Source organism: Mesorhizobium sp. ISC25 (assembly GCF_042295465.1).
Classification (GTDB): Bacteria; Pseudomonadota; Alphaproteobacteria; order Rhizobiales; family Rhizobiaceae; genus Mesorhizobium.
On sequence record NZ_CP135441.1, the window covers coordinates 1,128,161 to 1,185,831 of the forward strand.

At 61.8% G+C, this 57,671-nt stretch carries 50 protein-coding genes and 1 pseudogene (2 of these 51 running past the window's edge); 31 read left to right on the forward strand and 20 right to left on the reverse strand.

The genetic code is table 11. The features are described from left to right. The 8 genes from RQ479_RS05550 to lpxB form a co-directional block, all read left to right on the forward strand. Window positions 1-18, forward strand: the 3' portion of a protein-coding gene (locus tag RQ479_RS05550; protein WP_376704372.1) for a phosphatidate cytidylyltransferase. It extends 816 nt beyond the left edge of the window; 18 of the gene's 834 nt are visible here — the last part of the coding sequence; its start codon lies off the left edge, out of view; it ends in the stop codon at window positions 16-18. A gap of 104 nt (window positions 19-122) precedes the next feature. Next, window positions 123-1,265 carry an RIP metalloprotease RseP gene (gene rseP / locus RQ479_RS05555; RefSeq protein WP_376704373.1) on the forward strand — a complete coding sequence of 381 codons (1,143 nt, stop codon included), beginning with the start codon at window positions 123-125 and terminating at the stop codon, window positions 1,263-1,265. Between the two features lie 217 nt (window positions 1,266-1,482). Continuing rightward, window positions 1,483-3,837 (forward strand): outer membrane protein assembly factor BamA, encoded by a 2,355-nt coding sequence (gene bamA, locus RQ479_RS05560; RefSeq protein WP_376704374.1) that lies wholly within the window; start codon window positions 1,483-1,485, stop codon window positions 3,835-3,837. Between the two features lie 179 nt (window positions 3,838-4,016). Continuing rightward, complete coding sequence (gene lpxD, locus RQ479_RS05565) at window positions 4,017-5,075, forward strand: UDP-3-O-(3-hydroxymyristoyl)glucosamine N-acyltransferase (protein ID WP_352466269.1); 1,059 nt, start codon at window positions 4,017-4,019, stop codon at window positions 5,073-5,075. After that, a complete protein-coding gene (gene fabZ, locus RQ479_RS05570; RefSeq protein ID WP_023674942.1) occupies window positions 5,068-5,532 on the forward strand; it encodes a 3-hydroxyacyl-ACP dehydratase FabZ in 465 nt (154 codons plus the stop codon). The genes lpxD and fabZ overlap by 8 nt, the downstream gene beginning before the upstream one ends. A gap of 13 nt (window positions 5,533-5,545) precedes the next feature. Next, complete coding sequence (gene lpxA, locus RQ479_RS05575; protein WP_352466268.1) at window positions 5,546-6,379, forward strand: acyl-ACP--UDP-N-acetylglucosamine O-acyltransferase; 834 nt, start codon at window positions 5,546-5,548, stop codon at window positions 6,377-6,379. 6 nt (window positions 6,380-6,385) lie between these two features. Beyond that, a complete protein-coding gene (locus RQ479_RS05580; protein WP_376704375.1) occupies window positions 6,386-7,288 on the forward strand; it encodes an LpxI family protein in 903 nt (300 codons plus the stop codon). Then, entirely contained in the window at window positions 7,278-8,444 is a 1,167-nt protein-coding gene (lpxB, locus tag RQ479_RS05585; RefSeq protein ID WP_376704376.1) for a lipid-A-disaccharide synthase, read from the forward strand. The genes RQ479_RS05580 and lpxB overlap by 11 nt, the downstream gene beginning before the upstream one ends. A 124-nt stretch (window positions 8,445-8,568) precedes the next feature. Here the strand turns inward: lpxB and gltA are convergent, their stop codons facing one another. Further along, window positions 8,569-9,897, reverse strand: a complete 1,329-nt coding sequence (gene gltA / locus RQ479_RS05590) for a citrate synthase (protein WP_292653520.1) — start codon at window positions 9,895-9,897, stop codon at window positions 8,569-8,571. Window positions 9,898-10,076: 179 nt separating this feature from the next. After that, a complete protein-coding gene (gltX, locus tag RQ479_RS05595; protein WP_376704377.1) occupies window positions 10,077-11,498 on the reverse strand; it encodes a glutamate--tRNA ligase in 1,422 nt (473 codons plus the stop codon). A 96-nt stretch (window positions 11,499-11,594) separates the two neighbouring features. Here gltX and RQ479_RS05600 point away from each other — a divergent pair, with 96 nt between their 5' ends. Further along, window positions 11,595-14,060, forward strand: coding sequence for a ComEC/Rec2 family competence protein (locus RQ479_RS05600; protein WP_376704378.1), 2,466 nt, complete (start codon window positions 11,595-11,597; stop codon window positions 14,058-14,060). On the opposite strand, the gene lexA is transcribed toward RQ479_RS05600, so the two are convergent. After that, window positions 14,054-14,788: a transcriptional repressor LexA gene (gene lexA, locus RQ479_RS05605; protein ID WP_023674949.1), complete on the reverse strand. Its 735-nt coding sequence runs from the start codon at window positions 14,786-14,788 to the stop codon at window positions 14,054-14,056. The genes RQ479_RS05600 and lexA overlap by 7 nt on opposite strands. A 450-nt stretch (window positions 14,789-15,238) precedes the next feature. Here lexA and kynU point away from each other — a divergent pair, with 450 nt between their 5' ends. Beyond that, window positions 15,239-16,486 (forward strand): kynureninase, encoded by a 1,248-nt coding sequence (gene kynU / locus RQ479_RS05610; protein ID WP_376704379.1) that lies wholly within the window; start codon window positions 15,239-15,241, stop codon window positions 16,484-16,486. A 97-nt stretch (window positions 16,487-16,583) separates the two neighbouring features. Next, a complete protein-coding gene (locus RQ479_RS05615) occupies window positions 16,584-17,414 on the forward strand; it encodes an alpha/beta hydrolase (protein ID WP_376704380.1) in 831 nt (276 codons plus the stop codon). A 7-nt stretch (window positions 17,415-17,421) separates the two neighbouring features. Here the strand turns inward: RQ479_RS05615 and glp are convergent, their stop codons facing one another. Genes glp through RQ479_RS05640 form a run of 5 tightly spaced genes read right to left on the reverse strand, consistent with a single transcriptional unit; the run spans window position 17,422 to window position 22,852 of the window. Continuing rightward, window positions 17,422-18,627 carry a gephyrin-like molybdotransferase Glp gene (gene glp, locus RQ479_RS05620; protein WP_376704381.1) on the reverse strand — a complete coding sequence of 402 codons (1,206 nt, stop codon included), beginning with the start codon at window positions 18,625-18,627 and terminating at the stop codon, window positions 17,422-17,424. Next, complete coding sequence (gene moaC, locus RQ479_RS05625) at window positions 18,627-19,133, reverse strand: cyclic pyranopterin monophosphate synthase MoaC (protein ID WP_352665071.1); 507 nt, start codon at window positions 19,131-19,133, stop codon at window positions 18,627-18,629. Before moaC ends, glp begins: the two co-directional genes overlap by 1 nt. Before the next feature lie 2 nt (window positions 19,134-19,135). Then, a complete protein-coding gene (gene trpC, locus RQ479_RS05630; protein WP_376704382.1) occupies window positions 19,136-19,948 on the reverse strand; it encodes an indole-3-glycerol phosphate synthase TrpC in 813 nt (270 codons plus the stop codon). Window positions 19,949-19,952: 4 nt separating this feature from the next. Then, the gene (gene trpD, locus RQ479_RS05635; RefSeq protein ID WP_376704383.1) at window positions 19,953-20,963 is read right to left on the reverse strand and encodes an anthranilate phosphoribosyltransferase; all 1,011 of its coding nucleotides are present in this window, start codon (window positions 20,961-20,963) and stop codon (window positions 19,953-19,955) included. Next, window positions 20,960-22,852, reverse strand: a complete 1,893-nt coding sequence (locus RQ479_RS05640) for a SurA N-terminal domain-containing protein (protein ID WP_376704384.1) — start codon at window positions 22,850-22,852, stop codon at window positions 20,960-20,962. Before RQ479_RS05640 ends, trpD begins: the two co-directional genes overlap by 4 nt. Before the next feature lie 142 nt (window positions 22,853-22,994). On the opposite strand from RQ479_RS05640, the gene tpiA reads away from it, so the two are divergent. From tpiA to RQ479_RS05665, 5 genes are all read left to right on the forward strand, one after another. Then, window positions 22,995-23,762: a triose-phosphate isomerase gene (gene tpiA, locus RQ479_RS05645; protein ID WP_376704385.1), complete on the forward strand. Its 768-nt coding sequence runs from the start codon at window positions 22,995-22,997 to the stop codon at window positions 23,760-23,762. A 162-nt stretch (window positions 23,763-23,924) separates the two neighbouring features. After that, a complete protein-coding gene (gene secG, locus RQ479_RS05650; RefSeq protein ID WP_376704386.1) occupies window positions 23,925-24,377 on the forward strand; it encodes a preprotein translocase subunit SecG in 453 nt (150 codons plus the stop codon). Between the two features lie 199 nt (window positions 24,378-24,576). Further along, window positions 24,577-25,698, forward strand: a complete 1,122-nt coding sequence (locus tag RQ479_RS05655; RefSeq protein WP_376704387.1) for a L,D-transpeptidase — start codon at window positions 24,577-24,579, stop codon at window positions 25,696-25,698. Window positions 25,699-25,845: 147 nt separating this feature from the next. Continuing rightward, entirely contained in the window at window positions 25,846-27,474 is a 1,629-nt protein-coding gene (locus tag RQ479_RS05660; RefSeq protein ID WP_292653532.1) for a CTP synthase, read from the forward strand. A gap of 11 nt (window positions 27,475-27,485) precedes the next feature. Next, window positions 27,486-28,025, forward strand: a complete 540-nt coding sequence (locus RQ479_RS05665) for a DUF1697 domain-containing protein (protein ID WP_292653533.1) — start codon at window positions 27,486-27,488, stop codon at window positions 28,023-28,025. A gap of 30 nt (window positions 28,026-28,055) precedes the next feature. On the opposite strand, the pseudogene RQ479_RS05670 reads toward RQ479_RS05665, so the two are convergent. The 5 genes and pseudogenes from RQ479_RS05670 to RQ479_RS05690 all read right to left on the reverse strand — a co-directional run bounded on the left by RQ479_RS05670 (window position 28,056) and on the right by RQ479_RS05690 (window position 35,704). Next, window positions 28,056-29,503 (reverse strand): annotated as a pseudogene (locus RQ479_RS05670) (NCS1 family nucleobase:cation symporter-1). 128 nt (window positions 29,504-29,631) lie between these two features. Beyond that, window positions 29,632-30,474 carry a trehalose-phosphatase gene (gene otsB, locus RQ479_RS05675; protein ID WP_376704388.1) on the reverse strand — a complete coding sequence of 281 codons (843 nt, stop codon included), beginning with the start codon at window positions 30,472-30,474 and terminating at the stop codon, window positions 29,632-29,634. Further along, complete coding sequence (locus tag RQ479_RS05680) at window positions 30,471-32,252, reverse strand: trehalose-6-phosphate synthase (RefSeq protein ID WP_376704389.1); 1,782 nt, start codon at window positions 32,250-32,252, stop codon at window positions 30,471-30,473. Before RQ479_RS05680 ends, otsB begins: the two co-directional genes overlap by 4 nt. Window positions 32,253-32,431: 179 nt before the next feature. Continuing rightward, window positions 32,432-34,594, reverse strand: coding sequence for an amylo-alpha-1,6-glucosidase (locus RQ479_RS05685; RefSeq protein ID WP_352721458.1), 2,163 nt, complete (start codon window positions 34,592-34,594; stop codon window positions 32,432-32,434). 48 nt (window positions 34,595-34,642) lie between these two features. Beyond that, the gene (locus tag RQ479_RS05690) at window positions 34,643-35,704 is read right to left on the reverse strand and encodes a glycosyltransferase family 4 protein (RefSeq protein ID WP_376704390.1); all 1,062 of its coding nucleotides are present in this window, start codon (window positions 35,702-35,704) and stop codon (window positions 34,643-34,645) included. Between RQ479_RS05690 and RQ479_RS05695 the strand changes: the two genes are divergently transcribed. The 11 genes from RQ479_RS05695 (at window position 35,690) to RQ479_RS05745 (ending at window position 46,205) form a co-directional block, all read left to right on the forward strand. Next, window positions 35,690-36,262: a DUF982 domain-containing protein gene (locus RQ479_RS05695; protein ID WP_376704391.1), complete on the forward strand. Its 573-nt coding sequence runs from the start codon at window positions 35,690-35,692 to the stop codon at window positions 36,260-36,262. The two genes, RQ479_RS05690 and RQ479_RS05695, sit on opposite strands and share 15 nt — an antisense overlap. 415 nt (window positions 36,263-36,677) lie before the next feature. Beyond that, on the forward strand, window positions 36,678-36,920 hold the full coding sequence (locus RQ479_RS05700) for a hypothetical protein (RefSeq protein ID WP_376704392.1): 243 nt from the start codon (window positions 36,678-36,680) through the stop codon (window positions 36,918-36,920). A gap of 264 nt (window positions 36,921-37,184) precedes the next feature. Next, entirely contained in the window at window positions 37,185-37,409 is a 225-nt protein-coding gene (locus tag RQ479_RS05705; RefSeq protein ID WP_376704393.1) for a hypothetical protein, read from the forward strand. A 215-nt stretch (window positions 37,410-37,624) separates the two neighbouring features. Beyond that, on the forward strand, window positions 37,625-37,879 hold the full coding sequence (locus RQ479_RS05710) for a DUF6894 family protein (protein ID WP_376704394.1): 255 nt from the start codon (window positions 37,625-37,627) through the stop codon (window positions 37,877-37,879). A 425-nt stretch (window positions 37,880-38,304) separates the two neighbouring features. Next, window positions 38,305-38,847, forward strand: a complete 543-nt coding sequence (locus RQ479_RS05715; protein WP_292653542.1) for a class I SAM-dependent methyltransferase — start codon at window positions 38,305-38,307, stop codon at window positions 38,845-38,847. A gap of 223 nt (window positions 38,848-39,070) precedes the next feature. Further along, the gene (locus RQ479_RS05720; protein ID WP_376704395.1) at window positions 39,071-40,858 is read left to right on the forward strand and encodes an ABC transporter ATP-binding protein; all 1,788 of its coding nucleotides are present in this window, start codon (window positions 39,071-39,073) and stop codon (window positions 40,856-40,858) included. 6 nt (window positions 40,859-40,864) lie between these two features. Continuing rightward, on the forward strand, window positions 40,865-42,046 hold the full coding sequence (locus RQ479_RS05725) for a hypothetical protein (RefSeq protein ID WP_376704396.1): 1,182 nt from the start codon (window positions 40,865-40,867) through the stop codon (window positions 42,044-42,046). 9 nt (window positions 42,047-42,055) lie between these two features. Further along, window positions 42,056-43,243, forward strand: coding sequence for a glycosyltransferase family 9 protein (locus RQ479_RS05730; protein WP_376704397.1), 1,188 nt, complete (start codon window positions 42,056-42,058; stop codon window positions 43,241-43,243). Next, window positions 43,233-44,411 (forward strand): hypothetical protein, encoded by a 1,179-nt coding sequence (locus RQ479_RS05735; protein ID WP_376704398.1) that lies wholly within the window; start codon window positions 43,233-43,235, stop codon window positions 44,409-44,411. Before RQ479_RS05730 ends, RQ479_RS05735 begins: the two co-directional genes overlap by 11 nt. 304 nt (window positions 44,412-44,715) lie before the next feature. Beyond that, a complete protein-coding gene (locus tag RQ479_RS05740; protein ID WP_376704399.1) occupies window positions 44,716-45,495 on the forward strand; it encodes a sulfotransferase domain-containing protein in 780 nt (259 codons plus the stop codon). Between the two features lie 14 nt (window positions 45,496-45,509). Further along, window positions 45,510-46,205, forward strand: a complete 696-nt coding sequence (locus RQ479_RS05745; protein ID WP_287061299.1) for a sulfotransferase — start codon at window positions 45,510-45,512, stop codon at window positions 46,203-46,205. A 30-nt stretch (window positions 46,206-46,235) separates the two neighbouring features. Here RQ479_RS05745 and RQ479_RS05750 read toward each other — a convergent pair whose 3' ends face one another. Next, a complete protein-coding gene (locus RQ479_RS05750) occupies window positions 46,236-47,216 on the reverse strand; it encodes a glycosyltransferase family 2 protein (protein ID WP_376704400.1) in 981 nt (326 codons plus the stop codon). 200 nt (window positions 47,217-47,416) lie between these two features. Here RQ479_RS05750 and RQ479_RS05755 point away from each other — a divergent pair, with 200 nt between their 5' ends. The 4 genes from RQ479_RS05755 to RQ479_RS05770 all read left to right on the forward strand — a co-directional run bounded on the left by RQ479_RS05755 (window position 47,417) and on the right by RQ479_RS05770 (window position 51,602). Beyond that, on the forward strand, window positions 47,417-48,580 hold the full coding sequence (locus tag RQ479_RS05755; RefSeq protein WP_376704401.1) for a glycosyltransferase family 4 protein: 1,164 nt from the start codon (window positions 47,417-47,419) through the stop codon (window positions 48,578-48,580). A 113-nt stretch (window positions 48,581-48,693) separates the two neighbouring features. Continuing rightward, the gene (locus tag RQ479_RS05760; RefSeq protein ID WP_376704402.1) at window positions 48,694-49,467 is read left to right on the forward strand and encodes a glycosyltransferase family 2 protein; all 774 of its coding nucleotides are present in this window, start codon (window positions 48,694-48,696) and stop codon (window positions 49,465-49,467) included. Between the two features lie 108 nt (window positions 49,468-49,575). Beyond that, a complete protein-coding gene (locus tag RQ479_RS05765) occupies window positions 49,576-50,298 on the forward strand; it encodes a glycosyltransferase (protein WP_352517119.1) in 723 nt (240 codons plus the stop codon). Window positions 50,299-50,564: 266 nt separating this feature from the next. Next, window positions 50,565-51,602 carry a phosphatidylglycerol lysyltransferase domain-containing protein gene (locus RQ479_RS05770; RefSeq protein WP_352466240.1) on the forward strand — a complete coding sequence of 346 codons (1,038 nt, stop codon included), beginning with the start codon at window positions 50,565-50,567 and terminating at the stop codon, window positions 51,600-51,602. Window positions 51,603-52,199: 597 nt separating this feature from the next. On the opposite strand, the gene RQ479_RS05775 is transcribed toward RQ479_RS05770, so the two are convergent. The 6 genes from RQ479_RS05775 to RQ479_RS05800 form a co-directional block, all read right to left on the reverse strand. After that, entirely contained in the window at window positions 52,200-53,276 is a 1,077-nt protein-coding gene (locus tag RQ479_RS05775; RefSeq protein WP_376704403.1) for an ABC transporter ATP-binding protein, read from the reverse strand. Next, window positions 53,273-54,073, reverse strand: a complete 801-nt coding sequence (locus RQ479_RS05780; protein ID WP_376704404.1) for an ABC transporter permease — start codon at window positions 54,071-54,073, stop codon at window positions 53,273-53,275. The genes RQ479_RS05775 and RQ479_RS05780 overlap by 4 nt, the downstream gene beginning before the upstream one ends. Window position 54,074: 1 nt before the next feature. Further along, the gene (locus tag RQ479_RS05785) at window positions 54,075-54,935 is read right to left on the reverse strand and encodes an ABC transporter permease (RefSeq protein ID WP_376704405.1); all 861 of its coding nucleotides are present in this window, start codon (window positions 54,933-54,935) and stop codon (window positions 54,075-54,077) included. Window positions 54,936-55,001: 66 nt separating this feature from the next. Beyond that, a complete protein-coding gene (locus RQ479_RS05790; protein ID WP_352517118.1) occupies window positions 55,002-56,021 on the reverse strand; it encodes an ABC transporter substrate-binding protein in 1,020 nt (339 codons plus the stop codon). An 83-nt stretch (window positions 56,022-56,104) separates the two neighbouring features. Further along, complete coding sequence (locus tag RQ479_RS05795) at window positions 56,105-57,580, reverse strand: aldehyde dehydrogenase (protein ID WP_376704406.1); 1,476 nt, start codon at window positions 57,578-57,580, stop codon at window positions 56,105-56,107. Next, on the reverse strand, window positions 57,577-57,671 hold the 3' portion of the coding sequence (locus RQ479_RS05800; protein ID WP_376704407.1) for an LLM class flavin-dependent oxidoreductase. The gene runs 976 nt beyond the window's last position; 95 of the gene's 1,071 nt are visible here — the last part of the coding sequence; its start codon lies beyond the right edge, outside the window — the gene reads right to left on this strand; it ends in the stop codon at window positions 57,577-57,579. The genes RQ479_RS05795 and RQ479_RS05800 overlap by 4 nt, the downstream gene beginning before the upstream one ends.

Sequence of the window (57,671 nt, forward strand, 5' to 3'; positions counted from 1 at the left end):
GGACTGTTTCCGGTTTGAGCGGCATCGTCGGTGGGCCGGCGCGGGGCTGCGCCATGGATTCGCCTGGATTGATGTCACAGTCGCGGCGTGATCTGTGCCGTGGATGAATTTGAGGGCATGAGTTGAACGAGATTCTTAACGCGGTTTTCAGCACAGAGGGCTTTGTCCTCGGCACGCTGGTGCCTTTCCTGTTCGTGCTGACCGTGGTCGTTTTTGTCCACGAAATGGGCCATTACCTCGTCGGGCGTTGGTGCGGTATCGGCGCAAAAGCTTTCTCGATCGGTTTCGGCCCTGAGATCATAGGCTTCAACGATAGCCGCGGCACGCGCTGGAAGCTTTGCGCCATACCGCTCGGCGGCTACGTCAAGTTCGTCGGCGACATGAACGCGACATCGAGCCAGCCCAGCTCGGAGGAGATCGAGGCGCTGAGCGATGAAGAACGCAAGGTTGCCTTCCACACGCAGCCGATCTGGAAGCGGGCGGCGACCGTCGTGGCGGGGCCGCTGTTCAACTTCCTGCTGACGATCGCCGTCTTTGCCGTGCTATTTTCCGTCCATGGCCGGCCCGTGCTGGAGCCGATGGTGGCTGAGGTCACCGTCGGCAGTCCGGCCGCCGCGGCCGGCATCATGCCCGGCGACCGATTCGTCAGCGTCGACGGCAGCAAGGTCGAGACCTTTGCCGACGTCCAGCGTCTGGTCTCTGGCCGCGCCGGCGACAGCATCACCTTCGTCATGCTACGCGGCGGCAAGGAAATCACCGTGACGGCGACGCCGCGCTTGATGGAACAACAAGACGCACTAGGCAACAAGGTCCAGGTGGCCGTGATCGGCGTCGTCAACAACAAGGAACTCGGCCAGCCACGGCTCATCACCTATAGTCCGGCCGGGGCGGTCGGGGCAGCGGTCCAGGAAACCGGACACGTCATCCAGCGTACCGGCCAGTTCCTGCAACGTTTCGTTGTCGGTCGCGAGGACAAGTGCCAGCTGGGCGGCCCCATCAAGATCGCCAAGATGTCGGGTCAGGCGGCAAAGCTCGGCTTTGAATGGCTCGTGCAGCTTGTTGCATTCCTGTCAGTCGGGATAGGGATTCTCAACCTTTTGCCGATTCCCCCCCTCGACGGAGGGCATCTTCTGTTCTACGGCGTGGAGGCTGTCATCCGGCGGCCGGTGTCCGAACGCATGATGGAAATGGCTTACCGAAGCGGCCTCATATTGGTGCTCGGGTTCATGGGCTTTGTTTTCTGGAACGATCTGTTTGGGTGCTGAAATCATGAAGGAATTTGGCTTCGGCACGAGCAATGTTGAGACGCCGTTTACCATGCGTGGGGATATGCGTGACGCGAAAGCCACGCCGCAGGGTTAAGTAAATACAAATTAACCAGAAGCCTTGCGTGTAGGGAAAATCCGGTTAATACGGTAGGGGAAATTACCGCACGTCCGGTTTTCTCGCCGTGGGGACTTCGAGAAAAGGTACAAAAGCCCGATGAAGGCAGCATCCAAGTTTCTGAGCGCCGCGTCCGCGGTGGCTATGTCCGCCGCTCTGGTTGTACCAGGCGCGCTCGCAGTGCAGTTCGTTGCCACATCGGCCGCCGAGGCGGCTGTCGTCTCCAGAGTCGAAGTCACCGGCAATCAGCGTGTCGACGCGGACACCATCCGCAATTACGTGACGATCAAGCCCGGCAAGGCGTTTTCCAGTTCGGATATCGACGATGCGGTCAAGGCGCTGTTTGGCACCGGGCTGTTTTCGGATGTGCAGATCAACCAGGTCGGATCGACGCTGGTCATCAAGGTGTCCGAATACCAGGTCGTCAACCAGGTGCTGTTCCAGGGCAACAAGAAGCTCAAGGACAACGCGCTTGAGGCCGCGGTGCAATTGAAGCCGCGCGGCACCTTCTCGCAACAGCAGCTCGATGCCGATGTCGAGGCGGTCAAGGCCGCATACCGGCGTATCGGCCGCGACGACGCCGCCGTGACCACCCAGATCATGGATCTCGGCGACAACCGCGTAAACGTGGTCTTCAACATCAACGAAGGCGGCCGCACCCAGATCGCAGCGATCAATTTCGTCGGCAACAGCGCCTATTCGAGCCGCCGGCTGTCGGACATTATCTCCACCAAGCGCTCGTCCTTCCTTTCGTTCGTGCTGCGCGACGACGTTTATGACGAGGACAAGCTGCGCGCCGACCAGGAGCTGCTGCGCCGCTTCTATTACAATCACGGCTATGCGGACTTCCAAGTCGTCTCGGCCGTCGGCGAACTCGACGACACCACCAACAAATACACCGTCACCATCACGGTGCAGGAGGGCGAGCGTTATACGTTCGGGGATGTCAGCGTCGAAAGCACGATCCCCGAGGTCGACAGCAAGTCGCTTGAATCAGTAGTCGAGACCCACAAGGGCGATGTCTACAACGCCAAGAACGTCGAGGACACGATCATCGCGCTGACCGAGAAGGTGGCTGGGTCCGGCTATGCCTTCGCCCAGGTGACGCCGCGCGGCGACCGCAACTTCGAGAACCACACGATCTCGGTCGTCTATACGGTCGACCAGGGTACCAAGGCCTATATCGAGCGCATCGAGATTCGCGGCAACGATCGGACGCGCGACTACGTCATTCGCCGCGAGTTCGATGTCAGCGAAGGCGACGCTTTCAATCAGGTCCTCATCCAGCGCGCGAAGAGGCGGCTGGAAGCGCTCGATTATTTTGAGAAAGTCGAAATCTCTACCGTTCCGGGTTCTGAGCCGGACCAGGTTGTGCTGGTGGTCGACGTGGTCGAGAAATCGACCGGTGAGTTCACCGTCGGCGCCGGTTATTCGAGCGGCGGTGAAACGTCAGGTCCGTCCGTCGAAGGCTCCATCAGTGAGCGCAACTTCCTCGGTCGCGGCCAATTCATCAAGGTGGCGGCGGGCGGTGGCAAGAACTCGCGCGACTACAGCTTCTCTTTCACCGAACCCTATTTCCTCGGACGCCGCATCGCGGCCGGCTTCGACATCTACAAGCAGAGCCGTAACTACGACCATTACGACAGCGACACGACAGGCGCGACCGTTCGCTTCGGCCTGCCGATCACAGACAATATCTCGACGCAACTCGCTTATAATATTGCGCAAGAGAAGTACGAGTTCGACGAGGGCTGCGACCCAGCGGCCGGTTGCGACGTGTCCCAGGCGATCCAAAACGGCGTTAACGAGAGCCCATGGCTCAAGTCTTCGGTCAGTCTCGGCCTGATCTACAATACGATCGACGACATGAAGAACCCGCATGACGGCATTTATGCCAATGTCGGCACGGAAGTGGCCGGCCTCGGCGGCGACGCCAAGTTCATCAAGGTTACGGCGCGCGGCAGCATCTATCAGACGCTGTCCGAACAATTGGATCTGGTGGGCCTCATTTCGGGCGGCGCCGGTCATGTCCAAGGGTATGGCAACGGCGATCTGCGCGTCTTCGACCATTTCCAGAGCAGCGACCGTATGATCCGCGGCTTCGAATACGGCGGCATCGGCCCGGTTGCTTCGGACAACAGCAATGACCATCTCGGCGGCACCACCTACTTCAATGCCTCGGCGGAAGCGCAGTTCCCGCTGCCGGTCATCCCCGAAAGCTTCGGTTTGCGTGGCGCTGTGTTCGCCGATGCGGCAACGCTCTACGGCAGCAAAATCGCAAGTGGCCTTGTCAATTCTTCGACAACCGGCATGGAATGGCGCGCTTCCGTCGGTGTCGGTTTGATGTGGGCATCGCCTTTTGGCCCGATCCGCATCGACTATGCGATCCCGGTCAAGAAGGAAAAGACCGACGACGTGCAGGAATTCAACTTCGGCATATCGACCCGCTTCTGATGCGTGGGTAACGATGCTTCCGGCTCGTTTGGATCCGGATGGCAGTGATCCGAAACTACAGCGCAGCGCGTCCTAGCGGACGCGCGAAGGACGTTGTAGCACTTTGATTTGCGCATGATCCTTTCCGAGGATCGATTTCCGATTTCGGGGTCATGCGCTAGCTGGATATTGCTTCTGGAATGACCGATCCGGTGTTCTTCGCGCCATCACGCCGGTATACGGCCGGCGAAGTCGCGAATCTGACCGGCTCGATACTTGTCGATTCCGGTCTCTCCGATGTATCGATCGAGGCTCTGGCGCCCGCCAACGAAGGCGGCGAGAACGCGCTTGTCTTCGTCGATGGCAGGCGCAATTTCGCGCTGATGCAGGCACTGCGGGCGGCAGCGGTTCTCTGCCCTGCCGAATTTGCCGGCAAGGCGCCGGCGGGCATCGCGGTGCTGGTGCATCCGCGCCCGCAGCAGGCTTTCGCAATGGTCGGGCGCCTGCTTTTTCCGGCGGCTGCAACGCCTGGACCGATGACCGGCGAAACCGGTATCTCGCCGCACGCCCATATCGATGCGACCGCCCATGTCGAGGCCGGTGCGATCATCGAAGCGGGTGCGGTCATCGGACCGCGCGCTGCCATCGGCAGCGGGACCGTCATTGCCCCGCATGCGGTCATCGGTCCGTCCTCTCAGATCGGTCGCGACGGCTATGTCGGTCCAGGTGCCAGCGTGCAATATGCGTTGATTGGCAATCGCGTCATCATCCATGGCGGTGCCAGGATCGGCCAGGATGGCTTCGGTTTCGTAGCCGGCGCCAAGGGTCCGGAGCGAGTTCCGCAGATCGGCCGCGTCATCATCCAGGACGACGTCGAGATCGGGTCGAATACGACCGTCGATCGCGGCGCCATGTCCGACACAATCATCGGCCAGGGTACCAAGATCGACAATCTGGTACAGATCGCCCACAACGTTCGCATCGGCCGCAATTGCATAATAGCCGGGCTTTCGGGTATTTCCGGTTCCGTGACGGTAGGCGACAACGTCACCATGGGTGGCGGCGTCGGCCTTGCGGATCATTTGACCATCGGGTCCGGGGCCAAGCTTGCGGCAAGAAGCGGGTTTATGAGCAATGTGCCTGCCGGTGAGATTTGGGGAGGATATCCGGCGCAGCCGATGGCGGAAGCCATGCGCGAGATAGCGGCCTTGCGCAGACTTGCACGGACGCGCAAACAGGGTGAGGGGGGAAATGGCTGACATCGCAGCGGCGACGCTCGAAGCGGTTGACATAATGCGGCTGATGAAGCTCCTGCCGCACCGCTATCCGTTCCTGATGATCGACCGTATTGTCGACATAGATGGCGACGAATCCGCCATCGGCATCAAGAACGTCACCATAAACGAGCCGCATTTCCAAGGTCATTTCCCCGACCAGCCGGTCATGCCCGGCGTGCTGATCATCGAGGCGATGGCGCAGACGGCCGGCGCCATCTGCATCCGCAGCCTCGGTACGGAAAAGCCGTCGCTGGTTTATTTCCTGACCATTGACAATGCCAAGTTCCGCAAGCCGGTCGTTCCAGGCGACCAGTTGAAAATTCATGTGAAGAAAATCAAGAAACGCGGCAATCTTCTCAAATTCGCTTGCGAGGCCCTCGTCGATGGCGCCAAGGCGGCGGAAGCCGAGATCTCGGCGATGATGGTCGCAAGCGGCTGACAAACGAATGCTAATGAAAATCCAGACAGTCATCCATCCATCGTCGGTCATCGAGGCAGGCGCCCAAATCGGCGAAGGCGCCCGCATCGGGCCCTTCTGTCACGTCGGTTCCGACGCCGTGATCGGCGACCGCGTCGAACTGGTCAGCCATGTCTCGGTGATTGGCGCGACCACCATCGGTGCATCGACCAAGGTCTATCCGATGGCGATACTGGGCGGGCCGCCGCAGAACACCAAGCACAAGGGCGGCCGTACCACGCTGGTGATCGGCGAGAACTGCACGATCCGCGAAGGCGTCACCATGCATGTCGGCACCGATTCCAGCCGCGGCGAGACGACGATCGGCGACAACGGCAATTTCCTTGCCTATGCCCACATTGCCCATGACTGCGTGGTCGGCAAGAACGCCACCTTCGCCAATCAAGCGACGTTAGGCGGGCATTGCGAAGTCGGTGACAATGTCTACATCGGCGGCCTTACCGCGGTTCACCAGTTTGTACGCATCGGCGATAACGCCTTTCTCGGCGGCTGCTCGGCGATCGTCGGCGACGTCATTCCCTACGCCATCGCCGTTGGCAACCGTGCCAGCCTTCGCGGCCTCAACATCATTGGCCTGAAGCGCGCCGGCTTGCCGCGTTCGGAGATCCACTTGCTGCGCAAAGCCTATAAGACGATCTTCGATCGTTCTCGGACCGTCGGCGAAAACATCGAATTCGCCAAGGCGGAGTTCGCCTCGTCGCCGACTGCCATGAAGATCGTCGATTTCATCGCCGGTCGCGGCAAGCGGCACTATGCCGTGCCGTCGCTCAAGGGTGGCGACGGCGACGATACCGATGATGAAGACTGAGAGCAGATGACGAAGATTGAGGCTGCCGGAAAGGGCCTTGATCTCGCGCCAGATGCCAAGGTCGGCATCATCGCCGGCGGCGGCAGTCTCCCGGTCGAAATTGCCCGAGCGCTCGCCCGGCAAGGCAAATCGCCATTCGTCGTGATGGCGGCGGGCGAGGTCGACCGCATAGCCGATTTCGAGCCCTATGAGCAGGCAGTCTTGAGGCTGGAAGACGTCGGCTCGCTGCTGCCGATGCTCAAGCGGCATCACGTTACGCATCTGGTGACCGCGGGTCATATCACGCGCCGCCCCAGGCTGAGCGCCATGCGCCTCAATTTGGGCCTGCTCGCCTGGCTACCCAGCCTCTTCGTCGGTGTGACCCGGGGGGACGATACCGTGCTGAAACTGTTCGTGCGCAGGATCGAGCGCAGCGGCATCAAGGTCGTCGGCGCTCACGAGATCGTGCCGGAGCTGGTCGCCGCCGAAGGCCTGCTGACCAAGGCGGCGCCACGCAAATCCGACTGGCGCGACATCGAGGCGGCGCACGCTGCTGCAAAAGCAATTGGCGCGCTGGATATCGGCCAGGCGGCTGTTGCGGTCGGTGGCCGCGCCATTGCGTTGGAAGGCGTCGAAGGCACCGACGGGCTGCTCGAGCGGACAAGGGAGTTGCGCGGGCACGGCAGGCTGGCTGGCAGGAGCCGTGGTGTTTTGGTCAAATGCGCCAAGCCTGGTCAGGAACTGCGCGCCGATCTGCCCTCTATCGGTCCGCTGACCGTCGATGCGGCGCATGCCGCCGGACTGGCCGGCATTGCCGTCGAAGCCGGTCGCTCGCTGGTGCTCGAAGGTCCCGCCACCATCGGACGTGCCAACGCGCTCGGCCTTTTCGTGGTCGGCCTGCCTGCTGCGGAGCCGGCGCATGGCGAATGACCGGCCGTTGAAGATAGCCGTCGTCGCCGGCGAAGAGTCCGGCGACCTGCTTGGCGCCGACCTTGTGCAGGCGTTAAAGCGGATGACCGGGCGCGAAGTTCGGCTTGTCGGCATCGGCGGCCGCCATTTGCAGGCGTTCGGCCTGGCGCCATTGTTCGACGGCAGCGAGATCGCACTGATGGGGCTTAGCGCCATCCTGCGCGACCTACCGCGCCTGATGCGGCGGATCGGCCAGACGGCAAACGCGATTGCCGGTGAAAAGCCCGATTGCCTTATCACCATCGACAGTCCGGATTTCTCGCTGCGCGTCGCCAAGAAGGTGCGTGCTGCCGACCCGACGATCCCGATCGTCCATTATGTCTGCCCGAGCGTTTGGGCTTGGCGGCCGGGCAGGGCGCCGGCGATGAAGCCATATGTAGATCACATCCTTTGCATCCTGCCGTTCGAGGTGAAGGAACTCGCCCGCCTGGGCGGGCCGCCCGGCACCTATGTCGGGCATCGCCTTGCACATGATCCGGGCATAATCAGTGCCGTCAGGGCGCAGGCGCAGCCGCGTGATCTGTCTGCAGATCACGTTAAAACGTTGCTTGTATTGCCCGGTTCGCGTCGTGGTGAGGTGCGGCGCCTGGTTGGGCCGTTCGGCGAAACGGTGTCGATCCTGCGGGCGCGCGGGCACCGCTTGCGCCTGCTGTTGCCGACGGTGCCGCACGTCGCCGACCTGGTCAGGTCCTCGGTCGCGAGCTGGGACGAGAAGCCGGAGATCATCCTCGATGCCGAACGCAAATGGCAGGCCTTCGGCAAGGCCGATGCGGCGCTGATCGCGTCGGGGACGGTATCGCTGGAACTCGCCTTGGCAGGTGTGCCGATGATCTCCTGCTACCGGCTCGATCCGGTCATGCGCATGGCGCAGCCGCTGATCAAAGTATGGAGCGCAGCCTTGCCCAATCTCATCGCCGACCGGCCGGTTGTGCCGGAACACTACAATCAATATGTGCGGCCGCATTATCTGGCGCGGCAACTGGAGGCGCTGTTCTTCGATACCGCCTACCGCGCCTGGCAGAAGGACGGTTTTGCCGACATTGCCGGGCGTATGGCAACCGCCAAGCCGTCAGGCGAGATGGCGGCGGGGGTGGTGATGGGGATGGTGAGGAAGTGAGTGAATAGTGAATAGTGAATAGTAGTTTCTATAGACAGGGAGCGACGCTTTGCTACTCCCATTCACCATTCACCATTCACCATTCACCATTCACCATTCACCATTCACCATTCACCAACCATCTTCACCGCTTCGCGATCGGCACGTAATCCCGTTCCGGCGCGCCGGTATAGAGCTGGCGCGGGCGACCGATCTTCTGATGCGGGTCCTCGATCATCTCCTTCCACTGCGCGATCCAGCCGACGGTGCGGGCGACCGCGAACAGCACGGTGAACATGGTGGTGGGGAAGCCCAGCGCCTTCAGCGTGATGCCGGAATAGAAATCGACGTTCGGATAGAGCTTCTTCTCAATGAAATAGGAATCGGTCAGCGCGATTTTTTCCAGCTCCATGGCGATGTCGAGCAGCGGATCGTCCTTGATGCCGAGCTCGCCCAGGACCTCGTGCGCGGTCTTCTGCATGATCTTGGCGCGCGGATCGTAGTTCTTGTAAACGCGGTGGCCAAAGCCCATCAATCGGAACGGATCGTTCTTATCCTTGGCGCGCGCAATGAATTCCGGGATGTGATCGACATGGCCGATCTCGCCCAGCATGTTCAGGGCTGCCTCGTTGGCGCCGCCATGTGCGGGACCCCATAGGCAGGCGATACCGGCAGCGATACAGGCAAAGGGATTGGCGCCCGACGAGCCGGCCAGGCGGACGGTCGAAGTCGAGGCGTTCTGTTCGTGATCGGCGTGCAGGATGAAGATGCGCTCCATCGCGCGGGCCAGCACCGGATTGATCTTGTATTCCTCGCAAGGCACGGCGAAGCACATATGCAGGAAGTTGGCTGCGAAATTCAGCTCGTTCTTCGGATAAATGAATGGCTGGCCGATGTGGTATTTATACGCCATGGCCGCGATCGTCGGCATCTTGGCGATCAGCCGCATCGAGGCGACCATGCGCTGATAAGGGTCCGAGATGTCGGTGGAATCGTGGTAGAAGGCCGACAGCGCGCCGACCACGCCGCACATCACCGCCATCGGATGCGCATCACGGCGGAAGCCGGTGAAGAAGCGCGACATCTGCTCATGCACCATGGTGTGGCGCGTCACCCGGTAGTCGAAATCGTCCTTCTGCGCCTTGGTCGGCAGTTCACCGTAGAGCAAGAGGTAGCAGACTTCGAGGAAGTCGCCGTGCTCAGCCAGCTGGTCGATCGGGTAGCCGCGGTGCAAGAGAATGCCGGCATCGCCATCGATGAAGGTGATTTCCGACTCGCAGCTCGCCGTCGACGTAAAGCCGGGATCGTAGGTAAAGACGCCGGTGGTGTTGTAGAGCGAACCGATGTCGATGACGTCAGGTCCTACCGAACCACTTCGTATCTTGAATTCATGGGTTTTGCCGCCGAGTTCCAGCTTTGCCGTCGATGCCTGGGTTTTGCCGCCAAATTCCATTTTTGTCGCAGGTTCGGTCATAGCAAACTCCTTTTTGTTTCCTCAGGCCGGCAAAGGCAAAATATCTGAACCCAACACGTCAAAAGCATCGGAACACGCACATTTGCGCCCGCAATTGAATCTGCGCGCCAGATTAGGCCAAGACCCAATGTTGCACTGCGAAACACACCTTTCAATGCCAATCTTCTTGGGCCAGTTTGCTAATCGATTTGATCAGCGATCCGCGCCAGGCTTTCCTCGCGGCCAAGCACGGCAAGCACATCAAAGACACCTGGCGAGGTACTTTTGCCGGTGAGCGCGGCGCGCAAAGGTTGGGCCACGGCGCCGAGTTTATGGCCGCCGGCCTGCGCATAGTCGCGGATCGCAGCTTCCGCGGAGGCGGCAGACCAGGCCGAAACCGTGGCTAGTGCCGCATGAGCGCCCCGCAGGATCGCGCGCGCCTCACCGCTGAGCAGCGCCGCCGCCTTCTCGTCGACCGGCAGCGGCCGCTCGACGAACAGGAATGCAGCCCCTTCAACAAGTTCGACCAGCGTCTTGGCGCGCTCCTTCAGGCCGGGCAAAGCGGCAAGCAGTTGCGCCTTGCGTCTGTCGTCGAGGCGCGCGGCGATTGCCGGGCTGCCTTCTAGATAGGGCAGAGTGGCGATGAAGATGTCGAGCAGCGCTGCCTCGTTCATGCGGCGCATGTGCACGCCGTTGAGCGCTTCGAGCTTGGCGAAGTCGAAACGGGCGGCGCCCTTGTTGACGTCGCCAATGTCGAACCATGCGATCATGTCGGCGATCGACATGATCTCATCGTCGCCATGGCTCCAGCCAAGCCTCGCCAGATAGTTAAGCAGCGCCTCCGGCAGGTAGCCCATGGCGCGATAGGCCTCGACGCCAAGCGCACCGTGCCGCTTCGACAGCTTGGCGCCGTCGGCACCGTGGATCAACGGGATATGCGACATCGACGGCACCTCCCAGCCCATGGCCTGGTAGATTACGGTCTGGCGTGCGGCGTTGGTCAAATGATCGTCGCCGCGGATGATGTGGGTGATGCCCATGTCGTGATCGTCGACGACGACGGCATGCATGTAGGTTGGATTGCCGTCCGAGCGCAGAATAATGAAATCGTCGAGATCCTTGTTGGGAAAGCGCACGTCGCCCTGGACGCGGTCATGCACCACCGTCTCGCCGTCTGTCGGCGCCTTGATGCGGATCGCCCCCTTGGCGCCGGCCGGCGCCTCCGAGGGGTCGCGGTCGCGCCATCGTCCGTCATAGCGAGGAGGCAGCCCCATGGCCCGTGCGCTCTCGCGCATTGCTTCCAGCTCGGCAGGCGTCGCATAACAATAATAGGCCTTGCCCATGCGAACGAGCTCCTCGGCCACCTCGCGATGGCGCGGCGCACGCTCGAACTGCGACACCGGCTCGCCGTCCCATGCCAGGCCAAGCCAGGAAAGCCCGTCGAGAATGGCCGCGGTTGCCGCATCGGTGGAGCGCTCGCGGTCGGTGTCCTCGATGCGCAGCAGCATCGTGCCGCCTGTGTGCTTGGCATACAGCCAGTTGAACAGCGCCGTGCGCGCGCCGCCAATGTGCAGATAGCCGGTGGGCGAGGGGGCAAAACGGGTGACGACCTTATCGGGCATGGAACTCTCAGGCGGGCGAAGGAAGGGGGTTTGCGGACTTTCGCGCGTTGCGCGTTCATGTAGCATAGGAGGTCGAGGGCGCAAGGGGCAGACCCGATGGCTGTGCGAGGCCGTGGTGCGGGCGAGGGCGAGGACGCTGGTAGCGGCGTCAGCGAACGCTTGCTGTTTGCCGCTCCCCTGCCTGTCCTGCCGACACCGGCATTGCTGCCCGCTCCGCGCTTCGATGCTCCGTCGCTGCCGGCCAGCGACCCAGCAACGGTTTCCGTGCCCGCGGGCGAGCCCATCGTGCGCCTACGCCGTCGTTTCCGCCTTCCGTCACCGTCCCGTATCCGCAACAGCGTAACCTCGGCGGCCGGCCTGGAACTCGACCGCGGCGTCGCCTTCCTGCTGGTGCCGGTGTTCCTCGCATGCGGGGTGGTCGTTTATTTCGCGATGGCGGCTGAGCCGGCCTTCCCACAGCCGATAGCTATCGTCGCCTTGGCAGCCCTTTGTGCCGTCGTCTCGCGGTCATGGCCCAGGACGCGCCTCTGCTTCAAGGTGGCGTTGCTCTGCGCGCTTGGCGTGCTTGCCGCCAAGTTCGAGACCTGGCGTGTCGGGACGCATATGCTCGGTTCCGAAATCTCGACGCGGCTGACCGGTCGCGTCGTATCGTACGAGCCCATGGCGAGCGGCCGCATCAGGCTGACGATCGATGTGATCTCAACCGCCAGGCCGACACTGCGCTACATGCCGGAACGGGTCCGCGTTTCGGCGATGAAAATACCGGCTGAGCTGACCGCCGGTTCCGAGATCGCCGGCTATGTGCGGCTGCTGCCGCCGACCGGGCCGGTGCGGCCCGACAGCTATGATTTCTCCTTCGACAGCTATTTCGCCGGTATCGGCGGCAGCGGCTTTTTTCTCGGCAATCCGAAAGTCGTGTCGTCGGGCAGCATGCCGCTTGCCGCGCGGCTTTCTTCCGCGATCGAAGACGCGCGCGAATCCATCGCCGACCATATCCGCAGCCGCATCGGCGGCGCCGAGGGCGAGATTGCTGCTGCGCTAATCGTCGGCGTGCGCGCCGGCATTCCCGAGGAGATCAACGAAGCGATGCGGCGCACAGGCATCTACCACATCATCTCCATCTCGGGGCTGCATATGGCGTTGGTCGCCGGCACCATCATGGCGCTGCTACGCGGCGCCTTTGCGCTGTTTCCCGATTTCTCATCGCGACGGCCGGTCAAGAAATATGCCGCGGCCGCCGCGCTTTTTTCGATTGCGGCCTACCTCGTCTTTTCCGGCATTGTGGTAGCGGCCGAACGCAGCTTCATCATGCTGGCGGTGATGCTTATCGCCGTGCTGTTCGACCGGGCCGCGCTCACCATGCGCAACCTGGCGATCTCGGCCATCGCCGTCATTCTGGTGTCGCCGCACGAGGTGGTTGGTCCGAGCTTCCAGATGTCCTTCGCCGCGACGGCGGCCCTTGTCGGCGCCTATGCAGGCTGGTCCGATTACCGCGCCGGCAGGGCCACCACGCCGCCGCCGCGGCGGTCGCCGCTACGCTTTGCCACTCGAAAGGTCCTGCTGGGCATGGGCGGCCTGGCGATGACCTCGATCATTGCAGGGAGCGCCACGGCGCTTTTCGCCATATGGCATTTCCAGCGCGTGGCGCCGCTCAGCCTGTTCGCCAATCTGGCCATCATGCCTATCGTCTCACTGGTCGTCATGCCCTTCGCCGTCCTCAGTGCGCTGGCGATGCCGTTCGGCGCGGATGGGCCTTTCCTCTACGTGATGGGCAAGGGGCTGACGGCGATGATCGCCCTGTCCGGGTGGATCTCCGAGCGCTCGCCGATCGATGCGGTCGGGCTGATTTCGCTGAGATCTGTCCTTTTGGTGACGATCGCCCTCGTCATTGCCAGCATGGCGACGACCTGGTTGCGGCTCGCGGCACTTCCTTTCGCGCTCGCCGGCTTGCTGACGACGACCCAGACGCGCGTACCCGACGTATTGATCTCGGAGGACGCACGGCTGGTCGCGCTGCCGATCGGCAGCGGTGAACTCGCGGTCAACCGGGCACACCCGAATGAGTTCACCATCGACAACTGGAAACGCGCGCTCACATCAGAGGCTATCGTCGCGCCGGAAACACCTGGAAAGAACGATCCGCAATTCGACATTGCCGATCCGGCCGACCTACCGCCGGGCATGCCGTTCATTTGCACGGACGGCCTCTGCCTTGCCAGGCATCCATCCGGCGCGATCATCGCGCAAGCCAAGGACCGCGATACTGCACGGCCAGCCTGCGCCTTTGCCAGCTTGATCGTCATCGACGACGCCACCGCCCATAATCCCTGCTACTACGACCGGCTGGTCCTCGTCGTCACCAAACGGCAACTGGCGCGCGCGGGAAGTGCGGCCATCTATTTCGATCCACAAGCGGCAACACGCCCCGAAATCCGTTTCGCCGTCGAAAAATCATACCGGCCCTGGCACGTGCAGCGGAAATTTTCACGCGCGGCGCGAGGCCTGCCGCCATACCGCAGGGCCGACAAACCCAAAGCCGGCGCCAAGGGCGGAGCTCAGTAGCGGCGGATCAGTCCGACGAGCTTGCCTTGCACTTTGACCCGGTCTGGTCCGAAGATGCGCGTCTCGTAGGCCGGATTGGCGGCTTCCAGGGCGATCGAAGCGCCCTTGCGGCGGAACCGCTTCAGCGTCGCTTCCTCCTCGTCGACCAGTGCCACCACGATCTCACCGGGGCTCGCCGTATCCGCATTGCGGATGATCACCGTGTCGCCGTCGAAAATGCCAGCCTCGATCATCGAATCGCCTTTGACCTCGAGCGCATAATGCTCGCCGCCCATGATCATATCCGGCGGCACCGAAATCGAATGCGTCTGGTGCTGGATGGCATCGATCGGCACACCGGCGGCGATGCGGCCCATCACCGGGATCGAAACGGCGGCGACGACATCGTCGTCATTGCCGGCTGCAGGGACGCGCGACGATGTCGGCTTGCCCTGCCGAGGGGCACCTTGCCCAAGACTGCCCTGGATGACACTCGGCGAGAACTTGCGTGCCGCATTGAGGCCGGGGGCGATCGAGTCAGGCAGGCGCAGCACCTCCAGCGCACGGGCCCGGTTGGGCAAACGGCGAATGAAGCCGCGTTCCTCCAGCGCCGTTATCAGCCGATGGATTCCCGATTTGGAAGCCAGGTCGAGCGCTTCCTTCATCTCGTCGAAGGAGGGCGGAATACCGCTTTCCTTCAACCTTTCGTGGATGAACATAAGCAGTTCGTGTTGTTTGCGTGTCAGCATAGCGACCCCCAACAGAATCAGAAAAACAAACCCAGAACAAACACTATCTGTTCCAGTTGTGTTCCGCAACTGTTTAAAGTTTAATGAATGCGTTAAGGCTCGGGAAACAAACGACGTCCCCTACCGGGGTACCGCATTTTCACCCGCCGCGAGCCTCATCGCCTTGATTCTGCTGTCGTTTGCGCCCTTCTGGCTTCCTAGAATGCGCCACTGGCATCGGCCGTCGGTCGGCAAAAGGCACGGAAGTGAACCCGTATCGACTGTATGGTTTGGTCAATGCACCGTGAACGAAACGAACTCAAAACGCCAACCTCGGGTTAAACTCCTGGTTTCCACCGCCTGGTCAGGCTGCTTCTCGCTGGTGGAGCCTTGCTGCGCGCTACCTGGTAATGGAAGAACAGTCGATGCGTGTCCGGCGTTGCGTTGGATCTTTGGGGGAGCAGGCAAATCATGACAGGAATTCCCGATCTCGCGGCCATAAAGGCGATGGATGGCGCAGATCCGCTGCGCGCGATGCGCGACCGTTTTGTGTTGCCGCAAGGAGTGATCTATCTCGACGGCAATTCGCTAGGAGCTGCTTCACGTGCCGCTTTCGATGAACTGTACAAGGCCGCGACCGAGGAATGGTCGCATGATCTCATCCGCGCATGGAACACGGCCGGCTGGTTCAACATGCCGCTTGAACTTGGCGACCAGCTCGGGCGCCTGATCGGTGCCGCGATCGGCCAGACGGTGGTCTGCGACACGACGTCGGTCAACATCTACAAGCTGCTGCACGCCGCCATGGCTATGCGGCCGGAGCGGCAGGTCATCGTCGCCGAGGGCGATAGTTTTCCGACGGACCTCTACATGGCTGAGGGTGTGGTTTCGACGCGAAAAGATACGCTGCTGCGCCTCTCGGGGGTCGACGCGCCGAGCATCGAGGAGCTGATCGACGAACGCACCGCCGTGGTGTTGGTCAACCACGTCAACTACAAGTCGGGCGAACTGCGCGACATGCCGGCGCTGACGCGCAGGGCCCAGGAAGCCGGGGCGATGATCGTCTGGGATCTCTGCCACACCGCCGGTGCGATGCCAGTCGAGCTCGACAAGGCAAAGGCCGATTTTGCCGTTGGCTGCACTTACAAATATCTGAATGGCGGACCGGGCGCGCCTGCCTTCATCTATGCGGCTGAGCGGCATCTTGCCGACATCCAGCAGCCGCTCACCGGCTGGTGGGGCCATGCACGGCCCTTCGCCTTCGAGCCAGGCTATGCGGCCGGCACCGGCATCCGCCGGTTTCTGTGCGGCACCCAGCCGATCCTGTCGATGCGCACGCTGAAGGGCGCGCTCGACATCTGGAACGATATCGACATGACGGCGGTGCGCAAGAAGAGCATCGCGCTGGCCGATCTGTTCATCGAGCTTGTCGAGGCAAAGTGCGGCACTTACGGGCTCACGCTCGAAAGCACGCGCGACGGGGAAAAACGCGGCAGCCAGATTTCATTCATGCATGAGCATGGCTACCAGATCATGCGCGCGCTGATCGAACGTGGCGTGATCGGCGATTTTCGCACGCCATCGACCATGCGCTTCGGCTTCACCCCGCTCTATGTCGGCTATGCCGATGTCTGGCAGGCCGTCGAAGTGCTTGAGGACATCCTGCGCACCGGTGCGTGGAAGGATGCGCGCTTCGCCATCAAGGCGGCTGTCACTTGAGATTGATGCGAGAGCTGGAGCCGTGAGGCTGGCGACGACGCGCCGCGCGATGCTTACGGCTACGTTGCAAGGCCATATTGCCAGGGGAGGGCGCAGGGTGTTCGAACGTCACATTGCCGATTGGGATAACGCCTATGCCAACGGCGCCAACATAGCCGGCAGCGATCGCTGGCCGGCGGCCTGGATCGAGCCAGCGCGGGTTTTCCGCGACGTGCTTTCGACCGAGGGCAGGGCGCGGCTCGACTTGGCCTATGGCGATAAACCACGCAACCGGCTCGATCTTTTCCTGCCGGCCACCAAGCCCAAGGGGCTCGTGGTGTTCGTCCATGGCGGCTACTGGATGGCATTCGACAAGAGTTTCTGGTCGCATCTTGCCGCTGGCCCTGTTGATCGCGGCTATGCGGTTGCGATGCCGTCCTACACGCTCTGTCCGCAGATACGCATTGCCGGCATCGTCAAGGAAGTCGGCGCGGCGATCGGCACAGCGGCGGCGATGGTCGCAGGGCCGCTGATGCTGACCGGACACTCGGCCGGCGGCCATCTTGTTAGCCGGATGGTTACGGCGACGACGCCGCTGGCGCCCGAAGTGGTCCGGCGCGTTCGTCGCGTGGTGTCGATCTCGGGAGTGCACGATTTGCGCCCGATCATGTGCACCGGCATGAACGAGACGCTGGCGATCGATGAGGCCGAGGCGCAGGCCGAAAGCCCGGTGCTGCTGCGCCCGATGGACAAGGCCCGCCTGACCTGCTGGGCCGGCGGCGGCGAGCGCGCCGAATTCCTGCGCCAGAGCGCGGTGCTGGCCAACATCTGGATCGGCCTAGGTGCCTCGACCAGCTCTGTGGTCGAGCCTGACCGGCACCATTTCAACATCATCGACGGTTTGGCCGATCCAGACCATCCGCTGACCCAGACCTTGATCTCGGAGTGAGGCAGGTTCAGCGTAGCATCAGCACGTCGCAGGGGGAGCCCGCCGCCGCGGCAGGCGCGAACGGCGCGCGGACGATCAGCCCGTTGGCATCGGCCAGCATTTTCAGCATCGAGGAGTCCTGGATGCCGAACGGCATCGCCGCGAGGGTGCCGGCGTCGTCTGTGACAACAGCCCGCACATAATCCTGCCTGAGATCGTTGGCCGGCATGGCAGCACCGAGCCGTGCCCGACGCATATCCTGCTGAAAGGCGCGGCCGCCGAGCCGCGCCAGCAGCGGCTTCACAAAGAGCTGGGTGCAGACAAGGCTTGCCACCGGATTGCCGGGCAGGCCGATGCAGCGAATGTCGCCCAGCCGCCCGAACATCAGCGGCTTGCCCGGCCGCATGGCGATCTTCCAGAAATCGAGCGTCATGCCTTGCCCGGTCAGCACGTCATGGACGAAGTCGTGGTCACCGACCGAGGCACCGCCCAGCGTGACGATGACGTTCGCGCCAGCCTTCACGGCCTTTTCAACCAATGCGGCGATCGCCTCCCTGCGGTCCGGTGCGATGCCAAGGTCGAGCGCGCGCGCACCGACCGACTGTGCGGCAGCGGCGACACCATAGGCGTTGGAGGAGATGATCTGGTCGGGGCCCAGATTGCTGCCCGGCGGCAGCAATTCGTCGCCGGTGGCGATAATGGCGACCAGCGGCCGCTTGACCACGGCGACCTCGGGATGGTTGGCCGACGCCGCCAGCGACAAGGCCGCCGGATCGAGCAGGCGGCCCTTGGGCAGCAGGACATCGCCCTTGGCGAAATCGAGCCCGAGGCGACGGATGTTGCGCCCCTGCACCGTCGGCTCCGTCACTTCGATGCCGCCGCCGCCGAGGTCGCGGACGTTCTCCTGGATGACGATGGTGTCGGAGCCTTGGGGAAGCGGCGCGCCGGTAAAGATGCGCACAGCCTGCCCCTGCTGCACCAATCCGGAAAAGCCGCGTCCGGCCGGCGCCATGCCGATCACCGAAAGCCTTGCCGGTACGGACGCGATGTCGGCCGCCCGCACGGCATAGCCGTCCATGGCGGAAGCGTTGAACGGCGGCTGGGTGCGGAGCGCCACAACCGGCTCCGCCAGCACGCGGTCGGCGGCATCCAGCAGCGCGACGGGTTCGCCGGCCAGCTCTGCTGCGCCGTCCAACAGGCGCTCGAGCGCCTCGGCAACCGGGACCAGCGCCATTATCGGCCTGCCCCGGTGGCCCCGCCTCCGGTGATCTTGTAGTCGCCGGATTTGCCGCCGGTCTTTTCAACCAGCCTGATGCCGGAGATGACCATGGCGCGGTCGACCGCTTTGGCCATGTCGTAGATGGTCAGGCAAGCGACCGAGACGGCGCTCAGGGCTTCCATTTCAACGCCGGTCTTGCCGGTGACGCGGGTCAATGCCGTCACCTTCAGGCCGGGCAGCGCGGCGTCCGCCTCGATATCGACAGATATCCTGGTCAGCAGCAGCGGATGGCAGAGCGGGATCAGTTCATGCGTCTTCTTGGCCGCCATGATGCCGGCAATGCGCGCGGTGCCCAGCACGTCGCCCTTCTTGGCATCGCCGGCAAGGATCATGTCCAGCGTCTCGGGCCGCATCGCGACAAAACCTTCCGCAACTGCCGTGCGCACCGTCTCAGCCTTGTCGCCGACATCGACCATATTGGCTTCGCCCTGCGCGCCAAGATGGGTGAGGGCGGCCGCCATCGTCAGATCGCCTCTGCCGGCGCCTTGCCCGTCAGAAGCAGGCGCGTTGCCGTGGCCACGTCCTGCTGGCGCATCAGGCTCTCACCGACGAGGAAAGTGGCGATGCCGCTCCGCTCCAGCCGGCGGCAATCGTCATGCGAAAAGATCCCGCTCTCACTGACCAGAAGGCGGCCGGCCGGCACCATCGCTACCAGCCGTTCCGAGGTCTCGAGCCTGGTTTCGAAGGTCCGGAGATTGCGGTTGTTGATGCCGATCAGCCGCGATGACAGCCGCAGCGCACGTTCCATTTCCGCCTCGTCATGCACTTCGACCAGCGCGTCCATGCCCAGCCCGAAAGCTGTCGCTTCGAGTTCTCTTGCCAACGCGTCGTCGACGCTGGCCATGATGATCAGGATGGCATCGGCGCCCCAGGCCCTGGCCTCGTGGACCTGATAGGGGTCGAACAGGAAATCCTTGCGCAAGGCAGGCAGCTCGACGGCAGCGCGCGCAGTGGTGAGGAATTCGGGCGCCCCCTGGAAGGAGGGTGCGTCGGTCAGCACCGAAAGACAGGCGGCACCGCCTTCCGCATAGGCCCTGGCCAGCGCCGGCGGATCGAAATCGGCGCGGATCAGGCCTTTGGACGGGCTAGCCTTCTTGATTTCGGCAATCAGCGCGAACCTGCCGGATTTGCGCTTTGCCTCAAGGGCGGAAAGAAAGCCGCGCGGCGCGTCGGCATCCGTCGCGCGTGCCTTGATCTCGGCAAACGGCACTTGCGCTTTGGCCGCCGCGATCTCGTCGCGCTTGTAAGCCTCGATCTTGCGCAGGATGTCGGACATAGTTTTAACCGTTCGAAATCTCGACCAGCCTGTCGAGCACTTTTAGCGCGCGGCCGCTGTCGATGGCCTGCGTTGCCGTCACCATGCCGTCGGCAAGTGTCGTCGCCTTGCCGGCCACCACCAGCCCGGCGCCGGCATTCATCAGCACCGTATCGCGAAAGGCGCCGGCGGCGCCGCCCAGCATGTCGCGCATTGCCTGGGCATTGTGGGCGGCGTCGCCGCCGCGCAACTCGTCCTTGGTGTGACGCTTCAGCCCGACTGCTTCCGGGGTCAGCGTAAAGCTGCGGATCTCGCCGCCGGCCAGTTCGGCGACAAGTGTCTCGCCGGTGGTGGTGATCTCGTCATAGCCGTCGCCATGGACGACCCAGGCATGGTCGGCACCAAGCTCCTTCAACGTTTCTGCCACCGGCATGATCCATTCGGGCAGGAACACACCGACCATCTGCCGTCTGACACTCGCCGGATTGGAAAGCGGGCCCAGCAGGTTGAAGATGGTGCGGGTTCCGAGCTCGACCCGGGTCGGGCCGACATGCTTCATTGCCGGGTGATGCGCCGGCGCGAACATGAAGCCAACGCCGGCCTCGTGGATGCAGCGGCCGATCGTCTCCGGAGGGATGTCGATCTTGACGCCCAATGCGATCAGCACATCGGCGGCGCCGGTCAGCGAGGACAGTCCGCGATTGCCGTGCTTGGCGACGGGCACGCCGCTGCCGGCGATGACGAAAGCGGATGCGGTCGAAATGTTGACGCTGTGCGAATTGTCGCCGCCGGTGCCGACAATGTCGATGGCGCCCTCGGGAGCTTCGACGCGCAGCATCTTGGCGCGCATGGTGGCGACGGCGCCGGCGATCTCGCTGACGGTCTCACCGCGCACGCGCAATGCCATCAGAAAGCCGCCGATCTGGCCGGGGGTGGCATCGCCGGACATGATGATGTCGAAGGCCTCGCGCGCCTCCTCGAACGAAAGAGCGCTGCCGGCGGCGACCTTGGCGATGTGGATCTTCAGCGCGCTCATCTGGCCAGGGCTTGGGTTACGGCCGTTTGATCGATGCGGACGTCATATTGCGTCTGCAACTGCGCCACCAACTGGTCGAGCAGGTCGTCGGACAAACCGGAGGTGAAGGATTTCTGCGCGTCCTGGGGTACTGAGCTGGCATCGGCCCCGGCAGGCTCGAACACCTCGGCAACCTTGAACAGGATCTGTCCGTCGCCGGTAGGCGAGGGGATCAGCCCGGTGCCGCCTTCGCCGACGCCGAACATCGCGGCGGCCCCTTCCTTGCCGAAATCGACGTCGTCAGCATCGCGCTTGACGCCGCGCTTGGTCTGCTTTTCGAGCTTGAGCTCACCGGCGATCACCTCGAGCGTGGCGCCGGCTTTGAGACGCTTCTCGAGCTCTTGTGCCTTTGCGGTAAGCCGTTTGGTGGTCTCCGCCGCGGTCCAGTCGGCCACGACCTTCTGGCGGACTTCGTCCAGCGTGCGGTCGCGGGCCGGCGTGATCGCGCTCACGTCGTAGAAGACGAAGCCGTTATCGGCGGTGGTGAGACCCTCATTGTCGGTTCCGGGTTCGGATTCGAACACCGCCCTGATGAGTGCCGGCGATTCCGGCAGGTCTTTGACGATGCTTCCATCCGGCCGTTGGCCGGTGCGGTCGATGGCGTCGATGGTGACGACCTTCAGCTTCAATTTGGCGGCTGCCTCGGCGAGCGAACTGCCCGAGGCGCGCGTATCCTCGTAATTGTCGTGCACGTCCAGCAAGATGCGGCTTGCCTCGCCCAGTGCCAGGTCCTTGCGGATCTGCTCGGACACTTCGGCCAGCGGCTTCACCACTTCCGGCTTGATCTCGGTGACGCGCAGCAGAACGGGGCCAAAGGCGCCTTGCACGACCGGGCTGACTTCATTGACGTTGAGCTTGAAGGCAGCATCGGCAACCGCCTTGTCGGCGATCTTGTCCTTGGCCAGCGTGCCGAGCACCGTGTCGGCCGGCGTCTTGCCTTCGGCGGCGACGATCTTGTCGAAGGTCGCGCCGGTCCTGAGCGAATCGAGCGCCGCCTTTGCGGCATCAGGCGTCTTGAATACAAGCTGCTCGATGGTGCGCATCTCCGGCGTGGTGTAGCGCGCCTTGTTCTTGTTGTAGTCGTCGCTGACCTGTTGGTCGGTCACCGCGCTCAAATCCATGATGTCTTCCGGTTCGAGCCTGACATAGGAGAACTTACGGTATTCGGGCGCGGCGTAGGTCTTCTTGTTTTCCCCGAAATAGGCCGAAAGCACGCTGTCGGACGGCGCTTCTATCGGCTCGACAAGCGATTTCGGCAAGGTCAGGTAATCGATGGTGCGATCTTCGCCGCGATAGAGCGCGACCGCCTTGAAGAACGTATCCGGAGCCTTGAGGCCATCCGAAACCGCCTCGACGATCTGCTGGCGGACCGCGACCTGGGCGCGGTTCTTCAAATAGTCTTCCGGCCGCATGCCGATCTGCCGAAGCAGGTACTCGAAGGTTCTCCTGTCGAAGGTTCCGGCAGGCCCTTTGAACGCCGGGTCTTCACGCGTCAGTTCGGCGAGCCGGTCCTTGGACAGGCCGAGGCCGAGCTTGCGGGCCTGCTCGTCGAGGACGGCGCCCGACACGAGTTGCGCCAGCACCTGGTTGTCGATGCCGAGCGTCGTCGCCTGCTCACGGCTGATGCGCTGGCCGAATTGCTGCGACATGACGCTGAGCTGGCGATCGTAGGCGAGGCGGTATTCGTTGATCGAGACCTTGGTGCCTCCGGCCGTAATCACGGCGTCATGGCCGGCAAGACCGCCCATCAGCCGGCCCGAGATGCCCCAGATGGCGAAGCTCAACACCAACAATGACAGCAGCAGTTTCGCGACCCAGGTCCCCGCCGCACTTCTCAACATACCAAGCATGAGTACTTCCGATTTTTGCGCATTTCGCATGCGCCGAGTCTGAAACAAGCGCAATAGCGCCCTTCCTGCCCACTGTCGATTGCTTTGTGGCCTGATTTTGATAGTGAGGGCCAGCTGGAAATTGCCCGGAGAAACAAATCCCATGACGCCTGGAATCCGCCCGCTCGTCGCCGGTAACTGGAAAATGAACGGTACCGGCGCCTCGCTCAACGAACTCAGGATGATCGGCAACGGCTTCATGAGCGGGCTCGACGCCGAGACCGAAGCGGTGGTCTGCGTGCCGGCGACCTTGCTTGCGCACGCCGCCGAGATTCTGTCGCGCACGCCGGTGCGGGCCGGCGGGGAGGACTGCCATACCGAGGAAAGCGGCGCCTATACCGGCTGCATTTCGGCCGAGATGCTGAAGGATGCAGGTGCCAGCCATGTCATCGTCGGCCATTCCGAATGCCGCGCCGATCGCAAGGAAGACGATGCCATTGTGCAGGCCAAGGCCTCCGCTGCATGGCGCGCCGGGTTGGTGGCCATCATCTGCATTGGTGAGACAAGAGCCGAACGCGAAGCAGGAGCCACGCTCGACGTGCTGTCGCGCCAGGTCTCTGGCTCGGTCCCGCCAAACGCCACGGCGTCCAACACTGTCATTGCCTATGAGCCAATATGGGCGATCGGCACCGGCTTGACGCCGACTGCCGCCGACGTCGCCGAGGCACATGCCCATATCCGCGAGGAACTGGTGCGGAAGCTTGGCAATACGGCAGCCAAGATGCGCATTCTCTACGGCGGCTCGGTCAAGCCGTCCAACGCCGTCGAGCTGCTCGGCGTCAGGAATGTCGACGGCGCGCTGGTCGGCGGCGCCAGCCTGAAGGCGGCGGACTTCCTCGGCATCGCGGAAGCCTATCGAAACATCGCTTGATACCGGGACAGCTTGCTGGATTTGAGCGACGGCCGGCGCCGAAATCGTTGCAAAGGACGCATTGCTTCCCATATTCCGGCCACGGGCTTGGAAATGCCGTCAAAGCATTGTATTGAGCCGCCTCCAAATCAGCGGCCGCGCAAGGCCTTGCCAGGATAAATTATGGAAACCGTACTGATCGTCGTCCACCTTATGGTCGTGCTCGCGCTTGTCGGCGTGGTGCTGCTGCAGCGCTCCGAAGGCGGCGGCCTCGGCATCGGCGGCGGATCGGGCTTCATGACCGCGCGTGGCGCCGCCAATGCGCTGACGCGGGCGACGGCGATTCTGGCCGCGGCTTTCTTCGTCACTTCGCTGACACTGTCGATCGTAGCGCGCTATGGCGAGAAGCCGATCGACATTCTCGATCGCGTGCCGGCGACCTCGGACGGGGCAGGCAAGGGCGTACTCAACCAATTGCCCGGAACCACGACGCCGACGCCGCCTTCGGGCAACACGGCGCCGACCCCACCGTCCGGCAATGGCGCGGCAACGACGCCTCCGGCAACCGCTCCGGCGACGCCGCCAGCGACAAACGGCGCCACCGCGCCGGCCACGCCGCAGGTCCCCAACCAGTAATCGGGCAACTTATGCCGCGATCTGTTGTCGTTTGAACACAGTCGCGGCAAATGCCGCACGATCAAGAAGATTCGACAGCGCCTCACGCTTGAGGCGCTTCCGGCTAATCGATTATACGTTGCACGCGGCATTCTCGGCGTCCTTGGGGGGCGCCGGGCGACGCCGTGGGCAACAAGCATTGAACGATCGGATCTTCCCCATGCAGCTTCGCAGCTTCATTTTTGCCGGCCTTTGTGCCGTGCTCAGCCTAGGTGCGCCCGCTTACGCGGCCATGCCGACGGCAAACTCGGCCCACAAAGCCGCAACAACAACCGACGTCGTCAACGTCGCTGCCAAAAGCGATGCGGCGCAATTGAAGCTTCTCAAGAAGAAGAAAGATCCAATGCCGGGCGACCTTGCACAGATCCGCAAGATCGAAGCCAAGATCGCAGTCGACAAGGAAGCCGCTCGCGCCAAGGCACTCGAAGCCAGGAAGCTGGCGATGCGCGAGGCGGCGAAAGCCAAAGCCGATGCGGAACGGCAGGCATTCCTTGCCAAGAAGAGCCAGCCGCTCGCGACGGCCAAGGTGGCTGACGCCACGCCGGCCAAGAAGAAGACCGTCAACATCATCGAACCGATTACGCCTATCGTGCCGATCCAGTCGGCCGAGCCGATCCCGGCCGAGGCCATGAACGTTGCGCTGACCGGCAACAATGGCGAGTTGCGCAGCGAACCGGTCGGGCAGAAGCCGCAGAGCGTCGGGCTGTTCGCGGGACTGTTCGGCGGCACATCCTCTTCGTCGATGTCGCTGCTTCCGGAAACACGCGCGCTCGACGCCGCGCTCGAAAGGAAGCAGGCCAAGCGGCAGTTCAAGGTCAAGCCGGAATTCGTGCCGCAGGAGGTCGAATTCACCGGCTACAACCCCGGCACCATCGTCATCGATACCAGCGCCCGTCGCCTCTACCTCGTCGAATCATCGTCAACCGCCCGCCGATATGCCATCGCGGTCGGCCGGGAAGGCCTGCAGTTCAAGGGCACAGTTGCCGTCGGCGACAAGCAGGAATGGCCGCGCTGGATTCCGACGCTGGATATGCAAAAGCGCGAACCCAAGCACTATGGCCAGTACAAGGACGGTATGCCCGGCGGCGGCGACAATCCGCTCGGTGCGCGCGCCATCTATCTCTACGATGGCAAGAAGGATACCCATCTGCGCATCCACGGCACCATTGCGCCGCAGTCGATCGGAACCAGCGCCTCCAATGGCTGCTTCCGCATGATCAACGAGCACGTAATGGATCTCTACCGCCGGGTGAAAGTAGGCACCAAAGTCGTCATCATCTGACGCTTTGACAGATCGTGCCAAAAGGGCCGGCCTCGCCGGCCCTTTTGTTTTGATACGCCAACGACCAGAGCGCCTTCTTGGGAAAAAGCCTTCGCGGCGGTTTTTTCTCTGGCGGAATCAATTCGGCCGCGTTAAGCGATGACTCCCATGGCGCGATATGTATTCATCACAGGCGGCGTGGTTTCCTCACTTGGAAAAGGCATTGCTGCAGCGGCCCTTGGGGCTCTCTTGCAGGCGCGAGGCTATCGCGCACGCATCAAAAAGCTCGATCCCTATCTCAACGTCGATCCCGGCACGATGTCGCCCTACCAACACGGCGAAGTCTTCGTGACCGATGACGGGGCCGAGACCGATCTCGATCTTGGCCATTATGAGCGCTTCACCGGCCGCTCGGCCAACCAGCAGGACAACATCACCACCGGCCGTATCTATAAGAACATTATCGAGCGCGAGCGGCGCGGCGACTATCTCGGCGCCACCGTGCAGGTCATTCCGCACGTCACCGACGAGATCAAGAACTTCGTCCTCAACGGCAACGACGACTACGATTTCGTGCTGTGCGAGATCGGCGGCACCGTCGGCGACATCGAAGCGATGCCGTTCCTGGAAGCGATCCGCCAGCTCGGCAACGACCTACCGCGCAACAACGCCGTCTACGTCCACCTGACCTTGATGCCTTACATTCCGACGGCGGGCGAACTGAAGACCAAGCCGACGCAGCATTCGGTCAAGGAGTTGCGCGGCATCGGCATTGCACCCGACATACTGCTGGTCCGCGCCGACCGGCCGATCCCCAAGGAAGAGCGCAGAAAGCTGTCGCTGTTCTGCAATGTCCGCGAAAGCGCCGTCATCCAGGCGCTCGACGTGCCGCATATCTACGACGTGCCGATGGCCTATCACAATGAAGGGCTCGACTCGGAAGTTCTGGCCGCCTTCGGCATCGATCCGGCGCCGAAGCCGCGCATGGAACGGTGGCAAGCGGTGTCCAACCGCATCCACAATCCGGAAGGCGAAGTGACCATTGCCGTCGTCGGCAAATATACCGGCCTCAAGGACGCCTACAAATCGCTGATCGAGGCGCTGTCGCATGGCGGCCTCGCCAACCGGGTCAAGGTCAAGCTCGACTGGATCGAAAGCGAGATATTCGAAAAGGAAGACCCGGCGCCGTGGCTGGAGAAGGTCCATGGCATTCTCGTCCCCGGCGGTTTTGGCGAGCGCGGCTCGGAGGGCAAGATCCTGGCGGCGAAGTTCGCGCGCGAGCGCAAGGTGCCGTATTTCGGCATCTGCTTCGGCATGCAGATGGCCTGCATCGAGGCGGCGCGTTCGCTGGCCGGCGTCGAACACGCATCATCGACCGAGTTCGGCCCGACCGCGGAGCCGGTCGTCGGCTTGATGACCGAATGGCTGAAGGGCAACATGCTGGAAAAGCGCAGGGAAACCGGCGACCTCGGCGGTACCATGCGGCTCGGTGCCTACCAGGCCGACCTCGCCAAGGGATCGAAGATCGCCGAGATCTATGGCGATACGCAGATTTCCGAACGCCATCGCCACCGCTACGAGGTCAATGTCGACTACAAGGAGCGGCTCGAGGATTGCGGCCTGGTGTTTGCCGGCATGTCGCCGGACGGGGTGCTGCCGGAAACGGTCGAATATCCCGACCACCCCTGGTTCATCGGCGTGCAGTACCATCCCGAGTTGAAAAGCCGGCCGCTCGATCCCCACCCGCTGTTTGCCAGCTTCATCGAGGCGGCGGTAGAGCAGTCGCGGCTGGTCTAGACTAGCCGCCCATGCAAACTTACGTCGCGCTGCTCTACAGCATTGTCCTGGGCGAGGGGCGGCGGGTCGTCATGTCCGATCTGAAGGCGATGGCCGAAAGCCTGGGTCTGAATAACCCGCGCACGCTGGTAGCGACCGGCAATCTGGTCTTCGAGGCGCAAGAAACAGAACTTGCGGCGTTGGAGCAGCGGCTGGAGGCGGCGTTCGCAAAGACTTTCGGCCGCCACGTCGACATCATCGTGCGCCGCGCCGACGGCTGGCTGAGGCTGGCGGCCGGCAATCCGTTCCCAGCCGAATCGGCTGAGACCGCGGACCAGGTGGCGGTGCGCGTGATGCGGGCGCCCGTTCCCGCCGAGACCGCCGCGGCGCTTGAGGCATATGCCGGCAAGGACGAGAAGCTGCGGATTGTCGACGGCGACATCTGGATCATCTTTTCCCGCGAGATGCCGAGTTCGCGGCTGCTTGCGGCGGTGAGCCACAAACGTCTCGGCATCGGCACCTCGCGCAACTGGAATACAGTGCGCCGCCTGGCCAAGATGGTCGCAGAATAAACGGGGCGGCTCGCGCCGCCCCGAGTCCGTTCAGGCCTTGGCTATCCTGGCTCCGGCACCGAGCGCCATCGTGCGCGGCACGTAGTAGATGACGCCGGCAATTGCCACGCCGAAGAACCAGCCATAGACGCCCCACCATGACGGCAGCAGGCTGGTGAAGTTGGGCAGGATCGAGGAGAAGACCGCGCCGATACCGGCGGCGATGAAGGCATTAACATGCCAGCCGCCCTGAACGCGGAATTCGCCATTCTCCCTGTAGAGCGCCTCGACGTCGACCTCGCCCTTCCGGATCAGGTAGTAGTCGACCATCATCACGCCGAAGATCGGCCCCATCGTCGCGCCAATGATGTTGACGAAGGAGGCAGCACTGCCTTCCCAGGGCGCGAAAGGATAAAGCACAAGCGCGATCAGCGCGTAGCCGCCCTTCTTGAAGTCGATCTGCCGTGGAAAGACGGAGAAGTCGAAGGCCGGCGACACGAAGTTCGCCGCCACATTGATGCCGAGCGTCGCCACCGCAAAGGTCAGGGCTGCGAGCGCCGCCAGGAACCAGCTGTCGAATTTCGCCGATATCTGGTCGGGATGCAGCAGCACCTCGCCATAGACGTCGAAGGCGGCGATCGTGGTGACGCCGGCGACCAGCGAGAACAGGATAAGATTGACCGGCAGGCCCCAGATGTTGCCCTTGCGCAGCGATGCCTTATCCGGGGCGTAGCGCGCGAAATCGCAGAAGTTGAGATACAGTGCGGAGAAATAGGTCACCCAGATCGCCGCCACCGCAAACAGCGAGGTCCAGGAGCCCGGCGTGCCCGGCACGCCTGCGTCCTTTGTCTTTTCCAGCAGCACATCCATCGGGATGTCGCTGGTGAAGGCGAAGGTGCCTGCCTTGATACAAAGATAGATCGCCAGGATCAGCATCATCACCCACACCGCCGGTCCGGCCCAATCCTGGAAGCGGCGCACCGTTTCCATGCCCTTCTGGATGATCAGGAGCTGCAGCGCCCAGATGACGACGAAGCAGATCACCTCGAGCCCGGAGTGGCCGAGGAAATGTGTGCTCTGGTTGAAGTCCGCGAACCATTGCGAGCGGATCAGCAGGGCTACTATCGCGCCGGAGGCGGCCGCCGTCTGCGCGCCGTACCAAAAGCAGGCTACGATGGCGCGCACCAGTGCCGGTATGTTGGCGCCCCAGATGCCGAAGGAGGCACGCGCCAAGACAGGGTAGGGCACCCCGGTCTTCACGCCGGCATAGCCGACCATGTTCATCAACGCATAGATGATCAGCGAACCGATACCGATGGCGATGATGAAGTTGACGAAGCCGCCGCAAAACAGGAACAGGCTGGCCGCGAGATAGTAGCCCCACAGGCTGTGGACGTCCGACGTCCAGACGTTGAAGATCGAGAACGGTCCCCAGTTTCGAACCTTCGCCGGAGCGAGATCCTCATTTACAGGTCCGGTGATGCGCCTTGTATGGTCATTGCTATGTCCTCCCCTTGCAACCGCACGCGCCTCCACGCATGGCACGCAGGTTAAGCCTGACGCAGGGGAACCGGCAAGCAGACGATTTTCCGGCTTTGGACTTAAAGACATTCAATGAGAAACGCGCTTATCGGCCGGACGATGCCGTGGCTGCGATATTGAGCTTCGCCGCTGATTCGGTCGCTGCTTGCTTGCCGGCCGGTCGAGCACCGGCGACCGCCGACGTCTCGAAACTGGCCTCTAGCCAGGCTATTGCGCCGGTCACGTCGTCGAGGGCATAGGTTGCGGCCGTCGGTCCGTTCGGCTTCACGCGGATGGAGATGCCGCCAATTTCGTTGATTGCCTCGAAACCGTGTTCGTCCGATGTATCGTCTCCGAGGAATATCGGCCGCCGGCCGATAAAGGGCGGAATGTCCATAAAACGCCGGATGGCAGCACCTTTGACGGCTTCCAAAGGCATGAGCTCGACGCCGGCGTTTCCCGGAAGCACCCGATAGCCTTTCGGAAGCCGGGCCAATGCCTGTTCGACGAGCTGGATTGCGGGCGCAAGCAGTTGCGGTGCTGCCCTTGTATGAACGGCAAGGACCGGCCCCTTGCGTTCGACATAGACCTTGCCGCTGCCCAGTTCGGCCTCGATCTCGTCGGCAAGGGCGGCGATGTCGGCCGGCGCGTCGGCGGCATCGATCGGACCGCTCGGCGTCAGCCGGTGCTCCAGCCCATACAGTCCGGCGGTCCGCAGCTTCAGCGGATGGAACAGCTTGTCCACGGCGGGGATCGATCGGCCGGTGATGAAGGCGACCGCACCATCCAGCCGCCGCTCGATGTGTCCAAGCAGGTTGCGCAATTCCTCGCCGACGAACACCGCGTCGGGATGGGCAGCGTGTTCCAGCAGGGTTCCGTCTATGTCGAGGAAGAGCGCCCATTGCCCTTCCGGCAGGTTCAACGCCGGCGGTTGTTCAAAGCTTTTCACGATGCTGCCTTCCGTGCCCGCTCGAACATCGAGATGACGTTGTTGGTGTTCGATGGCGGGCGCTCGCCGGTTCCGGTCACCCTGTCGAGATCGCCGCGTTTGCGCAGGCGCGCGGCATCCAGCAGCATGCTGCCGGCCCAGCGGTAGACATTGTTGTCGCGGACCATCTCCCGCATCGGCCGCAAACGCTCGCGCTGCTCTTCCGGCGTCATCGTCAGCGCCTGCAACAGCGCCTCGCTCATCATGGCAGCGTCGTAGGGGTTGACGATCAGTGCTTCCAGCAATTCGCGCGAGGCTCCGGCAAAGGTACTGAGCAAAAGCACGCCCTGTTCGTCGTCGCGCGCCGCGACGAATTCCTTGGCGACAAGGTTCATGCCGTCATGCAGGCTGGTGACCATGCAGATGTCGGCGGCGCGATAGACCTCGTAGACCTGCTCCTGCCGATGATGTTCGGCGACCATCAGGATAGGGCTGTATGTCTCGCTGCCATAACGCCGGTTGAGCTCCTCGGCATAGCGACGGCATTCGTCATGGAGTTGCTGGTAGGCGGGCAATGTCCCCCGGCTCGGCGCGGCGATCTGCAGGAAAACCACCTTGCCTATCCATTCGGGATATCTCGTGAACAATTCGTCCAGGGCATGGAAGCGATCGAGAATGCCTTTCGTGTAGTCGAGGCGCTCGACGCCAACGCATAGTTTGGTATCCGTAGACAGGCCGAATCTGTCGCGTACGCTGGCGCGGCACTCCTCCACAGACGGCAGTTTTGCCAGCAATTGGGCCGGCCATTCTATGGAAATGGGATAGGCGTGGACCAACGTGGTCTGCCCACCATAGGAGATTGCCGCGTCTGCCCGTTCGATCCGGCTCTCCAGAAAACGGTCGACACTTTCGGTGAAGTTGTTGGCATGGAATTGGGTATGAAAGCCGATGATCGAACTGCCGAGCAGTCCTTCCAGGATCCGCTCACGCCACGGACAGATGCTGAACACTTCCGAATTGGGCCACGGGATATGCCAGAAGGTGATGACTATCGCGTCCGGCAGGCGCTGGCGAATCATGCGCGGCAGCAGCGCAAAATGGTAGTCCTGCACCAGCACGATCGGCCGTTCGTTGCGGGCTTCGGCAACCACCGTATCGGCGAATTTGCGGTTGACGGCCTCGTAGGCGTCCCAGTCCGAGGCGCGAAAGACGGGGCGGGTGAAGGCGATATGGCAAAGCGGCCATAGGCCCTCATTGGCGAAGCCCAGATAATAGCCCTGATATTCCTCCTCCGTCAGCCAGACCCTGCGCAGCGTGTAGGACGGATTGCCTGGCGGCACCTGCACCCGGTCGTCTTTGTCGACGGTGAGGCGATCTGCCGTGCCGCCGCCATAGGCGATCCAGGTGCCGGCACAGGCGCGGGTGATGGGCTCGAGTGCCGAAACCAGCCCGCTGGCCGGCACCAAAAGTTGGACCCCGTCATCCTTGATGTTGTGGATGTAGGGTTCGCGGTTGGACACCACGATGACCTGTGCGTCCGGCAGGTCGTCGGCCAGGATCTTGCGCAAAGTGTCGGGCGACCACGTGACCAGTGCCGCATCGGCCGACTGGCCGTTCTTTTCGAACTCGCGCAGCACCTTGCGTGCCGCTTCCGATGCGACATCCTCGCTCGGCGTGTATGCGGCCGCCGTTGCGCGGCCGCGACGCTGGCGGGATATCGATAGGAGAATGGCAAAAGCGGAAAAGCCAAAACTTGCAATCAGCAAAACCCAGAGCAGGTTTACAGTATAATCTGACATGGAATGTAATCTCGCCTCCGGCCAGCTGATAGCCGTTTTTTATTTGTTTTTCTGGTTCGCGGCCGTGTGACAACGACAGCGTTCCCGCGCCGCCCCTTTTTGCAACGCACAAAGAGGCTATCGGTTCCGGACGATTGCAATGCGGCGCGTCATTTTCGATGCGCCGCAGCGCGGCGGCATCAAGTGCGCACGATGAGCGGCACCATCCCCTCATACCGATCGGCGAGAAAGGCGACGACCCGGTCGCCGACACGCTGGAATGTGAGGTCGACCACCGTCGAGCCGACACCCAGATGCCGCAATGTCAGCGTGTCGATGCCGATCGGCAGCCTTGGGCGGGTGACCCGGATTTCGCTGTTCCAGCCGTCGATTTCGAGCCCAAGGCAGGCCTGCATCAGCATGAAGGCCGATCCCGCTGACCAGGCTTGCGGCAGGCACGCGACGGGATAGGCGATCGGCGCTTCGCCCGGCGACCGGGTAAAGCCGCAGAACAGTTCCGGCAGCCGCATGTTGAAATGGACAGCCGATTCAAACGTGCCGCTCATCAGCCGGACCACGCTGTCGCGCACGCCATAACGTGCCAAGCCGGCACCGCACATGGCGGTGTCGTGCGGCCAGATCGAACCATTGTGGTAGGACATCGGGTTGAAGAATATCGCATCGTCGGCCAGCGTCCTCACTCCCCAACCAGAGTGGAACGACGCGGAGAGCAGCTGATCGGCGACCATCTGCGCCCGTTCCGGCTCGGGCAGCCCGACAAAGAGAAGATGGCCGGCATTCGACGTCCGTACCTTGCAGAGCTCGCCTGCACCATCGATCGCCAGTGCATAGAAATTGAGATCGTCCATCCAGAAATGGCGTTCCACCGCGGCGCGCATGGTTTCCGCGCGTTCCTCCCAATGATCGGCCTTGTCGTCCTCGCCGCGGCGGCGGGCGAGCGCCGCCAGCCCACGGAACGCGGCAAAGACGTAGCCTTGCACCTCGACCAGGGCGATCGGCCCCTTAGGCATGCGGCCATCGGCATGGAAGACGGAATCGAAACTGTCCTTCCAGCCCTGGTTGGCGAGGCCGGTCTCGGCGCCGCGCTGGTAGGTAACGAAGCCGGTCGCGCGGCTTGTCTCCTCCGTCCATTCGGCCGCTGCACAGAGCGATGGCCACAGACTGTCGACGAATGCCATGTCGCCGGTACGATCCGCATAGGCGCAAGCGAGATGAATGTAGAGCGGCGTGGTATCGACACCGCCGTAATAGCGGCCGAACGGGAGCTCCCGTAGTGCCGCCATCTCGCCCTTGCGGGTCTCGTGCATGATTTTGCCCGGCTGCGAATCGCTGAACGGCGACGTTTCGGTTGCCTGATGCTGGGCGAGAAAGGCGAGTACGCCGCGCGCCAGCCCAGGATTCAACCACAGCATCTGCAGTGCGGAAATCACCCCGTCACGGCCAAACGCCGTCGAGAACCAGGGTATGCCGGCATAGGGGTAAGGTCCGGTTGCAAGCTCGGTGGTCAGCAACGCCACGTCCGCGCGCGCGCGTTCGATCCAGTCGTTGAAGACGCGGCCGGAGCTGTGCACCGTCGCGCCGTGGCGGCGTTTGGCGCGCATGCCGAAGCGAGCGCGGGCGGCGGCAGCCCGAAAACGGTCGCGGTCGGGTGTCTCCGCCACTTCCGGGCCGACCTCGATATAGAGGACCTCGCTGCTGCGCTTCGTCACCGCAACCAGGAAATCCGCACGGCTGGCGGTCAAATTGTCCGGCGCCCGCGAGAACGAGATTGCCGACAGGCGCACGAGCTGGTCTAGCCCGTCATATCGAAGCACCACGGATGTCGGACTGGTCTCGGCGGCGTGGGCTATTCCGCGCTTGAGCCGGGTCGAACCGCGCACCTCGAACATGTCACGGAAATCTGCTGCGAAATGCAACGAAACCCGAATGGCCGACGATTCCTGGCTGTAGTTGGAAAGGGTGATGCGCTCGAACAGCCGGTCCTGCCAAAGCAGCCTGACGCGTTCTATGTGGATCGCGCCTTGCGGAATGTCGCGACCACCGACACTCTGGATCGGCAGATTGGTCAAGTTCGAGGTGAAAAGCACATTGTCCTGGCTGAGCGATGCGCCCAGCAGCGACATTTGCCGGCCACCGACCGTCAGCCGGAATTCCGAGAGCACACGCGTGTCGTCTCGGAAAAAGCCGTCGCCGGCGCCGCGGATGTCGCCATAGGCGTCGGCCACCGCGAAGCAGTCGCCTTGCTTGAGGGCGAACAGCCGGTGCGGCTCCCGGGGCGCAACCTCGTCGAGGGAGGCAAGGGCTACGGCGGGATCAAGCTTACGCTCGTCGAGTTGATTCATACGTCACAAGCTCTGTCGTTTCGTTCCAACGTCCCACAATGACGCCGATCAGGATGCTCTCGCTTCACCGGGAGCGCCGATCAGGCGCGTATAGGCAGCCACATAGTCGTGGGCCATTCTCGTGGCAGAAAAACGGTTTTCGAACACGGCTCTCACCTGTCGCCTGTCGAGGCGCAGCAATTCCGGTATCGAGGCGACCGCAGCATCGACTGAATCGACAAGGAAACCGGTCACGCCGTGGTCGATGATCTCCGGCAGGGCACCGCATTTCCAGGCGATTGCCGGCGTGCCGCAGGCCATAGCCTCTATCGCGGCAAGACCGAACGGCTCCGGCCAATCGATTGGAAACAGCAGGCCGGCCGCCTTGCCGAGGAATTCCGCTTTTCTGTCTTCTTCGATCTCGCCGACATAGTCGACACGGTCGCCGTCGATCAGCGGCTCGACGGTGTCGTGGAAAAAGGCGCGGTCGTCGTCGCCGATCTTTGCCGCAAGCTTCAGTTTCAGCCCGGAGCGCAAGGCGATCTCAATGGCACGGTCCGGGCGCTTGTCGCGCGACAGCCGGCCGAGAAAGGCCAGATACGGCTCGTCCGCATCCGTCTCGAAAGTCGGCTCGTAGATATTGATCGGCAGGCCGTGATGGATGGTCGCCAGCCAATTGGCCTTGGGTAGCCCGGTTCTCTGGCTGCGCGAAATCGAGATCATCGGAAAGCGCGGAAAATGTTCGTAGGCCGGGGCCAGGTCGACATAGTCGAGCCTGCCATGCGGTGTCGTCACCGTCCGGTCAGGCATGTGTTCGAAGAAAGGAAAATGCAGGAAGTGGCTGAGATGGAAATGGATGATGTCGAACTGTTGCGCTCGGTTCCTCACCTCTGCGAGCATCGCGAGATGCGCCGCGGTTTCGGATTTGTGCGGGCGCGGATCGAGACGGAGCGCCCGCTCGCGACACGCCACCAATTTCGCCGACGTCTTGGTATCGCCGCTGGCGAACAGGGTCACGTCATGGCCAAGCTCGACCAATCCTTCGGTCAGATAGGAGACGATGCGCTCCGTCCCTCCATAGAACCGGGGTGGCACGGATTCATGGAGCGGCGCCACATGGGCTATTCTCATGTTTTGGCATTTCCCTCAAAAAGACTGCTCGTGGCATCGAAATGCATCAGCCGCGCTAACGTTCCCGTACAATGGCGAGATGTCACCCAATTGGGGCAAGATGTCAGGCAATTGGGGCTGCCTGGCACTTCCACCGCTGCTCGTCTGGTCCGGCCAACATTTTTCAGGCCAAGCCCTCCTTGGCCGGGAACCAAAGCCCGGTTCGCGAGTTTAATGGGGTTCGATCGCATGCATCCGGTCGACGGGGAGGAAATGATGGACCGCTTGCAATTCTTTTCGCCCGTGCGGATTTTGCGCGGACAGGGACAGCCCGTGGAAGAGATCGACAGCGTTGCCGAGGCAATGGCATTCTTGCGAAAATGGCCGGCTGGGCGGCGCGGGCCGGTTTACCAATGTGCGGTGAATTGCTGCGCTGCGGCCATGGCCGGCCGGATGTCGGCCGAGGAAGCGCGAAAGGCTTTTGCCGGCTTTGCCCGGATCACCCGCCTGCTCGAGGGCGATCGGCCGTTGCCGATGAGCGGCGAGGATCGGCATCGCGATCACGCGTTGAGGCGATAGGCGCCAACTGCCGCAGATCGTCAGAGCAAGCAAGGGTGGCATTCAGCCGGAGCGCCCGATCGGCGACCGACGCGCTTTCGCTTACATTTTCGCAGGTGCACTTGCGCTGATATTTGGTGCCGAAAGCACTGCGTTCATTGCTCGCCTTCTGGCAGACCAACCTATGGCAAATCAAAGTCGCTTCGGTTGTCTCGGGGTAAGGCCCGTGATGACTATTGCGGTTGTCGTGGCCGCCATGCCCATGATTGTGAACCGGAGTAAATTCCGAAAATTTTGCATAGATACCTCGCTTTCTGACGCCCCGCTTCTCGGGCTCGCCGCCCAAGCTTCCTCATTGTCGAGTGGGTGTTTGCGACAAGGCCGCATACGGATCGCTTACGCCTCAGCGGTCGGGGCTCAGGGGCGGCATAAAAAGTTGGACGAAGCGCAGACAATGGTGCCGCATGCGGTATTTCGACCAGAAAAGGCCAAAGATGCACTTTTGGGGGAACGGATAATGTCGAAACGGCTTAGACTGGTCCTGGGGACAGCCGGCGCAATTGCCGTCGCCATTGTCTGGGGGATCGTCGCCACGTTGATGGGTGTGCCATCGATTCTGATCACCGTAGGAGCGGTCGCGATCGGCGCGGGCATCTACAGCTATCAAAACCGGAACTGATCCGGTACCCGGCGACGCGGCATAGCCCAAAACTCCCACGGTCGCAGACTGCCTGCGGCAATGCTCAGTGTACGAAAATTACCAACGACAGCGTTCTGTGGAACGAGTGGCCTGCCGACGCTATTGTGGTGGCGGTCCGAGACACCCCCGCCTCGGGCCATTGGCTCACCCAGCCGAGCGGTCCGCTGCTACCCAATGGCAGCTGACCTTCACCCGGAGAACGGACCCCGGAAGACGGACGTTGTGCCGAATCGAGGGAGAACGATGGTCGTTGACGAGATTGCAGCGCGGCGCCTGAAAATTCTGATCGAGCAATATATGGAGACCAGGAAGAGGCGCCACGATGTGGTTTCTACCGCAGCGGCTGAGATCGCGATCAGGGCTGTCATGCCGAATTGCCCGGTCTCCGGAAAAGCCCTTGACGACATGATTGCGGCATGTGCGTTCGAACATGGGCTGGGGGTGCTGTTCGATCGACCTGACGCATGAAGGCCTAAACGCCATGAATCCCAACGCCAAAATCGCACGGTGCTGTCGTGCACAAATCCGACGCTGTTCCTGAGGCGCTCGCGACTAAGGTGCGTCGCGTCGATGGGCCTCATGCGATGCGCTTTAGGTTCTTGTTTTTATGCATGTCGTTGTCGCAAAACCGCTGCACACTTTTGCGCGACATGCATTAGAGAAACCGACCAACCGGAGCAGCCATGCCGAGATATTTTTCCCATTTCCGAAACAATGAGGGCCGCTTGACGGAAGATTTCGAGGGTCAGGAATTGGACGGTTTGTCCGCGGCTCAGGATAACGCCATGGCTTCGGCCAAAGAAATCCTGGCCGAGGGCCTGCTCAGCGGCAGCCCGGTCCTGACAGGTCTTTCCTTCGAAATCTGCGACGAGAACCGGAAGCTGCTTTTCCGATTTCCCTTCTCGGAAGCTGCCGAAAAGGCTGGCACTCGACCGTGATTGGTCAACAGCCCCGCAATGCGGGCGGGCTTTGATCGAGCCTGGCTGAAAAACCGCATGTCGCGGCAAGACGGTCGTTGGTGCAAATCAGCACCATAGGCAAATTAGTAGCATAGCTGCCGGCACAAAGCAAGAACAAATATGGCTTACCTTGCCGAAAAGGCGTGCGTTTCAGGAACTCGAGGGCAGGCGCGGTAGGGGGCGCCAAGCGACATTGCGATTTCCAACCGATGTGTCGATTTGTCGGGCCGGGTGTTCGTCAACTTCCCGAAACGTCTTCGCAGGATGCTGTGATCAGGAGTTCCTTTCTCCCGCGGTTACGTTTACAGGACGCTCAGGACAGTGTCGTTTGCGCGCCAGCAACTGACCGGATTAGGCCCGGCGCACAGTCGTCCTCCGTCAAGGAAATCAGTCCGGCGCCGTTTTTGGAGAACAATGATTTGTGGTGGTCAAATAAGCAAAAGAGATTCAAGGGAACGTGGGATGACCGACTGGACGGGCTATTCTCCGCAGAGGTCGACTACGCCGGGAAATCCATTCTCGATGTTGGCTGCAACATGGGTGTTGTCGCCTATGAGATATCCAAGCTAGGACCGAGTTCGATCCATGGGATCGACATTCTCAAGCCGCATATCGAGACGGCCAGGATGATCTTCCTGGGTTGTCCAGTCCAAAGCCGGTTCGATTGTCTCGATCTTGGCAGCCGAAAGCTGCAAAATGTTCTCCAACCGCAGTACGACATCGTCATGCTGCTGGCGGTCTACCATCACATGCAATGGAGCCTGGGCGCGGACAAGGCGCGAAGCGTGCTGTCCGATATCGCCAGGCGTGCTCAAACGATCGTTGCCCGCGTCCCTCCTGGCAAGGATAAGGAGATGATCGCGGTCCTTTCGGATGTGGGCTTTTCGATCAAAAGCAATCACACATCGCCTCTTGGAAGCCATCTCATGGTCCTCGCAAAACACTGACCAGGCATAGCGCGGCCGACGACGAATGGCGCAAGAGCCGCATAGCTTGGCATGCGAGGAACCGACGGTCATAAGCCGATGACGTGCAAGGATCCGGTTCGGCATTGACTGCGGTCGGGAACGAAGCCACAGACAGTGATCGAAACCGTCTCGCGCTTTCAAGACAACGCGAAGACCGGACGGGATCGCAACGGGCGGCGACGAGATGATTACAAAGAAACGAGTGTCAACGGTCCCGGCATATCCGCTGATCAAGCGTCTGATCGGCGAAAATCTGCCGCCGCACAAGATGCTGTATGTGACAGGTTTGCTGTGCTCGATCGCCGCTGCTGCCGCGACCGGCGCGGCGGCCTGGATCATGAAAGTCATGATCAACACCATCTATGTCGAGCGAGACGCTGCCGCTGTATCTGGTATCAGTGTCGTCATCATCGGCATTTTCCTGGTCAAGGGCATAGCTGCCTACTGCCAGACCATCACGACGGGAAAGATTCGCCGGGCTATCGTTTCGGACCTTCAAAACCGTCAATTTTCCCGAATGGTGTATTTCGACATCAGCCGTTTCGCCAACCAGCATCCGGCAAAATTCATCTCCAAAATCATGTTCAACGCGCGCGCCGGGGCGACCGTTATTCTCACCCTCACGAGCAGCGCCGTCTCTGATCTGCTGACCCTGATTGCCTTGGCCAGCGTCATGGTCAAGCAGGACCCGGTAATGTCGCTGATATCCGTGGCGGTTCTGCCGATGCTGTTCCTGTCAGTCGGCGCGATAACCAGGAAGCTCAAGGCGCTGGCGAGGGGCGAGACGGAATTGGCCGCACAAGTCCAGTCGATCGGCACGGAAGCCGTCGAAGGCATCCGCACCATCAAATCCTTCCAGCTCGAGGACAAGGCGGTTGCCAGCTTTGCAAAGGCCGTCCGCAAGATGGAAAGACGTGGCATCCAGATCAACCGGACATCAGCATTGATGAGCCCATTGATGGAGACCGGCGGCGGCGTGATCATCGGGCTTTTCGTTATGTATGCCAGCTGGCAGACCCTCGGCAACGGCAAGACGCCTGGCGAATTCATGGCCTTCATTACCGCGTTCCTGCTTGCCTATGAGCCTGCCAAGCGGTTGGCGCGGGTCAACGTCGACATCCAGAAGCAAATGGTTGCCGTCGAGCAGATGTATGATTTGATCGACACGCCCGAGCAGCGGCGACTCGCAATCGCAGGCGAGCGCCTGACCGACGTCGATGGTGGTATCCGCTTTGAAGATGTGGCCTTCTCCTATGACGGCAACAGCCCGGCGCTCGAGGGTGTTTCCTTCGACGTGCGACCTCGTGAGAAGCTGGCGATCGTCGGCCGCTCCGGCGCCGGCAAGACCACCATCGTCAATCTGATCCTGCGCCTGATGGAGCCGGACAAGGGCAGGATCCTGATCGACGGAAAGGACATTTCGAAGATCAGCCTGGCCGACGTTCGCGACAATATCGCACTTGTGTCACAGGACGTCTTCCTGTTCGAAGGCTCGATCCGCGACAACATTCGTGATGGCCGCCCGAACGCTACGGATCAGGAAATCGAGTCCGCTGCGAACCTCGCCCGGGTCACCAGCTTTGCTTCGGCGCTCGAAAACGGACTCGACACGCTTGTCGGGCCGAGCGGCACCAATCTGTCGGGCGGGCAGAAACAACGCGTCGCCATCGCACGCGCCTTGCTCAAGAATGCGGCGGTAATCGTCTATGATGAAGCGACATCGGCGCTTGACGGTGAAAACGAACGGGCAGTCATGGAGGCAGCCTTCGACAACACATTTCAGCGCACGGTGATCTGCATTGCGCACAGGCTGTCTACAATCAAGGCGGCCGATCGTACTCTCGTGTTTGACGCCGGACAGCTTGTCGATGATGGAACGCATGACCAGCTTGCCAAACACAGCGAGATATATCGTTCGATATTCCACCTGGAGACGCCCGATCCGATGGTCGAAAGCGGCAAAAAGCTGCGGCAAAGCGTATTGCGCTGAAGGCCGATGACCAGCTTTTATCACGGTTCCTATGTCCGGTATGTGATTGGTGGACTGGGCCTTCAGTTGCGCCGGTACAGAAAGGCGGTGCGCAGGTTGTTTTCCGGTCCCAAGCAGCCTCGTTCCATTCTTGAGCTGCGGGCCAAGGTTGAGGCTCTGATCGTGCGCAGGGACTGGAAAGGCCTTGAAGCCGGTACCAATGAGATGGCTGTCACGGCCGATCATAATTGCGACCCGGAGCTGATGCAGAAGGCGGGCCAGGCGTTCGAACGGCTTGGCAACTTTGCGCGGGCAGCTGAGCTTCGGCTTTCCGCTCGCCGGCTGCGGAAAGGGAAAAGCGCCAACGAGTGGACCGGTGAGAATCTCGAATCGGATACACTGCTGATCGATCTTGTGGAGGATGACCCGCGCAGCCTTGGCCGGGTTATCCGCCACGCGCGACTGGCCGGCGCTGCCGCTGCCTATGCGCAAAGCGCAACAATTCGGGTCGAGCCGCGCCTGGTATCAATTCTGCAGCGAACGTTCCCGAAGGCGACCGTGATCCCGGCGCAGCAGGATGTGGTCGGCGACAAACGTGCGACTTTCGAAGATCTCGCCTGGGTGTTCGGACGCGACGCCGAAAAGCTTGCTGCCGACTTCGTGCCGCTGCGGGCAGATCCTGAACTCGTCGAGACATTCCGCAAGCGCTATCGCTCGATGACGGATCTGCCGCTGGTGGGCCTCTCCTGGGGCAGCAAATCCCACACCAAGGACGTGCCGGATTTCCCCGAATGGGCAAGGTTCATCGCCCAGACGCCAGCGACATTCGTTTCGCTCCAGTACGGACAGATCAAGCCGGCGTTGCGGCGCCTTCGCAATGGCAACGACGCGCGTCTGATCTTTGACGACAGCGTCGATCAGATGGTCGACATGGACCGTTTCGCCGCACAGGTCGCCGCACTCGATGCTGTCGTGACGATCAGCAATACGGCGGCCCATCTTGCCGGAGCCCTCGGCGTGCCGACTGTTTTCCTCATCGACGATAATTTTCAGACGGCATGGCCAGTGACCGGCGACCGGACACCCTGGTATCCGAAGGGCATTATCATTCGCAAGGAGGGGCGCCCTTGGTCGCTGGTGCTCGACGAGGCCTGCCGGCGGCTCTCGTCGATCCTGACGACGCTTTCCGACGCTCCCCGAGGACGATAGAACATCACCGTGCAGAACAGACGAACCATCCTTCAGAAAGCAAAAACCGCCGATCTGCGCCCGCAGAGCGCCGTCGGCAAGCGGCTGCAGAAGGTTCTCGAGCGGGCAAAGGAACTTTTTAAACGTCCCTCGCGCCACGCCGACGAAAGTGCCGAAAGGCATATGAGGCTGATGGAGGAAAGCGTGCAGCGTGGTGACTGGCAAACTGCTCGCGACCATGCACTGGCGCTTGGCGTGCTTGGTGAGCAGCTTGGCGATCTCGGGCTGATCAAGAAAGCGGGGCGTGGACTGAGGCGTCTCGACGGAGGAAATCGCATCTGGCAGTTGATGGCGGCGAGCAAGCAGCTGCGCGGCAGGCCCGATTGGGATGGCAGTGATCTTGCGGGTCGCACGCTTCTCGTCGATCGTCGCGAAGGCGACCTGGCGATCTTTTTCCAGTTCGCGTCGCTGCTTGGTCCAGTCGTCGCGGCTGCCGGTCGATGCATCGTCTTCGTCGAGCCGCGACTGGCGCCGCTTTATCGCAGAACATATCCTGCGCTCGATGTCAGGATTGAAGGGGAAGAGGACATGGCGGCGGTGGACGCCGATGTCGTTGCCGGTTTCGAGACACTCGCAAAGCATTTCTGGCCGGACGACCCGGTAGCACGCGCGCCCTTCGTTCCGCTGGAGCCGGACCGCCGACTGGTTGCCGAGCTGCGCGGCACCTATCTCGATGGCGGCCCAGGTCCCCTGATCGGATTTGCCTGGGGAAGCCTGAACAAGAGCAAGGATCTGCCGGCTCTGGACGATTGGCGGACGCTGTTCGGCAGCCTGCAGGGGCGCCTCGTCAGCTTGCAATATGGCGATGTCGGGCCGGCCCTCTCCGAGTTCGAGCGCCACGCGCCGGGGCGCATCATCCATGACGCTTCCGTCGACCAGTTGACGGACATGGACCGCTTTGCCGCCCAAATCGCGGCGCTCGACGCGGTGGTGACGATCAGCAATACCGGCGCCAACCTCGCCGGAGCGCTCGGCGTGCCGACGATTGTCATGCTCGACGACGAGTTTCGGCTGTCCTGGCCTGCTTTCGGCGAGACCGTCGCCGCATATCCGAGCGTTCGACTGGTCCGAAAAGGCGGCCGAGCCTGGGCGTCGGCAGTGCAGGAGGCAGGCGGACGGGTCATGCAAATCATCGGCGGAGCTGGCGATGGAGGGTAGCCAACTTCTCGGCCAGTTGCGCCGCGCTGTCGCGCTTGCAGGCTACAAATACAAGGTCTGGTTCCGACGTCACCGCCGGCAGCTCTTCCTTCGCTGGCGCGACGGCGACATTGCCGATCAGATGGCGGATTATCGGCGAAGCGTCGAGTCCCGCGATTGGCCGGCGGCACTGCCGAAAGCCCTGGCTCTTGGATCCATTGCGAAGTCGAGGGGCGAGGTCCACCTGATCGACGAGCTCAGCAAGGCGCTGATGCGGATGGGCGCCTATGGCGCAGCCGCCGAACTCAGGATCGCACGACGCCACATCGTCAACGGCCGCGTCGATGGCGAGTGGCTGGGCCAGGATATTTCTGGCCAGACACTGCTGGTCGATCTGATGGAAACCGAAAAGCAGGGTCTGGCCACCGCGATCCATCATGCGAGTTCCGTGGGCTGTGCCCTGGCGCGCGCCGCCCGCTCGATCGTGCTGGTCGAGCGCCGCCTGGTACCGCTCTTTCAGCGCACTTTTCCGACCGCCGATGTGCGGCCGGTCGGCGCTGATGGCAAGGCTGCCTATGGCGAGGCGCAGGCCTTCGCCGGCGTCCAGCATCTGACTGCCGTTTTCGAGACCGACGAGGCGACGATTCGCGAGCATTTCGTGGCCCTTAAGCCGGATCCGGCCCGGGTCGCTGAACTTCGCGCCCGCTACCGGAAGGAAGGGCGGCCGTTGGTCGGTATCGCATGGGGCAGCTCCAATCCCGGCAAAGACCTGCCGCCGCTTGCCGCCTGGCGAAACCTGATCGGCCGCCCGGACCTCCGGTTCGTCTCGCTGCAGTATGGCCAGATCGAGACCGATCTGAAGATCCTGACCGACGGTGAGCCGGAGCGCATTCTTCATGACAGATCGGTCGATCAGCTCGTCGACATGGACCTTTTCGCCGCGCAGGTTGCCGCGATGGACGCCGTGGTGACCATCAGCAATACCGGAGCGCATCTGGCCGGCGCGCTCGGCATCCCCTCGATTTTCATTCTGGGCGACGGCTTCAAGCGCTCCTGGCCGGTCGAGGGCGACCGCACGCCCTACTATCCATCGGCCGTGCTGGTCTCGAAACGGGAACGCCCCTGGTCCGTGGTGATGGACGAGGCCGAGTCCATTCTGGCGCCATGGGTCACAAAAGTGAGTGGCTAATGCATGTCGTCCAAAAGCGCATCACTGAATACGCTTCGACGCGATGCGCATTAAGGGGTTCCGCCGACGGACCGCGGAATGGAGCGCCCGTGTCGAACAGTCGTCGCAACAGGCCAAAAAAACATAAGGCATTCCGAACCGGGATATAGTAAAGGCCCAATTCGCCCCGCAGAGGATCGCAATTCTTGCCAGCATTTCTGCCTTGTGTTCGAACCAGCCGTAGGTTTAGGCGCCCAGCGATGGGGTTGGTCTGGCCGGCAGCGGTTCGGGCGCCAGCTCTGATAATCTAAAGGAGATCTCTCCCATGTCCTTTCTGAAATTGTTTCAGGCCAAAGCGCCGCCTCTTCCTCTCATCGTATCCTTTCCAAAATCAGGGCGCACCTGGCTGCGTGTCATGCTGGACGATCTCGGCGTTGAAGTTCAATACATTCACGATGGAACCGACCACAAGCTACTTAGACCAAAATCAAGTCTTAAAGAGAATAAATCGCGATATAAGAAGAGAAGGACAATAATGCTGGTTCGCGATCCAAGAGATACGGTGGTCTCTGGGTACTTTCAGGTTCAGAAACGCCATATGCTTCCAGCGGGATCGTTTAGCGATTTTATCAGAAGCGACAATCATGGGATTGAAAAGATCATCAGATTTAACCTGCATTGGTTTGCGGCAATGCCCCGGATGCGCGAAATCCGGTATCTTCAATATGAAGACATGCATCGGGATACAGCTGGTGTCCTTCGCGCGATCCTTGGATTCCTGAACCTGCAGGCTGACGATCGGACGCTTGTCGAGGTGGCGAATAACCGAACATTCGACAAGATGAAAGTGAGTGAATCGACCGGTGATCTGTCCGATCGATACGGCAAGATATTACAGCCCCGCGATGCGAATGATCCCGAAAGCTTCAAGGTGCGCAAGGGCAAGATAGGCGGTTACGGCGAATATCTTTCCGAGGACGACGTGGCCTATTGTGACGAGCAGTTGGCTAAGTTCGAATATTGGGAGAATCTGGACAAGGTCTTTAGCACCAACGGCTTGTGCTACGCTCGCGTCGATAACCGCGCCCGGGTCGCCTTGGGTTAGGGAGCATTGCCGACATGGTGATGCGGACCGGATTCATTTGCGGTTGCGGCCATAGCGGGACGACGTTGATTGCGACGATCCTTGCGTCGCATCCCGACGTCTACTTGCCGCTCCAGGAAACCAACATTTTCTTCAAGTGGACGCCACTGGCCATGTTCCGCTTCTGGAAACTGAAGCGGGCGGCGCTCGATGCTGGAAAGAACGTGCTGCTTGAAAAGACACCGCGGCATATCCGCCGTGTCGCCCGCATTCGCCGGCTCGTGCCCGGCGCGCGTTTCGTCATGCCGGTGCGAGATGGGCGCGACGTCGTAGCGTCCCTGATCAAACGACTTGGCGACCCAAAGGAGGCTCTCGACCGCTGGATCAACGACAATGCGCTGGTTTTTGCGGAACGGGGAAAGCCGGATGTGCTGATCTATCGCTATGAGGACCTGGTCGAGAATCCGGCCAAAGTCGTCGAGCAGATCTGCGGCTTTCTCGATGTGACCTTCAGCCCGGATCTCCTCGACTACCACAAGAACCCGCAGCAATGGTTCAAGCCGACCGACGCCAGCGTCGAGACGCAACATGAGGTGCTCCGGAACCAACAGGTCAATCAGCCGATCTACGACGGAAGCGGGAGATGGCGCTCCGAACTCGGAAACGCCGAGTTACAAGACCTGGTACAAGGACGAGGTGCCCAGCTTATGAAAGCATTCGGTTATGCATGATGTCGGTCCGGCATCTGCTGGAAATGCCGTCTACCAATCAATCTTGTCGATCAAACCCGTTTTGAACAGGCTGTGAGCTCCTTCGTACAGCATTGACTGTTCGCTCATCGCGCTGAGAGCGGCTTTACCGCTCGATACCTCATGATACTGGCGATATTTGGAAGCGCCGTTCCAATACTGGCCTTCAGCCACCGCGACCTGCGCCTTGTCGTTGAAATCGGCGAAGAACTTGAAATGAAGCAGGCCGGCCAATCCTTTTATATAGTTTCGCCAGTAGGGCAGCGGTGAGTGAATCGACGTAAAAATCGTCTGGCGATCAACATATATCAAAGGAAACTTGGTCAACTTGTGCTGCCTGGCGAAAAGCCGGGTTCTCGGGCCGCCTGTGATCTTGAGATGCCGGGGGCTCCTCGTCACCTCATAGCCGCTGCCGTCGAAATGGTCCGCAACTTGCCATGGCGGCACGATGGGATCGAAGGGTACGTCCCAGATGTTTCCGCTCGGATACATGTCGATCATCGGCGCTAGCAGGCGTGTCATTCCGCGCCGCTTGAGCCAGTCGGCCATCGCACCGAGCGGATGCTGATCCATGCCGTCATAGACAAGATATTCGTCCGCATCCACGGTCAGATACCAGCGAGGCTGACCATAAATCCGCACAATCCGCTGCCGCCAAAGGTTTCCCAGGTCCGACTGCGAATAGGTGATCGGCGAGCTGAACAGATCGACGTCTGGCTGCTCGGCCAGAAGCTCAGCTGTTCCGTCTGTCGAGCGATCATCGAGGACGGCGAATCTGGTGACGCCGAGTTCGCGATAGTGCTTCAGGAACGGGTGTAGCCTGTCCGCCTCGTTGCGGATGACGAGGATCAAAGGCAGGTCATTCGCTTTAAGGGGCGTTATCGGCCGCAGCGATGACACTTCTGCCCGTCTTCCGAAGGTGTGTCTCAGCCGATATATGGCGGTGTCGGTAATCGTCCGGCGGACAATGGCGGGCCAGGTTGCTTTGCTCAAGCCGTCGATTCCCCTCATGGCGTCACCGCCCGGCTGGAGCTGGCGCAGATCCGCTGTTTGCAGTTAATTTCTACATGCAGCACCGTTAGGCAAATCGCAAGCAGTTGCGGAGTTCCGGCGGGTGAGCTTTCCAAGTGTTGCCGATGCGCGCTGGCCTCTATAGACATCGTCGGATGGCAACAGGCCGGAGCCCAGACCCCATGTACGCCGGCATTCGTGGCACCGAAATTCAATTCGACAGGCCGATCCTGTTCGTGCGCCAGCGTTATGCGCCTTTTGGTGGAGGCGAGATCATGCTGGAAAACATCATGGCGGCGTTCGCCGCGCGTCAGCGGCGGGTGGCCGTGCTCTCCGGCGACTGGCCGCGTTATGAAGGCATAGAATTCATCCATTGTGCCGGCCGCCGCTTTCCGCGCTCGTTGCGGGCAACGTCCTTTGCTCAGGCCGCCTGCCGCAAGATCGCCGAGATGCCACCGGCCCTGGTGCAGAGCAACGATCGCCTCCCGTGCTGCGACGTCTTCCGGGCCGGGGAGGGCGTTCATGCCGCCTATCTTGCCGAGCGGCGGCGTTTCGAGACGCGGCTTGGCAGGGCGGCGATGGCGCTGAGCCCCTTTCACCGCCAGACGCTGCGCCTCGAACGCGCAACCTATGCCAGCCCTCGGCTCAAAGCTGTCATAGCGATCTCGAAGATGGTGGCCGACGACATTGTCCGTCACTACGATTATCCGGCGCAAAATGTGCACCATATCCCCAACGGCGTGGACCTCGACCGCTTCAGCCCGCAGCTGCGCCAGCTGCATAGGGCCGCGGTCCGCGCGCGGCTCGACGTCGACGAAAACAGGTCGGTCGTCCTGTTTGTCGGCTCGGGCTTTGCGCGAAAGGGACTGCTTGCATTGATGAAGGCGGTCGCCAGGCTCGATGGCGAGCCTGAATTGTGGGTCATCGGCCATGATTCGCGCGCCAACGCCTTCAGGCAGGCCGGTGACAGGCTCGGTCTCGGCGCACGGCTCAAGATGCTTGGGCCGCAGAAAGACATGCTGCCGTGGTACGGCGCGGCCGATATTGCCGTGCTGCCTTCCATCTATGATCCTTTCGGCACAGTGGTCATCGAAGCGATGGCCAGCGGTTTGCCTGCTGTGGTAAGCACCGGCTGCGGAGCGCGCGAGCTTGTCGAGCGGTTCGAGCCGACGCTCGTTTGCGATGCGGCCAGCGAAAGCGACCTCGCAGCAGCGCTCGCGCACGCGCTGCGGTTGGCGTCACGACCTGAGACCGCAGCCAGGGTGAGAGCGGCGGCCGAACACTATGATTTCAATGTCATGATCAAGCGAATGATGGTGCTGTATGAAAGCCTTGATCTGGAATGATTTTCGACTTTGTTAGATCAGGTTAGTACCCTCAGTGTGCCAACAGGCCGGGAGCCGATGCTGCAGATGCATTCGAATGACAGTGGCAGCTTTGATGCCGGAACATTCTGACCGTGCCGGCGCTCTCGGTCATTATCATCACCCGCAACGAGGAGGCGTCCATCGCGCAATGCCTTCGGTCGGTCCATTTTGCCGATGAGATCGTCGTTCTCGACAACAACAGCAGCGACAGGACCAGGGAGATTGCCGGTGCTCTGGGGGCCAAGGTTCTGATGACTGTTGATTGGCCCGGTTTCGGCGCGCAAAAGAACCGTGCGCTGGCCGCGGCAACGGGGGATTGGATCCTCTCGCTGGATGCAGATGAGTGGGTGGAGGCGCCGCTCGGCGCGGAAATCAGGGCCGCAATCGCCGACCCAAAAGCTTATGACGGCTTCGAAATACCAAGAAGATCGCGCTTTTGCGGGCACATTGTCCGCCATAGCGGCTGGTCGCCCGATCTGGTGCTCAGGCTCTTCCGTCGCCGTTCCGGGCGCTTCAGCGACGACACCGTGCACGAGAAGGTATTGGTGAACGGGAAGGTCAGCCGATTATCCCAGCCGATCGAGCACGATTCCATCACCGACTTGGCAGATGCCCACGACAAGATCGGCCGGTACGCAGAAGCGTCCGCCGCGCAACTGATTGCCGAGGGCAAAAAAAGCTCGATAGGCAAGGCGGTCTTGCGCTCCGTCTGGGCCTATGTGCGCAGCTATGTTTTCCGGCTGGGATTTCTGGACGGTTCCATTGGTGCGATGGTGGCCGCGTATTCGGCCAGCTACACCTATCAGAAATGGGCGCGTGTCGCATTGGGAATGCGAGGCCAGGTCCACCCAAAAAAGCAAGGCTGAGGCCAGGACAAATCTGTGAGAAACCGGCTTGGTTGACCGCCATTGTTGCCGAGCCATCGCCAACTAGTTAGTGTACGACCGTTAAAATAGAAAGCCAGGGTAGTGAATATGACTGATGCGTTTAGGGTATTTATCGGATGGGACAGCCGTGAGCCGATCGCGTACGACGTCGCGCGGCATTCGCTGCTCAAACATGCGTCGGCGCCTATCTCCGTCATTCCGATCAAACAGGACGAGATGCGTGACCGCGGGCTGTATTGGCGGGAAAAAGATCCGCTCGCCTCGACGGAGTTCACCTACACGCGCTTTCTGACGCCCTTTCTCGCCGACTACACGGGTTGGGCCCTGTTTTGCGATTGCGATTTCCTGTGGCTTGGTGACGTCGCGGGCCTGCTGAAATATACTGACTCGGACAAGGCGGTCTATTGCGTCCAGCATGACTATACGCCGAAGGCCACGACCAAGATGGATGGCGTGGTCCAGACATCCTATCCTCGGAAAAACTGGTCGTCGCTGATGCTGTTCAATTGCGCGCATCCTTCGGTCAAATCGCTTACGCCAGAGGTCGTGAATCAGGAAAGTGGCGCCTATCTTCACCGAATGCAGTGGGTTGCCGACAAGGATTTGGGCTCATTGCCAGTAGAGTGGAATTGGCTCGAAGGCTGGAACGAAAAGCCTGCGGTCGGCACACCCAAGGCGGTCCACTATACCAGCGGCGGCCCGTGGTTTGCCGAGTGGCAGAATGTTGACTACGCCGACTTGTGGATAGCAGAACGCGACGAGTTCCTGGCTTCCGATCAAGCAGAATCTTCTCAGAGCGCAGTTCGATAAGAGCATCGGCAGGTGACCTGAGCGCTTCCGAAGTGGCATCGATTTTCGTGTCGCCAAGGGCGCAGCAACCAGCCGTCAGGCGCTGGGCGTCGACAACAATGCGCGGTGCGCCTTTGGGCGGGACCGGGGGCAGATTGCGCCTAGGAATCTGGCAGTTTAGGCCGTGTAAGCATGCCGCACCCAGTTAAGGATCAGCTCGCGGTAATATGATCGGTTTGGGGTCCGTCAGCTCTTTCATCGGCCTAGCCGGCACGCGAAAGTCGACCATGCCGTCACTGCGAAGACGCCTCGATCGATTCCTGGAAAACCGCGGGCCTAAAATACCGCGGCTGCAGCTGAACCATGTCGAGCGCCTGGCGCTGCTTCGTCGCCATGGTGATTTTTCCCTTGCCTATTCGACCGCCGTGCAGAAGGGGCTTCATTACTTCGGCGATGCCCACGGCTACATCGCTTACGGCAGCAAAACGCGACATCATTTCGCGCTCGGTGATCCAGTGGCTGATCCGGCCGCTCGGCGCGACTATATCAGACGTTTCATCGAGGCTGCCGGCAGCCCGTGGTTCGTGCAGATCGGCGAACAGACGGCGCGCGTGCTTGCCGGGCTTGACTATCAGGTCAACCGCCTCGGCGTTGACACCAAGCTTGTCCTGCCCGGACACGACTTTTCCGGAAAGCGCAATGAGACAGTGCGCTATTCCGAACGCTGGCTCTTGAGGAAAGGGTTTTCCTTCGCGGAGGACAACGGGACCGTCTTCCTCGACGAGATTGCCAGGCTCTCCCATAATTGGCGAGCCGACCGCATCGTCAAGCGCTGGGAGATGAGATTTCTCAACAGGCCCTTTGCCGATCACCTTGGCGTCGATATGCGCCGTTTCGTCCTGCACGGTCCGGATGGGGAGCTCGTGGCCTTGCTGGATTTCGATCCGCTGTTCAGCGACGGCAAGATCATCGGCTACACCACCTCGTTCAAGCGCAAGCACATCGATGCCTCGGCGCATGCCGAGATCGGCCTGACCAAATTTGCGGTCGACCGTTTTCGCGACGAAGGTGTTTCCGCCGTCACCCTCGGCCTGTCGCCGCTTGTCGAAATCGGACCTAGCGGGTTTGCCGAAAGCGATTTCTGGCGGCGCGCCTTCCAGCGTGCCTATGACTCGCCCTGGGTCAATCGCACCCGTTTCAACCTGCAGGGGCAGGCGGCCTTCAAGCGCCGGTTCCACGGTGTCGAAGAGCCGACCTATCTTGCCTTTCGCAAGGGGAGCTTTTTCGAAGCGCTTTCTCTGCTCCGGCTGATCAGGGCCGTCTAGTACCTGGTGGATGAAGGGCTCGTCGTCTCCCAGTATGGTCGACGACCTCACACCGGCCAGGTTTGGTCGTTTAGGTGGGAAAGGAATGCCGCGGCGGGATGCAAAAGACCGGCTGCGAAGCGCCGGACCATTCTTGCGGTCTTCGCCCCAGTTCGTCCGGGGCACTTTTGGCAGCCTGAGAACAGCTCCGCATCAGCGCGCCAGCGAGCGGATTCACTATTGCTGCTGCGTACCGCCAGGAATAATGAGAGTACCCTGGCCCGGCCTTGAGAATCTGAAGCCTATGAAGAACAAAGCAACGATGATCAAACAAATGACGATGACCGCGACGACGCTGCCAGGATGGTGTTCGGTATCTGGCGGTTGGACCATTGCCTTCCCGTATGGCTATCGCCACTGACCTTCTTCATCTTCCAACCGAGCATGACGACTGTCAATGGACAGAGGAGCTGCCCCCGCCATCCAATCAGCCGCCGGTAGCGTCGAACACGTTACGCGCTTGCCGACCGAAGTTGATAATGGACCGAACCACAACTTGTCCTAAGCACGCCTCCATCGCTGCGAAGCGTTGGATGGCGGCGATCCACCGCGGCTTAGTCAAGCCGGAAACAGGAACGCCGCCGCCGGATCGAAAAAGACCTGCCGGCTGCAGGGCGACACACCCTGCGATTGCATGGCGGCGGAGGTCGGCCTGATGTCAACCTCCTGTCCAGCGGCGATGCGCGCGACGATCCGCCGGCGCTCGCCGTAAAATGCGATGTCGACGATCTCGACATTCAGTTCAGCGCTCGCCGGGCTCCGCTCCATGCTAAAGGCTTCGGGGCGGATCATCAGCCTGGTCTTCTGGCCTTTGCCGAACGTGCCGTTGGCCCTGACTCCGGATATGATCGAACCGTCTGTCATGCGGATCGTTGTCTTGCCGTTGGTGGTGTCGAGATGTTCGGCGGCGAGGAAATTCGAATTGCCGATGAAGCCGGCGACGAAATCGGTCGCCGGCCTGAGATAGAGATCCTCGCCGGTGCCGGTCTGCTCGATGCGGCCATCCTTGAACAGAGCGATCCGGTCCGACAGATGCAGCGCCTCTTCCTGATCGTGGGTGACATAGAGGATGGTGACGCCGGTCTGGCGATGGATGCGGCGGATTTCGCTCTGGATTTCCTCGCGCAGCTTCTTGTCGAGCGCCGACAATGGCTCGTCCATCAAAAGGATCGGCGGATCGTAGGCCAACGCCCGGGCCAGCGCGACGCGCTGCTGCTGGCCGCCCGACAGCGCACCGGGCAAGCGCCCGGCAAAGCTTTCGAGCCGCACCAGGGCCAGCATGTCGGCGACCTTTTTCTTCACCTCGGCGTCCGGCCGGCGGCGAACCCGCAACGGAAAAGCGACGTTTTCGGCCACCGTCAGATGCGGAAACAGCGTGTAGCGCTGGAAGACCATGCCGATATTGCGCTTGTGCGAAGGCACTGCAAGCAGTGATTTTCCTTCCAGCACGACATCGCCGGAAGTCGGGTCCTGAAAGCCGGCGATCGCGTAGAGCGTCGTCGATTTCCCCGAACCGGAGGGCCCGAGGAAGGTCAGGAATTCGCCCCTGGGAATGTCCAGCGTGATGTCGTGCACGGCGACGATCGCCCCGAACGCCTTGCGCAGATTGCGGATGGAGAGGAAAGGCTGGGTCATGTCCGGAACTTTCGCTGCAGCAGCGCCGTCACCAGCATCAGGGCAAGCGTCAGCCCGACAAGCAGGCTGGAGGCGGCGGCGATCACCGGACTGAGGTCCGACCGCAGACTGCCCCAAATCTTGACGGGCAAGGTTTGCAAGCTGGGGCTGGCCATAAAGATCGCCACCACGACTTCGTCCCACGAGGCGAGGAAGGAAAAGATCGCGGCGGAGAAGATGCCGATCCGGATCGACGGCAAGGTGATCCTGAGCCTGGCCTCGAGCGGGCTTGCCCCGCAGACGATTGCCGCGTCCTCGATCGACTTGTCGAACCCTTCGAGCGCGGTGGCGATCGGAATGATGGCGAAGGGCAGCGCCAACACGGTGTGGGCGATGACGAAGCCGATGGTGGTACCGCCGAGGCCGAGGCGAAGGAAGAAGGCGTAGATTGCGATGGCGAAGACGACGACGGGCAGGACCATCGGCGTCAGCAGCAGGCCGCGCAGGATCTCACGTCCGGCAAACCGTCCGCGAACCAGAGCAAAGGAGGCGAGCAGGCCGATCGCTACTGCCAGGATCGTCGTCATGGTGGCGATCCGAGCGCTGGTCAGCGCCGCGTCGAGCCAGGCCGGATCGGCAAAAAGCTTCTGGTACCATTTGAGCGTCCAGCCGGGCGGCGGAAAAGCCAGCCAACGCGACGAGCCGAAGGAGAGCAAGACAATGAAGACCACTGGCAGCAGAAGAAAGGCGCCGACCAGCGCGGTGAAGCCGAGCAGGGCAACCCGTAGCCAACCCATGCGGTCATAGTCGAGCAGCATCTCAGATGCCTCCGCTCATGCGCCTGGCACCGACAAGGCGCAGCTGCAGCGCGTAGAGAACCATGGTGACGACAAGCAGGATGAAGGCTGCGGCGCTGCCGAGCCCCCAGTTAAGCAGCGACTGGACCATCTGCGCGATCATTTCGGCAAGCATCATGTTCGACGTGCCGCCGAGCAGTGCCGGCGTGACGAAGTAGCCGAGCGACATGACGAAGACCATCAGGCCACCGGCGGCGACGCCGGGCAGCGACAGCGGCAGGAGGATGCGGCGGAACGCCTGGAAAGGGCTTGCGCCGCACAGCGACGCCGCACGCAGCGTCATCGGATCGATCGCCCGTAACGTGCCGACCAGCGGCAGGATCATGAAGGGCAGCATGATATAGACCATGCCGATGGTGACGCCGGTGAGATTGTTGATGAGCGGCAGCGGCTGGTCGATGACGCCGATGGTCATCAGCGTCCGGTTGATGACGCCGGTACGCTGCAGCAGCACCATCCAGGCATAGGTGCGGGCCAGCAGGTTCGTCCACATCGACAGAATGATGATGCCGAAGATGATCGAGGCCAGTCCCGAAGGCATGATCGCCAGCAGCCAGGCGACCGGAAAGGCGACAAGGACCGTGACGATGGTGACCAGCGCCGCGACCAGGAATGTGTTGAAGAACACCCGCACATAAGTGCCGTCACCAAGCAGGGCAGCATAGTTCTGCAAGCCTGGCTCGGGCTCCGTGACACTGCGCAAAAGCAGCGCCAGCACGGGGACGACGAAGAACAGCATAATCAGAATCAGGGCCGGCAGCAGGCCATTGAGACCTGCCGGCACCCGCACCGTTCCAAAGTTCCGGCGTGTTTCAACCGACATGACAGCGACCCGGCTACGGGACGAGACGGCGCGAACCGTCTCGTCCATTGCGGTTCAAGGGCGGGCTTATTTCGCCTGCCAGGCGTACCAGCGCGCGGCGATGGTGTCGCGATTGGCGGCCCAGTAGTTCATGTCGAGATTGATCTGTCCGTCGACATGAGCGTCCGGCAGCGATTTCACGGCATCGGCTGGCATCTCTGCCTTGGCCTTGGTGTTGATCGGCGCATAACCGCTGGCCTCGGCAAATTTGGCCTGGCCAGCGGGGCCGCTCGCCGCGGCGAGGAATTTCATCGCCGTATCCTTGTTCTTGGCACCCTTCGGTACCACCAGAACGTCGGCTGCGGTCAGGTTCTGGTTCCAGGAGACACCGACATCGGCGCCATCCTTGTCCAGTGCGAAGACGCGGCCGTTCCACAGCTGGCCGAACGTTGCTTCGCCGGATGCGATCAATTGCTGCGACTCCGCCCCGCCGCCCCACCAGACGATGTCCGACTTGATGGTGTCGAGTTTCTTGAAGGCGCGATCGAGATCCAGCGGATAGAGCTTGTCCGCCGGAACACCATCGGCCAGCAGCGCGATCTCGATGACACCGGGCGCCGACCATTTGTAGAAGGTCCGCTTGCCCGGGAACTTCGTCAGGTCGAACATGTCGGCCCAGCCGGCCGGTTCACCCGAAACGGCGCCCTTGTTCCAGGCGAGCACGAAGGAATAGTAGAAACTGCCGACGGCGTGATCGGTGGTGAAGCGCGGATCGAGGTCGGCCTTCGGCACGGTCTTGAAGTCGATCGGCTCGAGCAGACCGTCCTTGGCCGCCTTGATGGCGAAATCCATCTCGACGTCGACGACGTCCCAGTTGACACTGCCGCTGTCGACCATCGCCTTCAGCTTGCCGTAGTCGGTCGGGCCGTCCTGCATGACCTTGATGCCGGATGCGGCCGTGAACGGCTCGGCCCAGGATTTGGTCTGCGCTTCCTGGGTCGTCCCGCCCCAGCTGGTGAACACCATGTCCTCGGCCTTCGCGGCCGTCGTTGCCAGAACTGTCGTTGCAATAAATCCGGCAAGGATGCCGGTGATGATCAGTTTCATGTCGTTCTCCTCTGTTGTTTTCGTTGTTGTCTGTTCGCGATCGGTCGTTTTCGCCTTGATCGCGCATCTCCGGCCAGCGGCGGCTACCGCATGACAAAAGGATCGGGAATCGGGTCGTCGGAGGTGCGTATCCACACCGATTTCGAACGCGTGTAGTCGCGGATCGCATCGAGGCCGCCCTCGCGGCCGAGCCCGGATTGGCCGTAGCCGCCAAACGGAACCAGCGGCGAGACCGCTCGGTAGGTGTTGATCCAGACCACGCCGGCATGGATGCCGCGCGCCATCCGGTGGGCTTGTGCCAGATTGGTGGTGAACACGCCGGACGCCAGACCGAACTTCGTGTCGTTGGCGAGCGAAAGCGCTTCCGCTTCGCTGTCGAAGGCAAGCACCGAGAGCACCGGGCCAAAGAGCTCTTCGCGCACGCAGGCAAGGGTCTGATCAGGCGCGTCGATAATCGTCGGCGCGTAGTAGAAGCCATCCGCCATGCCCGTGGGGCGGATGCCGCCGGTGACCAGCCGCCCGCCGGCGGCCAGGCTTTCAGCAATGATCTTCTCTATCCATTCGCGCTGGCGCGAGGTGGCGAGCGGTCCCATTTCGATCGCGGGATCCTGCGGATCGCCAATCCTGATCGCCTCGGCCTTGCGCTTGAGCCGGGCGAGGAATTCGTCCTTCACGGAGCGCTGGACCAGCAGCCGCGAGCCGGCGACGCAGCTCTGGCCGGTGGCAGCGAAGATGCCGGCAACGACCGCGTTGGCGGCGCTGTCCAGATCGGCATCGGCGAACACCACGACCGGGCTTTTGCCGCCGAGCTCGAGCGTCGTGAAGGCGAGGTTTTCCGCCGTATTCCTGACGATCTGCCGAGCGGTCGAGGGACCGCCGGTGAAGGCGATGCGGGCGACGAGCGGATGACTGGTCAGGCGGTGACCGCAATCGTGGCCGAAGCCGGTCAGGATGTTGACGGTCCCGGCGGGAAATCCCGCCTCATGGACGAGTTCGGCGAAGGCCAGCAACGGGGCAGGGCCGTCTTCAGATGCTTTCAGAACGATGGTGCAGCCGGCCGCCAGCGCCGGCCCGAGCTTGACGGCGGACAGGAAGAGCTGCGAATTCCACGGCACAATGGCGGCGACCACTCCGATCGGTTCGGGCCGGATGGTTACTTCCATGTCGGCCTTATCGATGGGGACGAATGAGCCCTCGTGCTTGTCGGCCAACCCGCCATAATAGCGGTAGTAGTCGCCGACATAGGCGATCTGGGCGCGGGTCTCGCGGATGATCTTGCCGGTGTCGCGCGTCTCGAGTTCAGCCAGCCGGTCGGCATTGGCGACCACCAGATCGCCGAGCCGCACCAGAAGCTTGCCGCGTGCCGTTGCCGTCATGGCTGCCCACGGGGCGGAGCGCAGCGCCCGGTGAGCGGCTTCGACGGCGCGGTCGACATCATCCGACGATGCAGCGGGCATCGTCGTCCATGGCGCGCCAGTCGAGGGATCGATGCTGTCGAAGGTCGCCGCCACTTCGACGAAGCTGCCGTCTATATAGTTCCTGAATTGAGTGGTGCTCATCGCAATCCAGCTTTCGGTCCAGCTTTCGGCCCGGAAAAGGCCGGCATCACCCTGTCGATGAAGAGCTGCAGCGATTTCTTCTTGCGCTGAT

Bases quoted from the DNA above. Each gene is read 5' to 3' on its own strand.
- RQ479_RS05765 (WP_352517119.1), top strand. From the start codon at position 49,576: ATGACTGATGCGTTTAGGGTATTTATCGGATGGGACAGCCGTGAGCCG.
- fabZ (WP_023674942.1), top strand. From the start codon at position 5,068: ATGGCTGACATCGCAGCGGCGACGCTCGAAGCGGTTGACATAATGCGG.
- RQ479_RS05665 (WP_292653533.1), top strand. From the start codon at position 27,486: ATGCAAACTTACGTCGCGCTGCTCTACAGCATTGTCCTGGGCGAGGGG.
- RQ479_RS05795 (WP_376704406.1), bottom strand. From the start codon at position 57,580: ATGAGCACCACTCAATTCAGGAACTATATAGACGGCAGCTTCGTCGAA.
- bamA (WP_376704374.1), top strand. From the start codon at position 1,483: ATGAAGGCAGCATCCAAGTTTCTGAGCGCCGCGTCCGCGGTGGCTATG.
- RQ479_RS05690 (WP_376704390.1), bottom strand. From the start codon at position 35,704: ATGAGAATAGCCCATGTGGCGCCGCTCCATGAATCCGTGCCACCCCGG.
- kynU (WP_376704379.1), top strand. From the start codon at position 15,239: ATGACAGGAATTCCCGATCTCGCGGCCATAAAGGCGATGGATGGCGCA.
- RQ479_RS05655 (WP_376704387.1), top strand. From the start codon at position 24,577: ATGCAGCTTCGCAGCTTCATTTTTGCCGGCCTTTGTGCCGTGCTCAGC.
- glp (WP_376704381.1), bottom strand. From the start codon at position 18,627: ATGGCGCTGGTCCCGGTTGCCGAGGCGCTCGAGCGCCTGTTGGACGGC.
- RQ479_RS05775 (WP_376704403.1), bottom strand. From the start codon at position 53,276: ATGACCCAGCCTTTCCTCTCCATCCGCAATCTGCGCAAGGCGTTCGGG.
- lpxB (WP_376704376.1), top strand. From the start codon at position 7,278: ATGGCGAATGACCGGCCGTTGAAGATAGCCGTCGTCGCCGGCGAAGAG.
- RQ479_RS05580 (WP_376704375.1), top strand. From the start codon at position 6,386: ATGACGAAGATTGAGGCTGCCGGAAAGGGCCTTGATCTCGCGCCAGAT.
- RQ479_RS05780 (WP_376704404.1), bottom strand. From the start codon at position 54,073: ATGCTGCTCGACTATGACCGCATGGGTTGGCTACGGGTTGCCCTGCTC.
- trpC (WP_376704382.1), bottom strand. From the start codon at position 19,948: ATGTCCGACATCCTGCGCAAGATCGAGGCTTACAAGCGCGACGAGATC.
- secG (WP_376704386.1), top strand. From the start codon at position 23,925: ATGGAAACCGTACTGATCGTCGTCCACCTTATGGTCGTGCTCGCGCTT.
- RQ479_RS05695 (WP_376704391.1), top strand. From the start codon at position 35,690: ATGGGCTATTCTCATGTTTTGGCATTTCCCTCAAAAAGACTGCTCGTG.
- gltA (WP_292653520.1), bottom strand. From the start codon at position 9,897: ATGACCGAACCTGCGACAAAAATGGAATTTGGCGGCAAAACCCAGGCA.
- RQ479_RS05755 (WP_376704401.1), top strand. From the start codon at position 47,417: ATGTACGCCGGCATTCGTGGCACCGAAATTCAATTCGACAGGCCGATC.
- RQ479_RS05600 (WP_376704378.1), top strand. From the start codon at position 11,595: ATGGCTGTGCGAGGCCGTGGTGCGGGCGAGGGCGAGGACGCTGGTAGC.
- RQ479_RS05710 (WP_376704394.1), top strand. From the start codon at position 37,625: ATGCCGAGATATTTTTCCCATTTCCGAAACAATGAGGGCCGCTTGACG.
- RQ479_RS05735 (WP_376704398.1), top strand. From the start codon at position 43,233: ATGGAGGGTAGCCAACTTCTCGGCCAGTTGCGCCGCGCTGTCGCGCTT.
- gltX (WP_376704377.1), bottom strand. From the start codon at position 11,498: ATGCCCGATAAGGTCGTCACCCGTTTTGCCCCCTCGCCCACCGGCTAT.
- lpxA (WP_352466268.1), top strand. From the start codon at position 5,546: ATGAAAATCCAGACAGTCATCCATCCATCGTCGGTCATCGAGGCAGGC.
- RQ479_RS05660 (WP_292653532.1), top strand. From the start codon at position 25,846: ATGGCGCGATATGTATTCATCACAGGCGGCGTGGTTTCCTCACTTGGA.
- RQ479_RS05685 (WP_352721458.1), bottom strand. From the start codon at position 34,594: ATGAATCAACTCGACGAGCGTAAGCTTGATCCCGCCGTAGCCCTTGCC.
- RQ479_RS05785 (WP_376704405.1), bottom strand. From the start codon at position 54,935: ATGTCGGTTGAAACACGCCGGAACTTTGGAACGGTGCGGGTGCCGGCA.
- lpxD (WP_352466269.1), top strand. From the start codon at position 4,017: ATGACCGATCCGGTGTTCTTCGCGCCATCACGCCGGTATACGGCCGGC.
- trpD (WP_376704383.1), bottom strand. From the start codon at position 20,963: ATGAGCGCGCTGAAGATCCACATCGCCAAGGTCGCCGCCGGCAGCGCT.
- RQ479_RS05680 (WP_376704389.1), bottom strand. From the start codon at position 32,252: ATGTCAGATTATACTGTAAACCTGCTCTGGGTTTTGCTGATTGCAAGT.
- moaC (WP_352665071.1), bottom strand. From the start codon at position 19,133: ATGGCGGCCGCCCTCACCCATCTTGGCGCGCAGGGCGAAGCCAATATG.
- RQ479_RS05745 (WP_287061299.1), top strand. From the start codon at position 45,510: ATGGTGATGCGGACCGGATTCATTTGCGGTTGCGGCCATAGCGGGACG.
- lexA (WP_023674949.1), bottom strand. From the start codon at position 14,788: ATGCTGACACGCAAACAACACGAACTGCTTATGTTCATCCACGAAAGG.
- RQ479_RS05725 (WP_376704396.1), top strand. From the start codon at position 40,865: ATGACCAGCTTTTATCACGGTTCCTATGTCCGGTATGTGATTGGTGGA.
- RQ479_RS05640 (WP_376704384.1), bottom strand. From the start codon at position 22,852: ATGCTTGGTATGTTGAGAAGTGCGGCGGGGACCTGGGTCGCGAAACTG.
- RQ479_RS05705 (WP_376704393.1), top strand. From the start codon at position 37,185: ATGGTCGTTGACGAGATTGCAGCGCGGCGCCTGAAAATTCTGATCGAG.
- RQ479_RS05790 (WP_352517118.1), bottom strand. From the start codon at position 56,021: ATGAAACTGATCATCACCGGCATCCTTGCCGGATTTATTGCAACGACA.
- RQ479_RS05740 (WP_376704399.1), top strand. From the start codon at position 44,716: ATGTCCTTTCTGAAATTGTTTCAGGCCAAAGCGCCGCCTCTTCCTCTC.
- tpiA (WP_376704385.1), top strand. From the start codon at position 22,995: ATGACGCCTGGAATCCGCCCGCTCGTCGCCGGTAACTGGAAAATGAAC.
- RQ479_RS05770 (WP_352466240.1), top strand. From the start codon at position 50,565: ATGCCGTCACTGCGAAGACGCCTCGATCGATTCCTGGAAAACCGCGGG.